Source organism: Zhenhengia sp., assembly GCF_046966505.1.
Classification (GTDB): Bacteria; Bacillota; Clostridia; order Lachnospirales; family Cellulosilyticaceae; genus Zhenhengia; species Zhenhengia yiwuensis.
In genome coordinates, this window is sequence record NZ_JBKVCH010000005.1 from 115343 (window position 1) to 173013 (window position 57671).

Here is a 57671-nt window from a genome sequence, read left to right on the forward strand (position 1 = left end):
CTAGCTTGTTTAGGCTTTGTAAATTCGTTTTTACCATATTCTCTAAGCCTATTATCTGCTTCTTTGTGTGTAAGTCCTTTCTCTTCCGATACTTTCAGCGACCTAAGTACACTTTCCTTTGGTTGCCTATAATACTTATTCTCCATAGTATCCTCCTCACTTTGACTTAAGTAATTTGTACTCTATTTATATGTACGCCTTGTCCATATTATTCCACTTAAACCTTAATCTAAAATACTTATCTTATTTGGGGCATTATAAAAAGGACTGCAAAGAGCAGTCCTTTAAAAAAGTTTCATAAAAGCTAGAATAATTAAGGTAATACCACTTAACCAGGAAATATTCCATTTAGTTGTTTGGGCAATATGTTCCCCTATACGAGCACCTAATAAAATAGAAAACAGCCCTATAAGGAGTGCTAAAATAAGTGTTTCTATATAATGAACTTCTACAAGACCACTTCCAAACCCTGCTGCAATACCATCCAAAGAGAGTACAATACCTAAAGAAAGTGCCTCTTTAATACTTAGTTCTTTAGAATGGTCCTGGTCAGCCCTTGTATTATCCATATAAATATCCAAGATAAAATGAAAATCCCAAAACTTAAATGTAATACCTTGTACATGGTTGGAATGCTTCTTTAGAAAATCTTTAATAAGTCCTTCACAAAATCTACTAATACCTAATAAAAATAAAAGTCCAAAACATAAAACGGTGGTCGCATAAGCTGGCAAGAGTGTACTAATAAGTGATCCCCCTGCCATAGAGATAAGTAAAATAAAAGCACTTACTATGCTTAAAGCCATAGCAGAACGTACAGGAATTTTAATACGATCTGCGCCATAGGCCAAACTTGCCACAAAAGCATCTATGGATAGAGCTATAACCAACAATAAAATTTCTATCATATTGATCACCTAATTTCTTTTCTCTATCTCTATTTATATGCTAGTTGGAAGAAAAAGGTTCTACACCCTCCTCATTGAAAGGTGGAATGAAACTTTCTTTATTCGTCTCTCCTTCCTGTATAAAGCCATTTTCAATGCCTATAGCTAAGGCATATTCCACCATATAATCATAATGCTTAGGACTTAAAGGACGATTCAGTTCTGGATACTTAGCTACATGCTTAAGAGGTGTATACTGATTCATTAAGCTAATGTAAACCTGATCCTTATAGGTGTTATACAGATACTCGACAATATGCTTAGAATCAAAAAGTAGTCCTGGCAACATAAGATGCCTTACAATAACCCCCTTTACCATCATCCCTGCCTCATTAAAACAAGCTGTTCCTACTTGTCTTACCATTTCCCCAATGGCTGCTTTGGCATAATCACCATAATGGGCAGCTCTTGAATACTTCTTACCATAGCTCGATTTAAAATACTTAAAATCCGGCAAATAAATATCTACGTACCCTTCAAGTCGTTTCAGTGTTTCTACTTTCTCATAACCACTTGTGTTATACACAATAGGCAGATGCAGTCCTTTTGTCCTAGCAAGTTTGATGGCTTCTATAATCTGAATGCTGTAGTGAGTGGGTGTAACAAAATTAATATTGTGTGCCCCCTTCGCCTGCAACTCCAAGCAAATATCTGCTAGTCGCTCTATAGATATAACTTTGCCTTTTCCCATTGTGCTAATCTCATAGTTTTGACAAAATACACACCCTAATGTGCAATGTGAAAAGAAAATAGTTCCTGAGCCTTTCTCTCCTGATAAGCAAGGCTCTTCCCAATGATGTAGGGCAGCCCTTGCAATCTCTACTTGTCCATCTGCCCTGCAAAAACCTAATTGTCCTTCTAAACGATTTACTCTGCATTCTCTTGGACATAATGTGCATTGTTTTAATAATGATTCATCCATCCCTTAGCTCTCCTTTTTTCAATCTCATCCGTTTCTCTTATTATATAAACATTTTCTTTCAGAGTAAAATAAAGTAAAACATAAAAAAGAGAGCCTAAGCCCTCTTTTAACGTAGGAAACCTTGTATCAATAAGCTTCCAATAAAGATTAAGTTAAATAGCCAATGTAAGTTGTTCGTATAAGGAATACCTAGTCCTTTAAAGCTTGCTACACATTTATAAGCTTTAAAAGCAAGTGGTAAAGTAAAGAATACTAATAAAGCAGGCAATGGGCAGATTCCTAATACAACATAAATAGCCGTTAAAACATATGCGCCAAACACAAGTGTTGCATAAAGTTTTTTACTCTTCTCACTCCCAATACGTACACTTAGTGTTCCAAGACTTAAGCCCTTATCACGTGTAAAATCACGCATTTCATTACTAATCATAAGTGCTGGAATGAAAAAACTTGGTGGCAATGCAATTAAAACAGGTGTCCATGAAAAGCCCATACCAAATGGGAAATACGCACCATATACCATTAAAGGTCCCATAAGCAAGAATGAAAGCGGAACACCTAATCCTCTACGTTTATAGACAAAAGGCTCCCCCGTATAAGCATACGAACCAATAATTCCTATAATCCCAATCCAAAACATCTGCATATTTGTTAGGAGAATGAGTAAGATTCCTATTACTGCAGCACCTGCAAAAGAGCCCATGCCACACATAAAGACAAGTATATCAAAATATGTACGTTCTACACCTAAAAACTTAATTTTTCTTCCTGAAGGCCTATGATATCTAAAAGAACCTTCAAAGTAATCATTGATAAAGTTCGCACCTAATTGAGCCAAAATCCCCGCCACTGTAATTAAAATAATTTTAAACCAATCAAGAGCAACTTGACTGTTAAATAAATAACCTTGATTGTAGGCTACAACAATTCCAAGTGTTGTAGAAGCTACTGCAAGGGTTAAAGAAAGCGGTCTTGACGCAATCCATACGTCCTTTATCAATACTTTAAAATAATTTAAATCTCTTTTCATCTTCTCACCTATATGTCCTTCTTTAAAGTCATTTTCTTATTATGACATAAATTTAAACATTGCACAACCTTATTTATGTATAGTACAATAAAGATTGTTTTTTATTTAACACTTTTTTAACATCGGAGGATATAACATGAAATGCAAGAAACTTGTTGCAACACTTACGCTCATCCCTACACTTATACTCGCTGGATGCAGTACTTCTTCTAACGCACCAGAAGAAACGCTCTCTCTTAAAATTGGTGTAATGCCTGCAGTAGATACTGCACCTATTTACCTTGCAGAAGAAAAAGGCTACTTTGATGAACTTGGTCTTGATCTTACTATCGAACTTTTTAACAATGCCGGTGATCGTCAGACAGCTCTTCAGACATATGCTATTGATGGCGCTATGACTGATCTTATTGCAGTTGCTACAAATATAAATGGTGGATTCGACCTTAAAGCTACAACACTTACAGATGGTGTATTCCCTGTACTTGTTCGAGCAGGTTATGAAGAAACTCCTGAAATTAAAGTAGCTATGATGGAAGTATCTGTTTCTAACTTCCTTATTGATGAATGGTTAGGTGATGACTATACCATTGAAAAAGTATTTATTAATGATATCCCAGCCCGTCTTGAAATGATTAAATCTGGTCAGGTAGATATGGGACTGTTCCCAGAACCAATGGCTTCTAACGGCGCAGCAAATGGGGCTCTTGAAAAAAGAATTTATACACCTGAAGATGGTATTTGTCCTAATGTTATGGCCTTTACAGACAAAGCTTTAACAGAAAAAGAAGAAGCTATTGCACGTTTCCATGAAGGCTATAATAAAGCTGCTCAGGACCTTATGGAAAATCCAGATGAAGCACGTACACTTCTTATCGAAAAACTTAACCTTAATCCAGCTATTCAAGATGATATCATCCTACCAACTTATAGCTTAGCACACTTACCAGAAGAAGCTTATATTCAAAAAATAATGGATTGGTCTAGTGAAACACTTAACCAAGAACTTAACCTCGTTCCAAGTAACCTTATTGAAGGAAAATTTGTAAATAATGATTAATATCTATAACCTCTCCTTCTCCTATGAAGGGGAGGTGGTTCTAAATCACCTTCATTTAACTATTCCTAAGCACTCTACTTGTGCTATTATTGGTCCTTCTGGATGTGGTAAAACAACGCTCCTTATGCTTTTAGCTGGTCTTTATAAACCCGAAGCAGGATCGCTTCTTATTAATCAAACACCATTAGCTGGTATTCGCCAAAGTACAGGCCTCATTTTGCAAGACTTAGGTCTTCTACCTTGGAAAACAGTGTATGATAACGTGGCTCTAGCACTTGTTCCCTTTAAACTTTCTCATGAGCAAAAACATAAAAAAATAATAGAAGTTCTTAATCAACTAGGACTTACAAAGTACCAAAATAAGTATCCTCATCAGCTTAGTGGTGGGCAAAAGCAACGCTGTAGTATTGCTCGAACACTTGTACGTGAACCTGATTTACTCTTATTAGATGAAGCAACTTCAGCTTTAGATGATCTTAATAAAGAACATCTGCAAGAACTTATTTTATCACTTTATCACCATAAGCCTACTACACTTGTACTCATTACTCATAATATTGAAGAAGCTGTTCTGCTTGGTAAACAAATTGTTATTATGGACAAAGGACAAATTAAAACAGTTCTAGAGAATCCATTCTTTGGCGATCTAAAAGCTAAAGAAACGCTTGCTTTTTATGAACAAGTGCTTCAAATTCGCAAGCTCCTTAAAGAGGAGGTCTCATCATGACTCGTTTTAAAAAACTGGTTACTCGTCCTACTTTATATGGTCTTTTAAGCATTCTATTTCTATGGCAAGTTTTAAGTTTATGTGTAAACTCTAATGTTATACCTGCACCGCTTGAAGCCATTACCAAATTTTTTGTACTCCTTCCAACTGAACTGTGGCGCCACCTCATTACAAGTTTATACCGAATGCTCCTTGCACTTGTGATTTCTCTCATGATTGCAGTACCTTTAGGGATTTTGTGTGGGCTTTATACGTTACCAGACCGGTTACTTTCTCCTATTACGTATATTTTGTATCCTCTTCCTAAGGTTGCTTTTCTACCTATTTTTATGATTTTCTTTGGTATAGGGGATGCCTCTAAAGTTATACTGATGGTCTCTATTATGATTTTTCAAGTATTTCTTGCTGTCCGTGATGGCGTAAAAGAAATTCCTTATACTTTATTTCAGTCTATGAAAAGTTTAGGGCTTAGTCCTTACGATCAGTTTAAACACCTTGTATTTCCAGCTATTCTCCCTAAACTTTTTTCAGCTTTAAGAGTCAGTCTAGGTGTTGCTATTGCAACTTTATTTTTTGCTGAAAATTATGCTACTACTTATGGTATTGGTTACCTCGTTATGAATGCCTGGTCTATGGTAGACTACCCTAAAATGTTTGCAGGTATTATTGCTCTTAGTCTTATGGGTTTTGTCCTCTTTAAACTCATTGATCTTATAGAATTAAAATGCTGTCCATGGACACAATAAAGGAGCTTGCTTAAAGAAGCTCCTTTATTTATGTTAAGACCTTGCAAATAGTCACTTTCTTAATACGTTTTTATCTACTTCTAAAATACTTAGCTCATAGCCTTCCTTAAGCGCTAGTTTAATTCTACTATCTTTTTAAGAAATCCTACCAATCTCTTTAATAATAAAACCCCCTATTGTCTCACAGTCTTCTCCCTTAAACAAATCAACATCTAATAGCCTCTCAACCTCTTCAATAGATACACTTTCATCGAGAATCTAAACATCTTCTGCAAGCTTTTCAATTTTAACAGCCTCTAGGTCCTATTTATCCTGGATATTCCCCTCAATCACTTCAAGTAAATCTACAAATTTTTCTGCTGCTATTGCTGAGGTAAGGAGACCTGATAAAGTTACACCTACTTGTATGGTAGCTAAAAAGTTAACAGTGCACTTATAATAGGAATAAGAAGCTGGGCCTCTTTACTACCTTTCTCAGCTTGTTTTTTTATATAAATAGATTTTTTATATTTATTGAAAAATAATATAAATTAAAGCTTATTTATAAAAGCTACACAAAAACTGCTTATTCAAGCCTAAAATGACTTAAAAAGCTATTTGTACTAAATTTTCATTCCTATTAAACTAGGTAACATGGAATCATTATAATCTATAGGGAGGATTTTTAATGAAAATCACAGATTTTATGTTACTACTTGGAGGACTTGGACTCTTTCTTTATGGCATGAAAATGATGAGCGAAGGACTAGAAACTGCTGCTGGAAATAAACTAAAAGGTATCTTAGAAAAACTAACCTCTAATCGGTTTCTAGGCGTTTTTGTAGGTATGGTTATTACAGCTCTTATTCAGAGTTCTTCTGCAACTACTGTTATGGTTGTAGGTTTTGTTAACTCTGGACTCATGACCTTAAATCAGGCTGTATGGGTTATTATGGGTGCTAATATTGGTACGACTATTACAGGGCAACTTATTGCACTAGATATTGGTGCATTAGCCCCGCTTATTGCCTTTATAGGTGTTATGATTATCTTATTTTTTAAATCTAAACGTACCAGATGCATTGGTGAAATCATTGCGGGCTTGGGGATTCTCTTTATTGGTATGGATTTTATGGGGAATGCCATGGTACCACTTCGTGACTCTACCTTCTTTATTAAAATGATGACCAGCTTCTCAAATCCTCTATTTGGTATAGCTGCTGGTGCACTCTTTACCGCGCTTATTCAAAGTTCCTCTGCTTCTATTGGTATTTTACAAACGCTTGCTTCAAGTGGGCTTATTGGTCTAAACAGCAGTATTTATATTTTATTTGGGCAAAATATCGGTACATGTATTACGGCTATCATTGCTTCTATCGGCACCAATCATAACGCTAAACGTACTACTATTATTCATTTGCTCTTTAATATTATTGGTACACTTCTTTTTGTGACTATTGCTTTAACTTTACCTTTTACAGATTGGGTAGCACACTTTACGCCAAATTCACCTGCTGCACAAATTGCCAATGTCCATACTCTCTTTAATATTACAACAACCCTACTCCTTTTACCTTTTGGTAATCTTCTTGCTGCTATTGCAAGGAAACTTCTTCCTGGAGAAGATTTAAGTGAGCCAGAAATGCAGCTTGAATTTGTTAAACCTTATCAAATTGGTTCAACTGCCATTGCTCTTTCTCAGCTTTGCAAAGAAGTTCATCGCATGTTCAAATTAGCTACGCAAAATGTTACTTTAGCTTTCGATGCAGTAGCTAAAAATAGCATAGACGAGCTCAATCTAGTCTATAAGAATGAACACTATCTAGATTATTTAAATATGGAAATCATTCGCTATATCAGCAAAATTTCCGCAACAGATATGCCTCTTGCAGATGCCAAGATGTTAAATGCTTTATTTAAAATTACAGGAGATATTGAACGTATTGGAGACCATGCCTTAAATATTGCCCAATACGAAGAGCGTATACATAATGAAAACCTTACCTTATCTGAACCTACACTTAAGGAACTTCAACAAATGCGTCTCCTCATTCTAGACACTTTCCATCAAATTGCCTCTAACCATCCTACTCATAGAGTCGAAACTCTAGATTATGTACTCTACTCCGAAGAGACCATTGATAAAATGAATCAAAGTTTTAGACAAAATCAAATTGAGCGTCTTCATCTAAGTTCCTGTTCCCCTGAAGCTTGTGTGCTTTATAGCGAAATGCTTATTGATATTGAACGTATTTCAGACCACTTACTTAACATTGCCCAGACCTGCTATCAAGCAGAGCTCTATCTTACAGATACTCTCTAACAGCTCTTAAATAAAGAAAAGCTGATGCACCTCCTTCTTTAAGGCTATGCATCAGCTTTTTAAGTTTATCTTAGTGCACCTTTACTACGTAAGTAAGCACCTAACTTTTGCTTTTTAACATTTACAAAAGCTTCATTATAATCATTTGTACTATAGTTAATAAGCCCACAACTTCTGGCACTTTTAAGAATTTCACGTACTTCTTCTCTAGGAAGGCGTACTTTTTTAGCAAGTTGCATCATATCTGGACATCCGAAATAAAATAATTTAAGAACATCTAGTGCTTTTTGATTCGTCATGATTTTACCTCTATCTTCTGTTAATCTTTTCTCATTTTAGCATATCTTAAGTAAATGTAAAGCCTATATACTCCTAATTTCCTTAAAGAGGCCTGCTTCTTCCATTATTTTGGCTTTATTGCCTATAACACATAAAGCCTGCTTTGCCATAACAGCCTCAAACATTTTACCTAGAGCACGAATATCCTCTAAAGTTGCCTCAAGTACTTGATCACGCTCTCTTTGTAACTTTTCATACTCGACTTGGCACAAGCTATAAATCAGTGCTCGTTCACTCTTTTGCTCCATAGTAAGTGGCATATCTAACCCACCTATCGTACCAATCTTATATTTTTCTAGTTCATCTTCTTCTAGGACTAAGGTTTCAAGATAATGCCCAATACCTTTAAAGATTTCTAATGTTTCACCAAGTCCTGGATCACAATAAGACGAAAGTACCATATTACCATCTCGGCTAAGCATCATACTCGCACCATAAGCACCTCCTTGAAGACGTACTTTATCCCAAAGATACGTACTGTCTAAAATATGACTTGCTATATGAAGTGCCCCATGGAAAGTGTACCCTAGCTGTTTAAAGTTAAATCCGCTCACAATAGCTTGCACACTACTTGAAGTTACATAGGCTTCATTTCGAATGGTTCTTTCAAAAGTATAAGTTGCTTTTTTAGACTCTATACTTGGCAGCGCTTTTACAAAATCTTCAAGTTTCCCTTTTAACATTTCATACTCATATTCTTCTGCTGTTACACTGATTTTAAGAGCTTTTCTTTGCATAATGCTATGATAAAGCTGTGTAAGCGTATCCATAAGCTTCTCACAACAGATATCAAAGTTTTCATACTGTTCTTTTAGGAATACATAGTATACCATACCTGATACATGATCTTCATAGAGTGCTGCATCTGAAAAATAAGTATAGAGTCTTCTAGTCGCTCTATACTCTGGTGAACTTGTAAAGCTTCTTTCAATCTCATACTTCATCATACCTATAATTTCTTTGATCTTATCCTTTTCACTAAAGATACTATTTAATGTAATCTCCTTCAGTAGATCAGGAAGTACAGGCAATTTCTCATTTAAAACTTTGCATGAAATCTTAAAGTATGGCTTATAAGAACAAGTGTCCTCATAATGCGCATAAGCATTAACAGAACAGTTCAGACCACCTGTTTGCTTGTTAATTTCATTTTCAAGGGCATTATACGTATAATGCTTTGTACTTACATAAGTAAGAAGATTAGCAAGCAAGCCTAAATAGGGTAGTTGCTCCTGCTTAACATGAGATGTATCGAAAAGAAAATGGAGATAACTAATAGGCCCTGTATATTCTGGATTAAAATAAAGTATAGCATCTTCTAACTGCACCTCTTTAATCACTACTTGAGATACTTTACGCTTTAAATCTCTCGCACTTAAATGAGGGAGTAGGGCTAAAGCTTCTTTAGTATTCGGTTCATCTTGTTCTGCATCTAATTTAGCATTCATTTCAATAAGTGCCTCTAGGTCTTCTTCTGATAAAGTTTCCCTATAAGCTTCAAGTTGTTTTGTAAGCCTTTCTTCTTCCTCTCCCTCAAGTGTATAACTTGGCTCTAATATGATAAAAGCATAATGAGGATTATCTAGAAAATACTGCTTAATTAAGCTTTCAAAATACCCCTTATCTTTTTGCTCTTGTATATGCTGGAGATGCTTTTTATAAGTTAAATGTCTAAAAGGATGTTGGTCATACAGCACACTCATTTGTACTTCTTCACTATAAATAACGCCTTTTGCCTCCCAAGGTGTGTCACCTTCTTGAAGACCAAAGCTGACAACCGATAGGGCTGCATCTATCAGGTCTTTTTCTATGCCTTCTGTTACAAGTCTATGCAGCACCTCAAATACAGTTTTTTTAAACATCTCTGCATGCTCACTCTTACTTCCATTTAATACAATAGAAAAAGTAGGTTGTCTCTTTCCTGTATCATAACCAGCCTCTTCAAGTGTTTGCCCTAAGCCTTTCTCACTGATGAGCTCCTTTGTTAAAGGAGAAGCTGAACTTTTTAGTAACATATGCTCAAGTATTTCAAAAGCAATACGTGTCTCCACATCTTCAATCTCTTTTGTCACAAAACTTAAACAGCATATGGTCTTATCTTCTATACACTCTTCTTCTGTAATAGGATAATAAGTATTTACCTTCTTAGGCTTTTTGAACGTTTCTTGAAGAGGAATTGACATAGAAACCTTGCTAGTTGAAAAATCCTTTAAACACTTTTCATCTAATAAGGCAAGCTGTTTCATTAAATCCCCATCCCCATATAAGAACAAAGTACAATTAGCCGGCTTATAATGCTGGTCATAAAAGGCTAAAAAAGCCTCTCTTGTTAAATGCGTAATAGCCTCTGGCTTCCCACCTGAATCATAACGGTAACATGTATCAGGAAAAAGTGCTTCATGAATAGCAGCTTCCAGTCTTGTAGAAGGCTCTGCATAATCCCCCTTCATTTCATTGTAGACAATACCATTATAGGTAATAGCCTCTGATACATCTTCTAAAACATAATGCCATCCTTCTTGTTTAAAAATAGATTCACGCTCTTTAATTAAAGGATGGAAAACTAAATCCATATAAACTTCCATAAGATTAAGTAGGTCTTTTTCATTTTGACTTGCACAGTAATACATGGTCATATCTTTATATGTACACGCATTTAAACTGGTGTTCAAAGACCCTTTATCCATCTCTATGAAGGTATCCTTAAGAGGATATTTTTGTGATGCACAACACACAGCATGCTCAATTATATGCGCAACCCCGCTATGATCTTTTGGTAAAGTCTTAAAAGACATGGTAAATACTTTATTCGTATCTGGCGTCTCAAGTTGAATCAGCCTTGCTCCACTTTGAAGATGCTCAAAAATACGCCCTTTACCTTCTATTTCTTCAATATTCTTTTCTTCTATTAATTTAAAACCATAATAAATTTGGTTACATTCTAAATTCATTCTTCTATCCTTTCTAGGTAATACCTCTATTTGTCTATTATAACGTACTCCTAAGCAGTTTAAAAGGTAAGTCTTATTACCAAAAACATCAGAAATCATTATAATATTCAACACACTGAAATAAAAGGGGATATATCTATGGCGATACTTGAAAACATCCAAAAATTTTTGCTCATTCTAAGAAACTCTCTAGCAGCAAAAAGATATGCGTATATAAAACGTTCATATGGCTCAAATGACTGTTACAGACTCTATTAAAGAGTTACCTATTATTTTTGCATAATAAAAAACGCCTTATTTATAAGGCGCTTTTTTTATTATGGATTATGTGTATGCTCGACTGCTGCAAATAAAATATCATTATATGCTGAATTGCTTTCATCTAAGTCGCTAAATAAGTTAGGAATATGAGCATCACTACATTCTCTTCCAAAAACCTCATTAAGTGCCAAAACAGCTTCTACTCTTGTAAGATATTTATCTTCATAAGGTGCTATCCTTTTAGCTGCTTTTCCTTGTATAGCTTCGACCTTTATAATCATTGAAGCAAATTCTGATCTTGTCACAGATTCATAGGGTCTAAATGTACCATCACTGTACCCTGATACAATACCTCGTTTTTCTAAGTAACCTATATATTTATTACTATAACGTGTTGGTGCAATATCTTCAAATGAAGCCTCTTCATCTGGCTCAGCTCCGTTTAAAAGAAGTCTTGCAATCATCGTTGCCATTTCTTCTCTTGTTAAAGGACGTTCGGCTCTAAATGTACCATCTTCATACCCTTTAATATAAGGTAAATGACTAACTGGCTTACTTGGTACCTCTGGCCCTTCTGGCATCTCTGGTTTATCTGGCACGTTTGGTTTGTTTGGAAAAATTGGGCAATTTGGTAATTCTGGCTTTTCTGGTTTGCTTGGCTTATTGGGAACATAAAGATTTTCGTCATCATCACATGATGTATTAAAAATAATCTTTTTATCTTGTCTCATAGTTGAATCCGTATAAGCATAAGTAGTCATACTTGCTAATAAGATTGTACTTATTAGGATTGTACCTAACATAGCTTTTAATTTTTTCGCTTTCATTGCATCCTCCCTGTCTTATGTCATAAACTATGTCAAATTATAATGTACCCTTTGACCTATTGTCTATATAAATAAAGACATTGCAATTTATTACTAATTTATAAGCGAGTTAAATATAAGCTAATTTTCCATCCTTAGCAATCTTTTAGTGCTTTTAAAGCTTCTTCATAATGCGGTTCATGACTGATTTCTTCACAGTATTCTGCATAAACTACATGATTGTCTTCATTAATGACAAAAATAGCTCGAGCAAGTAGTCCAATCTCACTTACATAAGTACCATAATTCTCTCCAAAGTTACGATCTTTATAATCAGAATATACTTCTACATTTTCTATGCCTGCAGCCCCACACCATCTCTTTTGGGCAAAAGGGAGGTCCATAGAAATCACATAGACTTTTACATCTTTGCATGCTGTAGCTTCTTCATTAAAGCGACGCACTTCCCTATCACATACTTCTGTATCAATAGAAGGTACACTTACATAAATACGTTTACCTCTAAAATTTTCTGCTGATATCGTTCTCAAATCATGATTTACAACTAAAAAATCTGGAGCCAAATCACCTACATTAATATGATGTCCTTCAAGTGTCACAGGATTACCTAAAAATTTAACATCCATCTCACTCATCTCCTTTCTCATTTAATTTACCCTATGTTCTCTATTTCTATTTACAGCCTATCTACTTTTTTGAAATTCATTTATACTTTTGTTTAATTAGAAGAGGAGGTTATAGGATGCAAACCAATCTAAAACATTATAGTGAAAGAGAACTTTTAGCTGATGCACTTGAAACTGAACAATCAACTACTATCCTTTATAACTTAGCTACAACCAATTCTCTTACTCCAGATTTACATGCACTACTTCTTGATCTACTTACTGACACGCATCAAAATGAATTTAACCTTTTAATAACGTTACACGATAGGGGTTATTATCCTGCCCCTCCAGCTGATAAGCATGCCTTAAAATAAACACGTAAAGCCTTTGCTCACTTTTAATAAAAATAAAAAGGAGAATGGCCTATTGCCACTCTCCTTTTTCATATGCCTTAATCAGTTCATAAATTGCCATTTTACAACGGCTTCCTTTACAGGCACCAGTTCCTGCGCCTGTCTTACTTGCTACTCCTTCTATAGTTCTAGCACCTGTTCGGATACTTTCTTTTACTATTTCTGTTTGAACAGCTTTACAAAGACAAATTTTTTCACTTACTGTGCTCATGTCATCACCTCTGCTACTTACTTTAGTTTAACTATATAGGATAAGGTCCTATATGTCTATTGGAAATCTCAAGCAGCTTACAGTAAATCGTAAATAATTTTACACATGAGAAGCCCCAAGGTTATAAAAAACATAGGTTTAATTATTTTCTTTCCACCTTTTAAAGCGAGTCCTGATCCAATCCAATTCCCTGCAATACCAAATACAGCTGCAGGTAAACCTATAGCCCATACAATTTTGCTCCCTAATGCAAAGGTGATAAAAGCAGCTATATTAGAAGCTAAATTCACTATCTTTGCATTACCTGAAGCTGTAACCAAATCAAATCCTATAAGCCCTGTATAAGCTAAAATAAGAAATGTACCTGTCCCTGGCCCAAAGAAACCATCATATGCTCCTATAAGTAAGCCTGATAGAATAGAAAGAATGGTTACTTTTACAGCACCGTGACTTACGATCTGCTCCTGGTCACCGAAATTTTTCTTAAAAATCAGAAAGAGTGCAATAATAGGTAAGGCTACAATGAGCATATACCTTAAATATTTTTCGTCTACAATCATATTAAGACGTGCACCCAAATAAGACCCTATAAGTGCTGTAACTGCTGAACTAACAGCTGAATAATAACAGATTTTTTTATTTTTCATAAATCTAAGCGTCGAAAATAAAGTACCAAAAGTAGAGGAACATTTATTGGTTCCTGTTGCAAGGTGAGGTGGTAAGCCTGCTATCATATAGGCTGGTAATGAAATAAGCCCTCCACCTCCAGCTACTGCATCAATAAGTCCTGCTAAAAAGACAAGTGGGCATATGATTATCAGCATTAAAAATGTTTCATTCATCCTCTTTCCCTCTTTTAAACTTTTTAAATGTATTATAGTACAAAAAAATAAAACCAGCTATTCTTTTTGCAGAATAACTGGTTTTATTTTAAACGCCTTTTACGCGTCCTAGTTTTGTATTATCACAAGTACGATCTTGAAGATCCTGTATTGGATGTGGCTCAACTTCAAAGCGATAGTCTTGTTTATGGCCATCTAGATATCTATGAATAACATGGTGACTCATAACGGACTCTACATTTTTATTAACACAATCTTGATATTTAAAGAATTCATAGTCATCTGGAAGATTATCAACTTCTGTATAATCTTCTTTTTGTGCAGTAAGTCTAACTGATTTAAGGACTTCTCTTACATATTCAATATTAGGACCTAGAGAGAGTAGTTTAGGGAAAGCACCATTAGGAATAACTTCCTGCCATTCTTTATGGTCGTACTTCTTAAGAAGTTCTGCTGCTTTATGAAGCTGTGCCACTTCTTGTATATAATGTTGCTCCCATATTTTCTTAATATGTGGATCTGTTTCATCTTCAAAGCAAGAATAATATAAATAGCACTCTGTATATTCATGCATAAGAAGATTTTCAAGCCAGCTGCAACGGGTATCAATAAGACTACCATATTGGCTAACATGTTGCTCTTCAATCATGGCAATTTCTTGATACAGTCTTCGTCCTAAATCCGTTGTATAAATAGGTGCGACATTCATATAGAAATTCATGGTTTGCTGTTCGGCTGCTGTAATAATATTCACATGCAGTTTTGTAAGTGGATCTGCAGTTTTAGCATCTATATAACGTCTAATATCGTCAAATGGGAATCGGTGCTCAGAAATAGTCGGTCTACCAGGCATAATTTCTGTGTATTTGCCTACTAACCGTTCTGCATGAATCCCATACTCCATATCTAATAAATCTGAATAACGATAGAGATGATCAAAGTCTTCAAGTAAGGCAAAATCTAGCGCTTTCTTTACATTATGATCTTTTTCATCTTGAGCAAGTCTAGCTGTTAAGTCAACAGCTAACTGCTCATAACCAATAGTTGTCTCTAACAAGCTTTCATCAGCAGGCTTAAGTACAGCTATTTTCTTTTGCTGTTGTTGTTCTACCCTTCTACTTAAAGCAATTTCACGTCTTAAATCATTATCGTCACAGTGACGTGAAAATTGATGTGAAAACCAATTGGCTTCAAATTCTGTACCATTCATTAAAATAATACGAGTTTTAGTGTATGGATCCACTTCATGCTTATTATAGGGTTTAGGATAAAGACTATCCCAATCCTGAAACGTAGACTCGACACTAACAGGCTTTTCCTCAAAAGGGTTCATACTCATAGGGATTCACTCCTTCACAATTTTCCTTTAGTATGTGTAAGTTCCCTATTTTATATACCTTTTAAGCCTGCACAGCTAAATGTGCCATAGCAAGTGCCCCCTCTTTTGTTTCATTTCCTGCAATAAAAAGATTTGGATGACAGAAAATACAACCTTCTACACCTGTTAAGGCTGAAAGCTCCTCACTTCTTAAAGAAGCCCAAGGCTTAGGAAGGTCTTTACGTGCATCAAAACTATTCTCTTCCTTTGGTACAGTCTGCACACGCCATGAACCCGTCAAATCTTCAAATACGACAAATAAAACATCTTCTTCCTTATCTAGTTCAAGCAATATATCTTTCCATTTTACAGCACCTTCAAGAATAAGAATATGGGTGTTCTTTACATCCTGGCTATTCAGTGCTTCTTTCATATAGCGTAAATTGTCATAGTATTCACCATATTGACGTACTACCCTTTGCAACAAACGCTTTGCAAAAGCTACTGCTTCAAAAAAGGCTCTATCTACATCTTTATTCTCACTTTGAAGCGGCATATAGCTACTAATAATTTGCGAAAGTGTGGTTACAGGTGACTCATAAGTATTTAAAGTGACGCCATTATCACTTGCATCAATTTGTGTAATAAAATCCATGCTTACTTTATAGGCTACCTCTTCGGATTCTACTTCATTTAAGGAAGGACATATGATCTTAGTAAACTGCTTGCCATAATCACGCCATAAAAGGCCAAAAGCGCAGTAAGGAATGCCATCTTCACGTAAGACTTTATCTGCTTGATGGTGGTCATATTTACCCCCTCCTACATCTGCTACAAGATCACACTCTGCTATAACCGCCTCATCCCTTGTTCTAATGACCTGAAGGTCTGGTTCTATGGTCTCCATAAGCGCTACGCCAAATACTTCATCTGCATGGAATACACCATTATGTACTGCCATTTTCATTGTTGTCTTCTCCTTCACTACGCATTTTTAATTGCTTCAATTTCATCTCTGTAACCCTTTAAAATAGGTGAGCGCATCATCATAATGTGTAGTTCATGAATATCTCTTACCCAATTATGAATAATGGCTTCTGTTTCTTTATAATGAAGCATTCTTTCTTCTAAACGACTTAAATAGCTCGTGCACTCCTCTCCCTCTACATGTGCCTCTACCTTTTCACGAATAAGCGCTTCTTGATTGTAAAGATTCTCGGATAGTTCCATATATTCTTCAAGACGTTCTTCTTCTTTTTTATGATTAATAGTGTAGGTATCACTCCAAACTTCAAGTTGCATGATAAGCTCTTCTAGTTTTCTGTAATCCCCTTCAATGTCTTCATAAAATGCTTCTAAATTTGTACTTTCGTTCATGTTGTTCTCCTTTTTATACATACTCTATCTTTTAGATTATACATGTTACACGCTACCTTACAAGGCTTTAGATGAAAATAATCTTAATTTATGCTTGACTTTTCAGTCTACGGAGATAATAATTACAGAGATTAGCAAAGCGAAGATAAGGATGGTTAAAATGTCAGAAGAAAACTTAAATTATACAGATCAAATTCAAAAAAGAAGAACTTTTGCGATTATCTCTCACCCTGATGCTGGTAAAACAACACTTACAGAAAAATTCTTACTTTACGGGGGAGCTATTCGCTCAGCTGGTTCTGTCAAATCAAGAAGAACGCAAAAACATGCTGTTTCTGACTGGATGGAAATCGAAAAACAAAGGGGGATTTCTGTTACATCAAGTGTGCTCCAATTTAATTATGATGGCTTCTGTATCAATATTCTAGATACACCTGGGCATCAAGACTTCAGTGAAGATACTTACCGTACACTTGTAGCCGCAGATAGCGCTGTAATGGTTATTGATTCTGCAAAAGGGGTCGAAGAACAAACTAAAAAACTTTTCAAAGTTTGTAAAATGCGTGGTATTCCTATTTTTACTTTTATTAATAAATTAGATGCTCAAGGTAAAGATCCACTTGAACTTATTGAAGATATTGAAAATGCTCTTGGTATTCGTGCATATCCTATGGACTGGCCTATTGGATGTGGTAAAGCCTTTAAAGGCGTATATAATCGCCGTAAAAACCATATTGAGCTTTTCGAAGATGGGGACCATGGCCAATCTATGGTAGGCACACTTGAATGTGATATCAACGATCCAAACTTAACTAATATTATTGGTTCTGACCTTCACGAGAAACTTCTTGAAGACATTGAACTTTTAGATATGGCTGGAGATGACTATAACTTAGAACAAATTTTAAAAGGTGAACTTACACCAGTCTTCTTTGGTAGTGCCATGACTAATTTTGGTGTAGAACCTTTCCTTCAAACATTCTTAGAAATTAGTACACCACCACAACCACGTATGAGTAATGAAGGGCCAATTGACCCAACAACGGAATACTTCTCTGGTTTTATTTTCAAAATTCAAGCAAATATGAATCCTGCACACCGTGATCGTATTGCATTCCTTCGTATCTGCTCTGGTAAATTTGAAAAAGGTATGATGACTACACTTGTTCAAAAAAATAAAAAAGTTAAACTGGCTCAGCCACAACAATTCTTAGCACAAGATCGTGCTATGGTTGAAGAAGCTTACCCTGGTGACATCATTGGGATTCATGACCCAGGTATTTTCAACATTGGAGATACTTTATGTAGCGCAGATCTTAAACTTAAATATGAAGGTATTCCACAATTTGCACCAGAACACTTTATGAAGATTTCTACAGTGAATGCCCTTAAGCGTAAACAATTCTTAAAAGGTGTATCACAGCTTGCAGAAGAAGGTTCTATCCAAGTGTTCAAACCTCACTTTACAGGTAGTGAAGAATTAATTGTAGGCGTTGTAGGGGTACTTCAATTTGAGGTTCTTGAATACCGTCTTAATAATGAATACGGTGTTGAAATCAAGAAACAACGCTTACCATACAACTACATTAGGTGGATTGAAATGGAAAACTACAGCCCTTCTAATTTCAAGCTTACTTCAGATGCTATCGTAGCTGAAACTGAAGATGGCGATCCAGTACTTCTTTGTCAATATGAATGGTCTATTAGACAAGTAAGTGAACGTAATGAAGGTGCTATCCTTAGAGAGACACATTTAAAAGAAGCTTAAAAACCTCTTTTTATAGATTAAAAGGCTACAGTCATCACTGTAGCCTTTTTTCATGTTTTAGCTCAAACTTAGTTTATGGAAGTATATTCCCTGCTGCTCTATAGATTTCATACCATTCTTGTCTTGAAAGCACAATATCACTAGCTTTACAGATTGCAGCAAGACGCTCTTTATTAGTTGTTCCTACAATAGTTTGGATTTTGGCTGGATGCCTTAAAATCCATGCTACCGCTAGCGCACTATTTGTTACCCCTTTCTCCTTAGCCATACGGTCAAGAACTTGATTAAGCTCTGGGAATTTTGGATTATCTAAAAAGACACCCTCAAAGAAACCATATTGGAAAGGTGACCACGCTTGAATGGTAATATCATGGAGTCTGCAATAGTCGAGTACACTACCATCACGATTCACAGCAGCTCCATTTTCCATATTCACATTAAGCCCTGCATCAATCATGGTTGTATTTGTAATACTTAGCTGAAGTTGATTAATCATAATCTTATGTTCTAAATATTTATTAAGGAGTGCCATTTGCATCGGATTTTGGTTACTTACACCAAAATACTTTACTTTACCTTGGTCATAAAGTGTATTAAAGGCCTCCGCAACTTCTTCTGGCTCCATCAGCGTGTCTGGTCGATGTAATAAAAGAACATCTACATAATCTGTCTCTAAACGCTTCAAGCTCCCTTCTACTGACTGAATAATATGCTCTTTCGAAAAGTCAAAAAAGCCTGGTCTAATCCCGCATTTTGTTTGCAGAATAAGCTTCTCTCTTTCAATCGGTAAAGTCTTTAAAGCTTTAGCAAAAACGCTTTCAGATTCTCCTTGTCCATAAATATCTGCATGATCATAAAAATCTATACCTAACTCATAAGCTCCCTCAATAAGCTGCGCCACTTCTTCTACTGTATGCCCTGCAAGACGCATACAACCTAATGAAATTTCTGAGCCTGTCAGTGCTCCCGTTCCTATTTTAAGTGTTTTCATTTCTTTCACTCCTTATATGTAAGATACTTTCATTATATAAAAGGTAAATTTAGGTAGCAAGTATGATTTTGTCCATTGATTATCCGTTTTATCCAATTTAACCTCTATAAGTTACTTAAAATAATGTTTTGAACTCGTATGAAACTACAAGAAAATAGTCTTGCAGTTTAAAATAAAAATGCCATTAGTCTCTTTTAATGGCATTTTTATTTTTATGACTCGCTCTTATCTAACCTTTTAAATAATAAGTCTACAGCACCTATTTTCCCTACAGGTACACTTAAAGGTTTCCAGCTTATTTCCTTTACGCCTACTATCTTCCTTAAACGTTCAGACGAAAATGGTAAAAATGGTTCTAATAAATTGCCTATATTAATGATGCTATATATACAATGATAAAGGGTTTCATAGCACTTATTCGAATCCTCTTTAATCATTACCCATGGTCTATTTTCATCAAAATATTTATTTGTCCACCTAATTAATTCAAAAATCTCTTTAAGTGCCTTTTTAAATTCTCCGTTTTCTATATATCCTCCTGTTTTCTCATATACACCTTGTATCTTCCTTTCTAGTGCTTCCTCTACTACACAAGATTGTAATTCCCCTTTATAACTCTTTACTAAAAAAGCTAATGTTCGATTTACAAGATTCCCATAAGCACCTACTAAATCTGCATTATTAAGTGTAATCAATTCCCTATAGGAAAAATCAGCATCTCGTTTTTCTGGTCCATTCGCAAGTAAACTATAACGAATAACATCTGGTTCATATTGCCCTATTAAATCCTTTGCCCATATTGCCCAATTATTACTTGTCGAAAGCTTCTTCCCTTCAATAGTCATATATTCACTTGAAATTATTCTTTTTGGCAATGCTTTAAAGCCTATTCCACTCAGCAATGCCGGCAAAATAATATTATGAAATGGAATATTATCTTTGCCATGTATATAGTAAGAAAGTGTACTTGCATTCCAAAAATCTCTGTAATCTTGTTCTTTCTCTTGTGCCCACTTTTTACTTGCTGTTAAATAACCTAATACAGCATCTACCCAAACGTAAATTTTTTTATCTTCATAGCCTGGAATAGGCACCTCTATCCCCCAAGGTAAATCTCTTGTAATGGCTCTATCTTGTAAGCCCTCATTAATATAACGATCGGCTACATGAACTGCATTCGTACGCCAGTTTTCCTTATGATGCTCTACATAAGTTCTTAGCTTCTCTTCAAATGTTGATAAGGCAAAGTACAGCTGCTTTGTCTCTCTAACTGTTGGTATGTGACCACATGTTTTACACCTTTTCTCCTGTAACTCTAAAGGATCTAATAAGCTTTGGCAATGATCACATTGGTCTCCTCTTGCCACTTTCCCGCATATTGGACAAATACCTTCTACAAATCGGTCTGGTAAAAATTGCTCACATCTTTCACAATAGACTTGTTCTATCTGTTTTTCATAAATATACCCTGCTTCATAAAGTTTTTTGATTATACCTTGAACCTCTTCTTTATGAAATTCCTCATCTGTTCTTGTATAAATATCATAAGAAAAACCTAACTTGTTAAAACATGTTTGAAATTCCTCATGATACTGATTTGTAATGACTGTAGGTTCTACTCCCTCTAGTCTTGCTCTTACTGAAATAGGTGTGCCATGACAATCACTCCCTGATACATACAGCACTTGTTCCCCTTTCTTACGGTAATATCTCGCAAGTACATCTCCTGGTAATAATGCAGCTAAATGTCCTATATGCAATGACCCATTTGCATATGGCCATGCGCCTCCAATTAAAATATTCATTTTTATTGCCTCCTTTAAATACGTAAACTAAAAAGACCTCGCTCTATAGCTTTTGCTATAGAGACGAGGCCTTAATTCCCGTGGTACCACTCTATTTCATCTATACTTCACAGTATAGAACTCTTCAAGTACGCCATTTATCTATGGTTATACTCTATCGCTATAACAGGCGAACCTGTTGCAATCTAAATTCAAGAAATGACTTCAATACTCGATTGCACTACTCCAAGGCCATTTTCTATTTAGTATTCTTTGCTTCTTTTCAGCTACTGAAGCTCTCTGTAAAAGACATTCTAAATATACTTTCCTTTTCAATGTATTTAGAGTTGATTTAATTAAATGAATCCTATCACATATCCTATTTCGAGTCAAGAGGTCATTTTATTTATCGTAATCATCTAAGAAGCTATATACCTTCTCTCCATCACGATAACCAATAATAGTCTGTAAGTTTACGTTATGAACGCTCTTGAAGATATTCATTTCAATATGTGGATTTGTTTGTCTAAACTTCTTAACAAGAACTTTCATTTCCTGACGTTTAGAACCCCCACCTGCATCACCTAATGAACAGTTTTCTGTTAAACGGCATGCACACTGGATGAATTGAAGATCATGGTAGTTTTTCCATGCAATAATATCCGCTTCTTTTACAAGGTAAAGTGGTCTAATAAGTTCCATACCTTCATGATTTGTACTATGAAGTTTTGGCATCATGGTTTTAATCTCTCCACCATAAAGCATGCTCATAAGAATGGTTTCAATCGCATCGTCAAAATGATGCCCAAGTGCAATCTTGTTGCAACCAATAGATTGAGCATATTTATAAAGGTAACCTCTTCTCATTCTTGCACAAAGATAGCATGGTGAGTCTGCTACACCTGCTACAGCATCAAAAATTTCTGTATCAAAAATTTCAATAGGAATATTTAAAAGCTCTGCATTATCAATAATAACTTGTCTGTTATAAGGATTATAACCTGGGTCCATTACAACAAACTTCAGTTCAAAGTTGCGCTTACCATGCTTATAAAGTTCTTGCATACATTTGGCAAGAAGCATAGAGTCTTTCCCACCTGATATACATACGGCAATACGATCGCCTTCTTTAATCAGTTCATATTCATTAATAGCCTTAACGAATTTAGTCCATATGGTTTTACGGTATTTTTTAATAATACTACGTTCTATTTCTTGATATTTTTCCATAAGTTCATCCTTATTTTACTAAATTTTTATAACTACGTTCAAAAACTTCTAAGAAGCTCTCAATTTCTTCTTCTGTTGTTAAATGACTTAAACTTATTCTAAGCGTAGAAAGTGCGAGTTTACGATCCTTAGTTAACGCATAGACTGGTCTCGAAGGTGTATTGACCACGCAACAAGCTGATTTAGTTGCTACATAAATTTCACATTCTTCTAAAGCCTGTTGGAAGGCAGCTGCATTAACGCCTTTTACACTAAAGTTTACGATAAATGGACTTGCATCTTTTGGACTGTTAATATGCACATTGGCATATTTCTCTAATCCTTTACGTAATTTTATATTAAGTCCTTCTACATAAGTATAACGCTCATCTATATGAGGAATTGCCAATTCCAGTGCTTTTGCTGCACTTTCAATCAGTGCAAGTGTTGGTGTACCACTTCTAAAAGCTGTTGTGCTAATACCTCCGTGAATAACTGGCTCAAGCATAATCCCTTCCTTTTTAATGAGAATACCTATACCATTTAAGCCATAAAACTTATGTGGTGCAAACGTTAATAAGTCAACATCTTTTAAATCTACCACTATTTTACCTATAGCTTGAGTAGCATCTACATGAAAAAAGCAATTTGGGTATCCTTCTAATAAATCATGAATGGCTTTAAGTGGCTGTTTAATGCCTACTTCACTATCCACATGACTAAGAGATACTAAAATCGTATCTGGCCTTAAAAGTTCCTTAAGATGTTCTAAATCAACTTGTCCATCCTTTAAAACATCTACAAAGTCTACTTCGTATCCTGCATTCTGAAGTGCTGTTACTGTACTGGTTACAGAAGAATGCTCAAGGTAAGTCGTAATAATATGTTTGCCTTTACGTCTGTACTGATGGGCAATACCTTTAAGCGCAAGGTTGTTGGATTCTGTTGCGCCCGATGTATAAATAATTTCACTTTTTTGAACGCCTAAAAGCTTTGCAATACGCTCAGTTGCTTCATCTAAAACAATTTTTGTTTCTTTACCTAATGCATGAGAGGCATTAGGATTAGCTATATATTGTGTAGAAAAGTCTACAAAAGACTTTAAAACTTCTTCATGAGCAGGTGTATTTGCAGCATAATCTAAATAAATCATGTTCTACCTCTCTTTATGTTGTTTAATCAGTTTCCATCATAAAATTTTCCCCTGTATTTGTCAATGTGTATATATTCTCTTAACAATTTTATCCTATAATAAATTTAATTGATACTCTATGATTTTGAAAGGAGCTCTTCTATGGAAAAGTTTATGGATAAACTCAAACACTTTATGATTGGTCGCTATGGCATTGACCAACTTTCTGTAGCTCTACTTATTTTTTCGCTTGTACTATCTCTTCTTAATGGCTTTATAGGCAGTACAATTTTAACCATTGTGGATTTAGGAGCAATCTTTTTATGCTATTTTAGAATTTTATCTAAAAACCTTTATGCAAGACAACAAGAAAACTTTAAGTTCCTTAGAATTTGGCATCCTGTCAAAAATGCTTCTTTGCGCAAGTGGAACCGCCTAAAAGGCATGAAAACGCATAAATACTTTAAATGTCCAGAATGTAAACAAACGCTTCGCGTTCCAAGAGGCAAGGGCAAAGTTTGTATTACTTGCCCCAAATGTAAACATGAACTGCATAAACGCACTTAAGGCACCTTATCCTAAGATAGGTGCCTTTCTTTTTTGTGTTCTTTTTTCATATTGATACCCTATACGAATTAGGATAGATTCTGTAAAGGCCTTACCTATTAATAATAAACTCATCGGCTCACCCTCTCTTTTCCAGCCAGCTGGCAGTGCAAGACTAGGATATCCTGATACAGGCGCAAGACTACTAATCGCCATGGTCATAAAGGCATCTAAATGATCTTTGGCAAAATGTCTATCCATTCCTATGGTCCTTACTTGCTGTAAGCTATTTTGTCTAAGCATCATATAATAAGGGTCACTAAGGTTACCCGTTGTCGCCTGTGCCTCATACAGAATGTCTTGTCCATACTTAAGACATGTATCTGGGTGCGTCTCATTAAAAGCTATAAGGTCTTGTAAGGTTTCTATCTTAGTGGCACCTTTGACACTTTTAAGATACCTATTAAACCCAGCTTTAAATTCATATAGATTAGGTTTAAAACCATAGTCCCCTATTTCTTCTAATAGTGTAGGTATAAGATGAGCTCCAGCTTTTTCTAAAATCTCCATAGCCTCTTGCATAACCCTTTTTTCTTCTGAGTCGAGTTCTTCAAAAGTCTTTGGATTATAACCAATTCGTTTCCCATTTATGTCTTTACCAAGTTCCTCTCTATAGCTCTTAGGTATACGTCCCATACTTCTATCCGTTAGCTCATCCTGCTCATCCCTACCTACTATTGCTTCTAACAAAATTGTAGCATCTGCTACATTCCTTGCCATAGGCCCTGGTGTATCCTGATAATAAGAAATAGGCATAATACCCTGTCTACTTACAAGCCCTACCGTTGGCTTAATGGTAACAAGTTGATTATATCTTGCTGGCATAGTAAGTGAACCATTCGTTTCTGTTCCTATTGCTGCCATAGCTAAATTGGCTGCTACAGCTACGGCAGAACCTGAACTAGAACCTGAAGGTGTAAGCCTTCTATTATAAGGATTGTTCACCTGCCCTCCCCTTGAACTATAGCCATCTGGCATCGTATAAGACATAAAGTTCATCAACTCTCCCATATTGGTTTTACCTAACAAAATAGCTCCACTTGCTCGAAGCTTTTTAATAATAAAAGCATCAAAGGGTACGTATAAGTCTGCTAAAGCTAAGCTTCCACCGCTTGTATGCATGTGATCTTTAGTACTTATATTATCTTTAATAAGGATGGGGATGCCATGTAGTATACTTCTAGATCCACACTGCTTTCTTTCCTCATCCAACTGGTCTGCCATCTGAAGTGCCTCTGGATTAAGCTCTAAAATAGCATTAAGACCTCTTTCTCCCTTATCATATTTTGCTATTCTTTCTAAATAGAACATTACTAAAGCCTTTGATGTGAGTTCCCCCCTATCTAATAAATCCCTCACCTGCTCTATAGTCATCTCTTCTACTTCTATCATATGTACTCCTTTATTTAAATTTCTTCATTTCTCAGTATAAAGAATGAGCGTAAAATAGGCAATGAAAAGGCTTATAAGAAGTGCTTCTCTTATAAGCCTTTTCACTAATTAAATTTAATGTCTAAATAAGCTTTAATGACTTCTACACATTTTTCATAGCCTAAATGACTGCTGTTAAGACACAGGTCATAGTTATCTGCATCCCGCCAGTTTCTTCCTGTAAAATAACGATAGTAGGCTCCACGACGTTTATCTGTCATAAGAATATAATCTTTAGGATTTCTAACAGGTGCAATTTTATCTACTGCTTGAATACAGTCTTCTAGTGGTGCATGAATGTAAATACGTAGTATATGGTCATAATCTTTTAAGATGTAGTCTGCGCATCTCCCCATAATGACACAAGACCCTTCACGAGCCAGTTCTTTAATAATTTTAGCTTGATAATTAAAGAGGTTTTCATTAGAAATAAAATCATCACGATCAGGTGGAATAAGTTCTCCTTTATAAACTTTTTTAGCTACCTTATATAATAAAGTATTTTTCACTTTTTCATCTGCATCTACAAAAAGTTGTTCATTAATGCCACTGTCATCTGACGCGAGTCTTAATAAATTTCTATCATAGAAAGGAATGCCTAACTCCTTCGCTAACAACTTCCCAATAACACGTCCTCCACTGCCATATCCTCTCGCAATCGTTATGGTATACTTATCCATAAAACCCCTCCAATATATTGCTTTTACTGTATTCTTACCCATTTTATATTATGTTTTAAAAACAAAAATATGCCCTAATGGCAAAGCACAATAAGCTGAGCTTTGAAGTACCTCGTAAATATACAATTGGGGTTAGCTTAGCATAGTCCTGTTTGTGTCCCCCTTAATATAAGTTGATTATACAGAGCTAAAAAACTGTTCACTTAATGTAAACATGAAAAGGTTTAACTCTTACATTACTTTTACACGAAATAAGGCATCCAATAGGATGCCTTATTTTAAACTATCCTTTACAATATTTAATACATCACGCCATTCCAACTCATGTTCCTGCATTACACCTTTTAGGTCCATTTCACATTGGAACTCTTCTAGTACTCTCCTATATTCAGCTTCTAACTCAGGATCTTCTTTTTTACGTCTAAAGAACATATTCTCTACTTCCTTTTCTAATCCAAATAGGGTAAATCCTCTCATTCTTCTCTTGAGAAATGCATACAGATAGGCTACCCCTATAGCTAACATTTTCGGCAACATACCGAACAATAATGCCATTACCAGCATAAAAGGCATACTGTGTGTTGCCCCCTATCCTCGTGCCGCATAGCCGTAACATGTTCTGCCATATGTCTATTTCCCTCTATTTTTTGTAATATCATTCCCTAATCCTTCTATTTTTATACTCATTTTACACATAAAAAAGACACCCTAATAAGTCGTTAGAGTGCCTTTGTATTTTATTTTTACACTTTTAAAACTTTAATAATTTTTACCTTATTTATTTCTGCTTGAACCTTATAAATAAGGACTATAATTTCTCCACCATACAAGCTTAAATACATATGTTCTAAAGATTGCCCATCGGGTTCAATCTCAAATAGCTCATATTCTTTTCGTTCTATCTCACCCCAGCTTAAAGCTTTTTTATCTTGTACAGTATGCAACTCTAATAAAGCACGCTCAATATCTAAAAGCTCATAAGGCGCAAAATCCTGTATACTCTTTAAACATTCTTCATCAAATATAAAGTCTTTATAGGCTAGTTGCCACTTTTCCACTAAATCTTTTTGCCTTTTTTCTTCTTCTTCTTCAAGTTGCTTAGATGTAATCGCTCTCCTATCAGCAACCTTTTTAAGTAAAGGTGCAATACACTCTTCTTTATTCATATTAATAAGCTCTATAGACCTTGTAGCACCTTCCACCTCCTCTGCACTGATTGCCAACATACTTTCATAAGTATTCATCTGCTTTTCTTTCATTTTGACTTCTTTGGTTAACCGCTGCATTTCTATTTGTTCCAGCTCATTGGCTTCTTCCTTATTAGCTCTATGTGATAAATCTTGTCTTGTAGCTTCTATCCTCTCATTTAAAGCCTTTCTCTCTTCTATGAGTTTCTCAATATGTGCTTGAATCTCTAACTGTTTTTTCTCTTCATGATCAATTACTTTATTTTTCATACTAAGATTTTGATCCGCTTCTAAAAGACTATGTAGAACCTTCTCGTATTCTGCCTCATTGCGCTGATGTTGTCTGAGTAACTCCTGATAATCATGTTCACGCTGTATTCTTTCTCTAGGTGGCTGAAAACTTGGTAGGGCTTCTTCTTTTACTGTCATTTGCCCACCGCATACCTGTACACATAGTGTAATCCATCTTGCAAATAATGCTCTAATTAGTTTATTTCTTCCTAATCCTAACTGCATGAGACACTTAATTTCTGATATTTCCTCTTCCCCTTGTTGTTCTTCTTTTGCTTCTTCTTGTGCCTCCTCATTTGGATTGGTATCTTCTTTATCTTTTTCTTTATCCTCTTTATCTTCTGATCTCTGCTTTTCTAATTCTTTTCTTATTTCCTTGATTTCTCTTTGATAGAACTTCGCAATAAAATCTGCTTTTTGTGAAGGTAATAATTCTTCTTTTAGGTCATAACGCTCTCCGGCCTCCTCAAGAATTAAAATAGAAAAAGCTTCTTCAGAAAGCGCCTCTTCTACACGACTTAAATCCAGTTTACTACATCTTACTTTTAAAAGCTCTTTAAGGCTTCTTTCAGCTTCTTCCCTTGCATAAGCTTGCCACTTCTGTTTATTTTGCTCTAATCGCTCTTCTATAGTTAAAACTTCTGGAGTCTGAAAAGGTTCTTTTTTCATAAGTCCCGCAAATAGATTAGTAGCCTTAACTAATTTATGTGCTACTTTTTGACTTGTTTGTTTAGATAAATTAGTCATTGTTAAAGTTTCTAAAAGTGCCCCTTGTTCTTTTAGCTCTTCCTCTGAAAGTTTCTTCATTACGTCAAATAAATTTATCAAAATTGAACTCTCCCTTAAAATCATTTTATAGTATATCTATTATACTATAAACTTCTGGCATAAGCATTTAAAATATAAAATAAAAAACTCTGACATAAACCCTATTATTCTATTAAAAAATACGATGAGCATCTATCCCTTTACCAAAAATATAGCAACCATATATTTTATCATAAGGATAAAAGCATCAAATCCTATTTCAGAAAAGGTCTTAGCAACTAAACAAAATATACCTGCTGGTGCTACTTTCATAACTATCATAGTCATATCGATCATAATATTATTAAACTGACTAAAGAAATTAGCTACTGTATCTGTACGGTCTCCTTAATAGAACGAATTTTATATATTCTTTAATAATACAAAAATTGAATTTCAATATTATTTTTATGCAAAAAAGTTGACCTATAAGTAATTTACTTATAGGTCAACTTTTACATAAGTGGCGCAAATACACGTAATATTGAACGCCCTAATTTTCTATACCAAGATACTTCTTGACATTCCTGCAGGCTAATAGCTTTACATATTTCAAGAGTACTTAAGAAATCTTCTTTTACAGATTGTACACTCTCATTTTTATACAGCCATACACCACATTCAAAGTGTAAATATAAACTTCTATAGTCTAAGTTAATGGTTCCTACTACACTATAAAGATCATCTACTACGAAAGTCTTAGCATGAATAAACCCTGGTATGTATTCATAAATCTTCACGCCACTTTCTAAAAGGGCTTCATAATAAGCACGTGTTACAGCATGTACATACCATTTATCTGCAATATGAGGTGTCACAATACGTACATCTACACCAGATTTAGCAGCATTACAAAGGGCTGTCACCATTTCATTATCAATAATTAAATAGGGTGTATTAATATACACATATTTTTTAGCTTTGTTAATCAGATTTAGATAAACTGTTTCCCCTACAGCCTCTCCATCTAGTGGACTATCGGTAAAAGGTTGTACATATCCCTGTCCTTGATGCCGTTCCTTTTGGTGCACATGAGGCTTATATCTACTATAATCCTCATCTGTATTGGTATTATAAGACCATAATGTAAGGAACATGACCGTTAAACTCCATACAGCATCTCCTTTAAGCATAATAGCTGTATCTTTCCAGTGCCCATGCTTTTCATAAGCATTAATATACTCATCTGCTAAGTTAATGCCTCCCGTAAAACCTGTATGTCCATCAATAACTAAAATTTTACGGTGGTCACGGTTATTAAGTCTAGAAGATAAAATAGGAATAAAAGGATTAAATACACAACACTTAATCCCCATAGACTCTAACTTTTTATTATATTTATAAGGAAGTGTCATGATACAGCCTACATCATCATAAATAACACGTACATCTACCCCTTGCGCAGCTTTTTCTTGAAGAATTTCTAAAATACTATTCCACATAATCCCTTCTTCAATAATAAAATACTCTAAAAAAATATAATGCTCGGCTTTTCTTAATTCTTCCTTTAAACGTGCAAAGGCTATTTCCCCTAGTGGCAGATATTCCGTTGCTGTATTGGTATAAGGAGGGCAATAAGCATAATGACTAATATAGCGTGACTGATTAGCTGCTGTCTCACTTTCCTCTTGAATACTTTCTAAAATTGGCTCCTCTTGATTAAGAGCTTGCACCATTTTTTCACCAATAATAGCCATTTTTTTCTTTTCACGCTTGCTTAATTGATTGACACCAAACATTATGTAAAAAAGTCCGCCAAAAATAGGGAATAAAAGAATAGGAATAATCCATGCAATCTTATAACCTGGATTGCTTTTATTACTAATAATAGAAAGTACCGCTATAGCACTTAATAAAATAGAAATTCCATAAAAATAAACAAAATAATTATTAAACTTCAAAATCATGCTCACTAGTATAGCAACTTGTATAGCTAAAAATGCTCCTACTATGACTACACGCTGAAAAATAAGCTTTAGTATTTTCCGCATCTCATTTCTCCCTTCCTCATTTCACTTGTCTCCATTGTATCATAATCCCCTATTTTACGCCATAAAAGTGTACTATACCCTAAAAAGAATATAGTACACTTTTTCTCTAAGCCTGACCTGCCCAGTCTGCAGGATAAGTTACATATATAAATCTTGCATAATTGGGTACTGAAAATTTAATACTTGATCCTTTAGGGATAAGGATTAATTCTCCAGGGCCTGCTGTTACTGTAGCTCCATTAATAACAATGCTTAATGAACCTTCAATTACATAATCAATTTCATCATAATTAAGATGCCAATCAAACGTTGTTTTAGTCATTTCCATAACACCACAACCCAATCTTGGACTTTCTTCTAAAGTAAATAAATCTTTTGTGTAGACAATATCTGAAGGTGTTCCTGTATCCATGCGATTACTTTCATCTACTTTAACTGTAGGTACTTTCACTGCAATAACACCACCAGGTGCTACTTCTCTTACATAATCACATTGATTATGAGATACACCTGAAAGCTTTTCCATTAGAACTTGTCTAACTAAGGACTCTATTGTTGATTTATCCATATCCATCTAAGCATTTTCCTTTCCTAAAGTTTTATTCGCAATAAACATAGCTACAAAAATAGCTGAAATACCACCTACTAATTTACCAATAATCATAGGGAAAATCATCTCTGCATTAAAACCAGCTGTAAAACCTAAGTGGTCTCCGAATACAAACGCTGCTGATACAGCAAAAGCTACGTTTAAGATTTTACCTCTATTGTCCATATCTTTCATCATGCCAAACATCGGAATACTATTGGCTAAACTTGCCACAAGACCTGCAGCTGCTACATCATTCATACCCATAACTTTACCAAGTTTCATAAGAGGAGTTTTAAATACTTTTGTAATGACATAAACAAGAGGAAATGCACCTGCAAGTACGATAGCGATATCTGCTACAATTTCAAAGCCTTCTGAAATAGGATTCATACCTGGGATAAGCACGATACCTGTAAGCTTTTCAATAATCCCTACAGCTAATCCTAAAGTAATAACAGCTACTACAAATTTACCAAAATAAGTAAATCCTTTAACCATAGCATCTTCAAATTTCCAAAGTCCTATTGCAATTAAAGCTGCGAAAATAATAATTGGAATAAGGTTACGAATAACCATCATAAATGGAAAACCAGCTACAAGTCCACCTACAAAAGCACCAAGAGGAATAGTAATAACACCAGCAAGTACACCTGTTGCAAGATATTTTCTATCTTGTTCTTCGATAATACCAAGCGCTACCGGAATAGTAAATACAATTGTTGGTCCAAGCATAGCTCCTACAATAAGCCCACCGAAAAGTCCTGCTGCTGGATCAATAGCAAGTGCTTGTGCAAGAGGTGCACCACCCATATCATTTGCCAAAATAGAACCTGCAAACATAGCAGGGTCAGCCCCTAAAATACCAAATAAAGGTACGATAACGGGTTTTAAAATATTAGCAATAACAGGTGAAAGTGCAATAATCCCAACCATGGAAATAGCAAGGGCACCAATTGCCATAATACCTTCTTCAAATTTTTCACCGAGTCCAAATTTGTCGCCAATAATACGGTCAAGTGCGCCAAGTGCTGCAAACAATACCATAATATAGATGATAATTTCATTAATACTCATAAAGCTTTCACTCCATTTTTATTAAATTTTATCGTTAAGTACATTAGAGGTATTTGGTCATTTCAGGACTTGGAGATGGAATAATAGAAATGTTGGCTGCTTCTGTTTTAGACAATTGTGCTTTGCCTTGTGCTAGACCATACTCTATACTACTTAATGTTCCTGTGACTATATATACCAGCTTGCCACCAATCCCAAAAGCAAGATGCATTTTAATAAGCTTTATATCACTTGATTTGAGGGCAGCATCTAACGCCTTAATACCTGCGCACACCTTGGTTGTTTCCATAATGCCTACAGCATCTGCAATCTCTTTGGAATCATACTTATTCTTAAAAGCTGCTATAATAGGTGTGCTCACTGCATGTACTTTGAAACTATCTACTAAAGTGTTTTCTGCAATCATAACGCCATAGTCTATTGCTTCATTCACTTCTCCTTCATCCCCTGTTACAATAACTAAAAACTTACCAGGACAAATCGTTTTAAAATAGATAATTTCTACATTAGCTTTTTTCACAATTTCATTAGATACTTCTATTCCTTTACTAATACTTCTAAATTCTAGAGCACCTATACTTTTATTCATCTTCAAACACCTCTATTGAATCTACAATACCTATAACTGCTGCATCAATAGGGGCATCTATATTGCCAACAGCTCGTCTTGCGCTACCACCTTTACTGATCAGTACTAAATCTCCAACACCTGCTCCTACTATATCCGATGCTACAATAAGACCTTCCTTTTCTCTTTCCTTATCTACAAGTACCTTAAGCACTAATAATTTAAGACCATTAAGCTTTTGGTCTTTTTTAGTGGCCCATACATTCCCGATTACTCTTGCAATTTCCAATTTCTCGCCTCCACTACACTCTTTTTATCTTTAGCTTATGAGACCTTATATAATCTTCTGCTAGAGGCGTTACAATACATTTCTTACTTATCTCAATGACTGTAAAGGTTTCTAGATGTGTATGCATAAGGTCTGTTTCAAGTAAAAGTTTTTTGTGCTTTAAGTCTACCTCTTTTGAGTGTGTTAAGATAGGCTCTTCTTTTTGACTCGTAAAAAGTTCACCTATATGACTAATTATACGTATACCATATTGTATAAGCTTACTTTCATAGTCTTGGTAAAGTGTATAAAGAGGTTTATGAGCTGTTTTTTTATACTTTCTATAAGTTATGCCACTTTCAAGAAGATATACAGTCCTACCTTCTAATAAAGCTTTTAAAATACATCTTTCTTCATCCGTATAGCTACATCCTAATGCAAGATGTGCAAGCTGTTCTTCAGAAAGTTCACTTATTAAAATGGTAGTATGATCTAGATTTTCTAAAGTGTTGCGTGTAAGTTGATAACTTCCTTTTAGCATTTTCTCATCTTCTACGCCTATTGCACCTATAAGTAAGAGATACGATGCATGGTCACATTGTTTAAGACGGTTATAAATTTCATTTACAATAGCATCAATTACTTGTTGCTCCATCATTTAACAATAATACCCCAGCTATCTTTATTATATCCGCAAGCATTGGCTTCATCATAGTCAATATGCATATACGTTCTAAAATCTTTACTTACCCTTACAACCGTATCTTCAAATATGACAGGGCGTGACCCAGAAACTTTAACTTTAACAATCTCACCATCTTTGACATTAAATTTCTGTGCATCTTCAGGGGTCATATGAATATGACGTTTAGCAACAATAATACCTTCTGCAAGGGTTACACTACGACTGCCATTGGTAACTGTTATACCTGGACTCCCTTTAGTATCACCACTTTGTCTTACAGGTGCTTTAATCCCTAATGCAAGTGCATCTGTTAGTGAAACTTCCATTTGACTTTGTTTACGTTCTGGACCTAAAACAATAACATTGTGAATAGAGCCTTTAGGACCTGTTACAGTTACACGTTCTTTACAGGCATACTGTCCTGGTTGAGAGAGGTCTTTTACTTTGGTAAACTGATAGCCTTCTCCAAATAAACTATCTGCATCAGCTCGGCTTAAATGAATATGCCTTCCAGATGCTTCTACAGGGATAAAGAGCTTTTCTTTAAGCTCATTTACAATTTCATTTGCAATACGTTGTATAATCTGTGTCATATGCTCTCCTTTCTCCCATCTATTCCTTATATTGATCTGTCAAATATTTAAACATCATAATCCAGAAGAGGGAAGATAGACGATTAAGTGCTCTTATTAGGTCTTCTCTAGTCGCTTGGCCATATTCATCTTTAAAAGCTCTGTAAGCTACAAGTTCGGACTCTCTTGTTAAAGTACGCAGCTTATTAAGATTTGCTACCATTTCACCATGTCTATAAGTTGGTAAGAAATGATGCATACCATAATATTGACTTGGGTGATGTGAATGTGCACGAAGTGCTGGTGCATCTAAACCCTGTAAGTTAAATTCATTAAGGGGTTCACCACTTACTTCACATCTTACAAGATTACGTACAAATCTTATAATTTCTTCTAAGTCTTTAACCAGTTTTTTAAGTCCCTGCTTTTCGGCAAGCACTTGTACCATAATGATTTCTGCTTCTAAGGAATCCATAGCCCCTCTAAAAGCAATACGTGGATGATCTTTAAATACAAGAAGATTTCCTCTTAAGTGAGTCATATGTTCTGGCTTTTCAGTAAGCTTTGCACCAAATAAAGTATCAAATAAAACTTCTTCTTTAAGGTCCATAGGCTCTGCCTCACTTTCTAAATCCTCTTTGTTCTTAATGGTAATATTCTTTTCTGCCAAATAAGCTCTGGCTGAAGGAGTGATGATTTGTTTCGGGGTTAAATAGAAATCACCCTTTTCATGTAACTCATCATGCGCAATCATTCTTCTTACATCATCTTCTGTTAAAACCGACATTTTTTCACCACCACACCTGATGTTAATTTTTATAAAGTGCATCTTTAAAGATGCACTTTATAAAGCTACCTTGATTTAAGCTTGTGCGCCATGAGGTAAAATAACATCTACTTCAGTATGTGGTCTTGGAATAACATGTACAGAAATAAGTTCTCCTACTCTTTCAGCAGCAGCAGCACCTGCATCTGTAGCAGCTTTAACAGCACCTACGTCTCCTCTTACCATAACAGTAACAAGACCGCCTCCAACTTGTTCTTTACCTACAAGTGTTACGTTAGCTGCTTTGACCATAGCATCAGCAGCTTCAATTGCACCTACTAATCCTTTTGTTTCAATCATTCCTAATGCATTTGTATTTGCCATTTTGTTTTCCTCCTTAAATAAAGAAAATAGTAATACCTAGTTAGTATTCTACTTTTAAACCTTTTATATTAATTCTTTCATAATTTTTTTAACAATTTCATCAATCATATAGCTAGAAGGTTCACAACAATTACCCTCTTGACCTGGCACACCTACTCTAAGTTCCTCAAGTTCTTTTGTTCCATAAGCTACACGTTTAATATTAATAAGATCCATAGGACCGATATTGTTTGAAGTTGAACTTCCACCTACAGCACCACATCCAAGTGTTAGAGCTGGGAAAAGACCTGTTGTTGCACCTACACCGCCAAGGGCTCCAGGTGTATTAATAAGAATACGAGAAGCTGGTATTCTTAGACCAAAACGTTTAACAAGTTCTGTGTCATTTGCATGCATACTAAATGTATGTCCCATACCTTCAAATTTAAGAATTTCTATACTTTTTTCTAAAACTGCATCTATATTTTCTTCTACAAAAAGAGCAAGAATTGGTGCAAGTTTTTCTCTTGAATAAGGTGCATCATGACCTACTTTGCTTTCTTTTGCAATGAGAACACGTGCATCAGATGGTACACGAATACCTGCAAGTTTTGCAATATGCTCAACACTCTTACCAACAATAGCAGGGTTCATACTACCATTTGCTCTTAAAATGAATTTAGCAAGTTTATCACTTTGATCTTGATCAAGTAAATAACCACCTTGTGCTTTAAGCTCTGCAACGACTTTTTCTTCCATACATTTTTCAACGATAATAGATTGTTCAGATGCACAAATTGTACCATTATCAAATGTTTTAGAATCAAAAATACGTTTAACAGCCATTTTCACATCTGCACTCTTATCAATAAAAGCTGGTCCATTACCTGCACCTACACCAATAGCAGGGTTACCTGATGAGTAAGCAGATTTAACCATGGCAGGTCCACCTGTTGCTAGAATAATTGAAGTATAGTTGCTCTTCATGAGTTCTTGAGTTGCCTGCATTGTAGGTACAGTAATAACACCAATAGCACCTTTAGGACATCCTGCCGCTTCTGCTGCCTCTGTAATAATACGTGCTGTCTCTACAATAGCATTTTTAGCTCCTGGATGAGGTGAAATCACAATACTGTTACCAGCTTTAAGAGAAATCATAGCTTTATAAATAACAGTTGAAGTAGGGTTAGTTGAAGGAATAACTGCTGCGACAACCCCCATTGGTACTGCTATATCCATCGTTTTATGAGCTGAGTCTTCAGAAATAATACCTATTGTTTTTTCATCTTTAATCGCTTCATAAACAACCTTAGATCCAAAAACATTTTTAATAACTTTGTCTTGCCAAATACCAAACCCTGTTTCTTCATTAGCCATTTTCGCTAATTTTACAGCATTGGCATAACCTGCATCTGCAATGGCTTTTACAATGCGGTCAATTTGTTCTTGGCTGAAGGTTGCAAGAATTTTTTGAGCCTCATAGGCCTTTTTTAAGAGTCCTCTAACCTCTTGAATAGAGACTAAATCTTTATCAAGTAATTCCATTAAGCTTCTCCTCTCTTACTCCTTATAAAAATCTTTTACTATTCCTATAAGGTCCTCTTTCTTCGCTGATTTTAATTTTTTCTCTGCCACTTTAATGCCAAGTGAAGTAATAAGCTCTCTAAGTTCCTTATTACTCATATTTTGCCACTCTTTTTCCGTAGCTTTTGCACCATCTACAGGTGGTATAAGGGTAGTCGTATCATCCTTAGGATTAATCCATTCATCTTCTACTGCTTCTACAGGAGCAGTCCCTTCTAAACCCTGTAATTCATCTATACCTTCTACTTCTTCCTCAGCCACAGGTCTATCAAGGTTTGTTTCTTCCTTGATAGGCACTGGTATGCTAGTAGAAGCTGGCTTTGGCACCTTTTCCTCCGTACCCTTGCCTCTTAGTTTAATGACTGTACCAAACAGTGATTCATCCACTCGAGGAATCACATGAGTTGCTCTTACTGTTCCGACTTTAGATGCTGCCATACCACCAGCCTCTACTGCTGCTTTTACAGCGCCTACATCACCTAAAATTTGTGCAGTCATAATGCCGCCATCAACTTTTACAATGCCACCTAACTGTACATTGGCTGCCTTAAGCGCTGCATCTGCGGCTTCTATAACGGTAGGATACCCGATTACTTCAATAAGCCCTAATGCATTTATCATCATAAGCTATTAGTATTCCTGTGGGTTATCTGCAACAGCTTTTACAGCTTCGGCAAAGGCAGAACATGCGGCATTACATGCAGATTGTGAACCTGTTAAAAGACCGCCACCAAAGTTCGTTTCAGAAGGAGGTCCAAAGAATTCTACAAGTGTAACATCAGCAGCTTTAAGTGCAGCGTCTAAGGCATACATCGCTTCAAGAGGTGGTGCAATAAGATAAGCCAGTGGTCTTCCTTCTTCTATTCCTGCTGTCTTAGAAAGATAAGAGCCTGTACGAGATACAGTATGTGCATAGTAGACAATAGAGTCATCTTCATTTGCACTTACAAAGTGTGCACCACTTTCCATAAAAGTAAGAGCTGCTTTAAGGCCACTTCTTACTTCTGCTGGACTTGGACCACCAATAATCCCAATAACTTCACCTGCAAGCTTTGTAGATGCATTAGCAGCACCTGCATACATAGATCTTGCATACACAACATCTACATCTGCATCTTTTGTTGCTTCATCAAGTGCAGTATAGGTCACATCATCCATATCTGCAGTAATAATACCTAAACTTTTATGGCGAGGTCCTAACTCTAATTTTTTTGCAAGATCAGGGCTTACATTAGAAATAACACGTACACCAAGAACATTGGGACGAAGTTTATCATTTTTCACGTCCTTTGCCTCCTTTTATTTTAGATCAATACCTGATGCTTTCTTATCGAGCATTTTTTTAATAAGTTCTGCAGTATGAGCACCTGCTTCTACAGGTGTTGTCCCACCTTTATGAATATTAGAAATAACAGTACGTTTTGCTTCTTCAAGACCATGTTTTGGTTTATAAGCAATATAAGCTGACATAGACTCAGCAGTTACAAGACCTGGTCTTTCACCAACGAGCATACAGATTACATCTGCATCTGTTACTTCACCTACTGCATCCATTGCACCAACACGTGCATATTTAATGAAAAGAATTGGTGGTACTGTAATGCCATAAGCACTTAAACCTTGTTTAATAGCTGGAATCATATCTTCTACGTTTGCTTCAATAGCAGATGAAGAAAGACCATCTCCTACAATAATGAGCACTTTTGGATTATGACCACATGTTTTTTTGATAATTTCAAGTTCAGGTTGTGCAAATCTTCTACCTAAGTCTGGTCTTGTTAAATATTCATCTTTATCCTTACAAAGTGTTTTGACAAATACAAAATCATTTTTCTTAACAAATTCCTCTGATACATCAGAGAAAACAGCATCTTGTGCTGCAGCATGGTCGGCTCTTACACGAAGCATAGTAATCGTACGATATCTTGCACCTGCTTTACCAATACCAAGTCTTGCTGGCGTTTTGCTCTTCATATCTAGATAAGCTTCTTTATCTTTAGCATTTTTAACAAGGAATTGTTTTTTAAGGTCAATAGCTGTAATATCTTCAATACATCCATTACGGTCTATATCACTACCGCCTGCTGTTGTATTAGGTTTTATGGTAATCGTTTCAGTAATGGTTGCACCATTTCCTTCTTTTCCTACCATTTGTTCTACAAGTTGCTCTACCATTTTTCTTAAATCTTGTTCGTTCACTTTGACTGCCTCCTTATCCTAGAATAATATTGATGCATCACCAGCACGTGCTGTAAGATGTCCTTTTTCATCTACAAAGCCCATTTTTACAAGCCATTCATGGAAAGGTTTGATAGCAGTTAAGCCAAACATCTCTCTAAGAGCTGCTGTTTCATGGAACCCTGTTGTTTGATAGTTAAGCATAACGTCGTCACCATGAGGAATACCCATAAAGTAGTTACAGCCTGCGGTTGTTAAAAGAACAGATAAGTCTTCAATACTATTTTGGTCTGCTTTCATATGGTTGGTATAACATGCGTCACATCCCATTGAAACACCTGTAAGTTTACCCATGAAGTGATCTTCAAGCCCAGCACGACTTACTTGTCTACCATCATAAAGATATTCAGGCCCAATGAAACCAACTACTGTATTAACAATGAATGGGTCAAAGTGTTTTGCAAAACCATAACATCTTGCTTCCATTGTCACTTGGTCAGTATCAAAATGTGCTTCTGAGGAAAGCTCTGATCCTTGTCCTGTTTCAAAGTACATAACGTTTGGCCCTTCCGCTGTACCTTCTTTAAGCGCAAGATCTCTTGCTTCTTGAATCGTTGCTGCATTAAAACCAAAAGCTGTATTTCCTTTTTCTGAACCTGCAATAGATTGGAATATAAGGTCTGCTGGTGCCCCATGACGAATAGCATCCATTTGAGTCGTAACGTGAGCTAATACACAAGTCTGAGTTGGAATTTGAAATTTTTGTTTAATTTCTTCAAAACGTTTAAGAACACGTACAACACTTTCTGTAGAGTCATCTACTGGGTTAAGTCCAAGTAGTGCATCCCCTGCACCAAAAGTTAAACCTTCAAGTAAAGATGCCATAATACCATCTGGATCATCTGTTGGATGGTTAGGTTGAAGTCTTGAAGAAAGTGTGCCACGTTCTCCAATTGTTGTATTACAGTGTTTAGTAATACGAATTTTTTGCGCCCCATAAATGAGGTCCATATTTGACATCAGCTTTGCAACAGCAGCAACCATCTCAGATGTAAGTCCTCTAGAAATACGTGTAATATCTGCACCTGTTGTGCCTTCATCTAAAATCCATTCTCTGAATTCTCCAACTGTCCAGTTTTTGATTTCATCATAGATTTTTTCATTGACATCATCTTGGATAATACGTGTTACTTCATCCATTTCATAAGGTACTGCTGGATTGTTACGTAAATCTGAAAGTAAAACATTAGAAAGTACAACTTTTGCTGCAACTCTTTCTTCTGCTGACTCTGGTGCAAGCCCTGCTAATCTGTCTCCTGATTTTTCTTCGTTGGCTTTTGCCATAACTTCTTTAAGTGATTTGAACTCATAAGTATGTCCAAATAATTTTGTTTTTAAGATCATTTGAATCCTCCTTAACAAAATACTAATGTTTTTACTACTACTGGTAATACAGTTCCTTCTGCAATAGGGCTTCCAATATCGATATAATCTCCATTATCTAGCTTGACACTATCTAAACAAATAATATCTTTCTTGTACCCTAATAGATGATACATACTCTGTCCTAATGCCTTAGCCATATCTTTCTCCACAATGACAATAAGAGGAAGCTCTCTTTCAATAAGTTCTTCCATGCCTTCTACTAATCCTTTAGCATATTCTTGGATTTCCTTGAAGCTAGGATTATCCTTACCTTCCATAGCAATGGCTACTCTTTGTAAATCGCCTTCTAGCTTAAACCACTGAAGTTTCTTTTTAATAGCCTGTGTTAAAGCCTGGGCATCTTCGCTCTCCTCATCTTTTGCAAGTTTTAAGATAGGCAAATTCTTAATAGGAAAAGCATCTTTGGTATACGTAATGGTACTGCCACTAATTTCTGTTGTATGAGTGCCCGCACCTACTACTGTGGCGCGAATGGTTTCTTGGCTTCTTACAACTTTTAGTTTCTTACATAAATCAGATTCCTTAATAGCTTGTCCCAAAAGAATACCAATATCCCCAAATTTGAAATAATCGTCTATTTCTCCCTCATAATAAACATAATCTGCCACACCACCAGAGAAGGATATACATTCTATAGGCACATTAAGCTCAATATTTTTATTTGTAATAATGAGCTTTAATAGATCATCCTGTTTTTTTATACCTACGCTTTGCTCTAATGCCTGTACCATTTTGTCAATAATAGGTTTTAAATTTTCTCTAGTAGCTTTAGTGCCTATGGCAAGTCCCATATTGTTTTCACGAATAAGGGTCTCAAGTTTAGGAGCAATATAGGTAATCTGATGCGTTGTACTGTCTACCTTAATGAGACGCCCACCTACATCTAGACACCCTGTTTCCCTTACTTCCCCCCTTAAAAAGACAGCTAAATTACTTGTACCACCTCCAATATCCATATTCACAACACTTGTGTTATGATCTTTAGAATAAGTATGGGCACCTGCACCCTTACCAGATATAATACTTTCAAGATCTGGTCCTGCTGTCGCTACAACAAAGTCACCAGCAAGTCCACTTAAAGTAGTTAATACTTCTTCTGCATTTTCTTTTCTTGCTGTTTCACCTGTGATAATGACGGCACCTGTATCAATTTTAGAAGGGTCAATACCAGCCTTTTTATATTCCTTCTGGATAATATCCCTAACTTTTAGCCCATCAATTTCTCTTAGAGAAATAAGAGGTGTAAAATAAATCTCACTTCTGTAAATAATCTCTTTATCTACAATGACAATGCGTGGAACAGAATAGCTAGAAGCCATATTTTCTACAATAATCTTAGAAAAAATAAGTTGCGTGGTACTTGTCCCAATATCTATTCCTACACTTAAAAGTTCTTCCCTCATTATCCTCCACCTTTCTTATATTTTCTTTACCTATCTTTATTTAGAAAGCTATCGAGATACTCAAAAAGCTCTTTGATACCCACATCATCTACTGTATCGACTTTAAAAATTCTTGTAACACCTGCCTCTTTAAGACGTTCTTCCACCTTATCAATATCTGCTGATTCTTGAACCAAATTGATTTTAGTAATGATACCAATAACCTCTTTTGCAAAGCTTCCTGCAAAAGCCGGTGGAATAAAGCTTTCATAAGCAGTAGGATCCGCTACAAGTGCTATAATTTCTGCATCTACAGCTGTCATAATCAGTGCACTGTAATAATGCCTATTTTCTAAATATTCACCAGGTGTATCAATAGCATTATCATAAAGCTCTACTGCCTGTGTCTTTTTATACTTAATTTCTAGTTCATTGAGTTTTTGACATAAGGTTGTCTTGCCACATCCTGTCTTACCTATAAAAATAACTCTGCTCATTCTATTAAGTCCTTGTAATGGTTGTTGGTGTAAATTTTAGATTATGCTCAAGTACATCTAAAATATCGCGTACGGCTGCTTCTACAGAGCTGACATCTCCTGTAATAACGAGCGCCCCACTAAAACGATCAATAAATCCTAATGTAACATCTGATGCTTTAGTGGCTACATCTGCTGCTATAATAGCTCCTTCACTTGGTGTAATAGTTAAAATACCAATAGCATTAATATTCTCTACTACTAGCCCTAGCTTCTTATAAATGTCTTCTGTAGGATTGGCAATGACATGAGCAAGTGTAACTTGTTTACCTGGTACAAACTCTTGTATAATACGCTGTTTATCTTCAATCTCCATTTTTTAGGCCCTCCTTAGTCAATCTTATGGAGTATTTCCAAAATGTCACCATGTGTTGCTTTTCTAGGATTTGTTATAAGACAAGCATCTTCTAGGGCCCCTTTAATAATGTCTTCTCTTGACTTATTTAAAGCCTCTGCTGAGATTTTACATTCACGCAGTGTGGTTGGCATTTTCATTTCTTTCTGTAGCTTTATAATTTCATTAATGAGATTACGTACGGATGAACGGGTATTAGCCCCTTCAAGTCCAATGAGTTTTGCTAAATAAGCATATTTTTTTGCTGCTTTTGTATAATGAGATGGGGTATACCCCTCTATATCTGCATTAAATTCAATAACATAAGGTAGAAGCAAGGCATTGGTTCTTCCATGTGGTACATGTAATTTCCCACCAATATTATGTGCAATGGCATGGTTAATTCCTAAGGAAGCTAGATTAAAAGCAAGGCCTGCTAGGCAAGAGGCGTTATGCATTTTTTCTTTGGCTTCTATATCATCAGCACTTTCATAAGAACGTTTAAGGTATTCAAATACAAGTTCTACGGACTTTTCAGCCAGTGCATCAGAAAAATCTGTAGCTTTTGTTGACACATAAGCTTCTAAGGCATGAGTAAGTACGTCCATTCCTGTATCTGCTACAATACTACTCGGTACACTTTTAACGAGTTCAGGCTCTAGAATGGCTACATCAGGCAATAAACTATTGGAAACAAGAGGGTATTTAATACCTTTTTCTTTATCTGTAATAACAGCAAAAGAAGTTACCTCTGACCCTGTACCACTTGTAGTTGGGATAGCAATAAACTTCATAGCCTCTAAACGACCAATTTTTCTTGAGAAATCCATAATGGCCTTAGCTGCATCGATGGCAGAACCTCCACCTAGAGCAATCATACAGTTAGGTTTAAATTCTGTAACAGCTTCAACACCTTTTACAACCAATTCCATAGGAGGGTCTGGTACAATATCACTGAAGATCTCATATTGATTAGACCCGAGATAGGCTGTGATTTTGTTAATCATCCCTGATTTCACCATAAAAGGGTCTGTTACAATAAATACTTTTTCGTCTTGGAAATTCTTAATATAATCTAAAGCATCTTGACCAAATACAACTTTGGTCGTTATTTCGAAAGTATCCACTTGCATCATCCTATCCGTGAAATTTAAATATCTACTGCATTATGCTACGAAATTATTAGTATTTTTATACATGACATATAGAATTCTAAATTTTTAGTCATACTTATGCAAAAAAAATAGACTTAGCTTCACTTCGGCTAAATCTATTTTTTAATTTGACTTAATATAAATCTTCCTCATCTATCTCATCTGTATAAAGATCATTTAAAGTAACGCCTAAATCTTTACACATCTCTAGATGATTATTATATTTTGTATTTGCTAATTCTTCATAGTAACGGTGCATTTTTGCCATAACTCTCACCTCCTAGGGTTAGTATGGCATTTTTTATGAAAATATACCCTTTTATTAGATTATTTTTTAAAGTCCTTGTGGAAAGTGTAGTCTATTTTCTGGATCATATTGTGCTTTAATATTTTCAAGAGGTTCTTTATAGTCACCATAATAAGCCTTTTTGTAATCTGTAAGTTCTGCTAATGGAAAATTAATAAATGAACCTTCTGTTAGGGCCTCAATAATAGGAAAATGTTCAAGGAGCCATGTGCAGTTCTCAGCTTTAGCTCGGTCATCCTCCCATACAGACTGAAAACCTAATATAAACCTAGCATCTCTATAGAATACAGCTGATTTTCTTTTAGATGTAGCCTGTATCTGCCCACCTAACCCATAGAAGGTGATAGCTGTATAATCAGATGCTTCTGGCTTACTATCTACAATTTCTAAGAGAGATTGAATCTGCTCTTCATTATAAGTCTTATAAACAAATCTTCCTGTAGACTTGTATTTCTCATAATCAGGGTGACTATCCTGAATGATACGATTGATTTCTAAAACCGAGCATTCATTAAGTTTTAATAGCATTTCTTTTGCAGGCATAATAAGAGGCTTAATGGTTTCAAAAGCTTCCTGCTGGCTTCCATAGCATACACCTGTTATGGCAATCCCTATCCCTTTTTCCTTAGAGTTGTAAAGAGCCATTTTCATATTCGTATGATGTGGTAAAGTTTCAAATAAAGTCTGCCATGCCTTAACAAGCTCTAGACGTGCCTCAGTATTCATATGCTTATATTCTAACTGAATAAGTGTAGCTGTAGGATTCTTCTTAGGTAATTTAAAAGTCATGCTAACGACTATACCAAAGTTACCGCCACCAGCACCTTTTAAAGCCCAGAACAGTTCTGGATGAGTCATAGCATTAGCTTTAATACAATTTCCATCTACATCAATCATTTCTACTTCAATTAAACTGTCACAACTTAATCCAAGCATTCTAGCTGAATAACCCCAGCCCCCACCAAGAACAAGTCCTGCTACGCCTACAGTAGGACAACCTCCACCAGGAAAAGGATACCCTAACTGACATACTGCCTCATAGAGGGCTCTATTGCGTACACCACCTTCAACGGTTACCAGTTCATTCTCTTCATCTACCTGTATACCATTCATTTGGCTTACATCAATAACAACTACATCGTTGCCAGTAGAATATCCTTCATAATGATGTCTACCTGAGCGAATGCGAATAGGATAACCGTGTTCTTTAGCCCATAGGAGTGCTCTACTTACTTCTTCTTTATTTTTGCAGTATATAATTTGTAAGGGATACATCTGAATAGCTCTATTCCATGCTCTCCTGCTCTCTTCATAGAGATGATCTTCTTTGGTAACAATCATCTTCTTCACTTCCTTTCTCCTTCATTTAGTCTTTTCATTAAGAAAAGAGCTCCTTTAAAGGAGCCCTTTTTGCATCATTCTTGTCTCACAATTACTTTTCTCCAGCATCTTGTCACACATAAGCCACACTTAATGCAACGCTCTTGCTGAATCACATAGGGCTTCCCACGACTAATACAATGTTTAGGGCAAACCACTTTACATGCTCCGCATCCATTGCATTTCTCAGAAATAATGTAGCTCTTTTTATTCTGCATCAAAATCTACATGAATGATGCCATCTGGTGTATTAATATTCACATAAGACAAGTTAAATTCCTCATCCATTACGTCAATTTTGTATTCAAAGAATACGTTATCTTCTTTTTTAGACATGAAAATGTAGCTCCCATTTTCTTTACCATCAATTTCATCACAGATTTCATCGTAAACTTCCATACCGTTTACAGCACCTAAATAACCTGCACTTCTAATTTTATCTTCAATTAAGTTATATAATTCTTCCATTATTTCTCCTCTTTCGCTATACATCTTCTAAGACGAGCATACTATAAGCCACTTTTTAGACGCCATTTTTCTCGTCTAAATCTTATTATAAAACATGTCAGCCTAAAAATCCAATCCATAATCATAGCAATCCATACGCCTATAGCACCAAGTCCCATTCCTTTTCCTAAAATGACACTAAATAAAATTCTAAAGGTCCACATAGAGAAAATGGAAACCACCATCGTAAACTTCACATCATTGGCTGCACGTAGTGCATTAGGAAGTGTAAAGGCTGCTGGCCACATCAACATAGCACACCCATCATGAATGAGTACTAAAATAGTTGCAAGCTTTAGTGTTTCTGGAGAAAGCTTATAAATAGATAATATAAACGGTAAGCCTATTAAGATGCTGGCATTGACTAGAATAGTAAACACATACGTCATCTTAAGGAGTTTTTTTGTATAATACTTAACAGCTTTATAGTCTCCAGCCCCCACGCACTGTCCTACAACCGTAATCATAGCAAGGCTCATAGCCTGCCCTGGTATACATCCTAATGCATCGAGGTTATTCGCTACAGCATTGGCTGCAATCTGTACTGTACCAAATCCTGAAATAATACTTACTACAAGCACACGCCCTAACTGGAACATACTATTTTCTAGAGCATTGGGTATACCAATACCCAAAATCCTTTTTAGTCTCCAACCTTCAGGTCGTATTTTCCATAAGGATTCTATGTACAGAAGTTCATTTGGTTTATTAAGGAGTATAAGCATCATACATGCGGCAAGCATACGTGAAAATAAAGAAGATAAAGCAACACCTGCTACACCCATGTTAAAACCAAAGACAAATATAGCGTTACCTATAATATTCAATACGTTCATTAAAATAGATATTTTCATAGATATTTTTGAATTTCCTATCGCTCTGAACAGGGCTGCCGCTCCGTTATAGAGGGCTAAAAAGGGGTAAGACAAAGCAGAAATGATTATATAGGTTAAAGCATTTTTCATCACCTCTGCTTCAATCTTGCCAAACACCAGTTGTAATAAAGGCTCTTTAAATATTAAAACAAAAAGAGCAATTGTTATGGAGATCGTACTAACAATAAAAAGTAACTGTTTAGCATACTCACCCGCTTCCTTTTTTTGTTTACGCCCAATACACTGGGCACATACGACTGCCCCTCCTGTCGCAAGTGCTGCAAAAATATTAATAATAAGTACATTGATCATATCTACAAGTGATACGCCTGAAACAGCTGCTTCCCCTGCTGTTGCAACCATCATCACATCTGCCATACCAACTGTAACAGCTAAAAGCTGCTCAATAATAAGTGGAATAATGAGTTTGTATAAATCCCTATTTGTAAACATTCTATTTTCTCTCTTTCAATTTGTGTTTAAATAATTAAACTCACCCCAGATATCAGTAGAAGTACATAGGAAAGCCTCATAAAAGTCTGTTGACTCATCTTCTTTGCCATTTGCCCTCCTATAATGACCCCAATCATTAATGCAGGTATACCTATTAAAACTAAGTTTACCATAGGTACTGTAATAATTCCCAAAAAGAGTTGCTTTATTAAAATATATATATTGAGTACAATCCATACAGGTGATAAAGTTGCTCTAAAGCTTTCCTTATCCTTGATTTTTTTCACTGCATAAATAATGAGAAGTGGCCCACCTGAAATAAACATGCCATGAATAATCCCCGCTGATAGAATAATGCCGATTAAAATCCCTTCGTTCAAATCAAATTCTTTCTTAACAAATAGACCTTTAAGTGCAATAAAGATGATAAAGATGGCATAAAGAGTAAGTAAAATATCTACTGGAAATAAGGTATATACATACTCTCCAATAAAGACACCGACAAACATAATCCCTGTCATCTTAAAAAATTCTTTCCATACAATATGCTTATAGGATCTTACAACAATAAGAGTACAAGCAATAATGGTTAAAATGTTTAATACAGGTTTAGCAATGCCTATACCTAAAAGCAATATACAAAAAGGCATGGCAAGTACTGTACCTGCAAATCCAGTAATACCCTGAATCATATTGGTTAAAAGTATAATAATAAAATATAAAATAATTGTCATGTATAAATCATCCTTTAGAAGCATTTTTTCTTAGTATGCCCTTAGGAAGACTTTTTATAGAAAAAACTTTTTTATATCTCCTTTACTCTTGTGCTAAGCATTCCCCCTCTAGTGTGTAAACACTTAGCTTTCCCTCATTATAAAGAGCATAAGTAGCTGGTCTATTTTCTTTTGGAAGACTAATAGAGCCTGGATTGCAAATACGAATTCCTTCCTTTTCACTTAGCTCCCAAAGGTGCGTATGCCCATAAAGAAATACATCCCCTGCTTTAAGCATAGGAAGCTTCTCTGGGCTATAGTGATGCCCATGCGTAGCAAAAAGTGTTCTCTCTCCCTCTATAATACGTGTATAAGTCTCCATACATGCAAACTCTAGAACCATCTGGTCTACCTCTGCTTCACAGTTTCCTCTTACGCAAATAATACGGTCTTTATAGTGATTTAGCAGCGTTACCACCTCTTTAGGTCCATGTCCCTCTGGCAAATCATTGCGTGGGCCATGATAAAGCACATCTCCTAAAATAATCATTTTATCGCATTGTTCTTTTTCGAAAATCTCTAAAACTTTTTTTGTACGACTTGCTGAGCCATGTATATCAGAAAAAATAATGTATTTCATTGTTCTTCTCCTTTTCTTTTATATGAGTTTATCTTTTTCTATTAAAACACAAAAACCGGTAGAAGACTATCCTTTCATAAAGGATTCTTTACCGGTTTTTAATCTTTTATTTCTTAGAATTCTACTTTATTTCCATAATAAGTACATGTTAAAAGTCTCTCCATCTCACTCGGTGTAATGGATCTAGGATTAGAACCTGTGCAAGCATCTCCTACAGCTAATTTAGCAATTTCACTGACTTTAGCCTTAAATTCCTCTTCATTAATCCCAAACTCTTTTAATGTTTTTGGAATACCTAATTTCACATTATAGTCATCGATTTTCTCACAAAGTTTTTGCACAAGTTCTTTATCACTTTCTCCCTCAAGACCAACAAATCTTGCAATATCAGCATAGCGTTTCTCAGCACATTGAGCATTAAACTGAATAACATAAGGTAAATAAATAGCATTAGCACAGCCATGTGGAATATGTCCTGTTGAGAAGGCTGCTCCTGTTTTATGTGCCATAGAATGGACAATACCTAAAAGAGCATTTGAAAAAGCCATACCTGCAAGACATTGTCCATAATGCATCTGCTCTCTTGCTTCCTTATCTCCTTCATAAGAAGCTGGTAAATAGTCAAATACCATATGAATAGCCTTTAAAGCAAGTGGATCTGTAAAAGGTGAGTTTAAAGTAGAAACATAAGCTTCTATAGCATGGGTTAAAGCATCCATTCCTGTATGTGCTGTAAGTTTTGGTGGCATCGTTTCTGCAAGAAGAGGATCTACTACTGCGATATCTGGTGTAATATTAAAATCTGCTAATGGATACTTAATACCTTTTGCATAGTCTGTAATAACAGAGAAAGCTGTAACTTCCGTTGCTGTACCTGATGTAGAAGGGATAGCCAAAAATCTAGCTTTTGTTCTAAGCTCTGGGAAATTAAAAGGCGTGATCAGGTCTTCAAAAGTTGTATCTGGATATTCATAAAAGGCCCACATAGCCTTAGCGGCATCAATAGGTGAACCGCCTCCCATAGCAATAATCCAGTCTGGCTCAAATTCTCTCATAAACTGAGCACCTGCCATAACTGTTTCCACAGATGGGTCTGGTTCTACATTTTCAAAAAGCTGGACTTCTATATGTGCCTCTTTTAAATAACGAACAACTTGGTCTACAAAACCAAAACGTTTCATAGAACCTCCACCTAAAACGAGTACAGCACGTTTGCCTTTAAGTGTTTTAAGCGTCTCTAAACAACCTTTTCCATAATAAATATCTCTTGGTAATGTAAATCGTGACATATGACTTGCCCCCCCCTATGCTATTTGCAATTCAAATTTATCTTCTATGTTATAATTTTAACACCGTTTTATATTTTATAGGTAATATAAAAAAAAGCATACCTATATATACTTATAGATATGCTTCATTTCTTGCTGCACTTTTATCAACTCTTTTATAAATCTTTCTTCTATTGTTGTAAGACGATGATGCTTAGAATAAATGAGTACATCTTTATTTTTTTGAACCAAATCTTCACATCGACGTTGGACAAGTTGATAATGTTCTAACAAGTTTTCTGGTACAGGGGAGACATGCATATAAGTTGTAGGCACCTGTCTTAATAGGTCAAACTGGCTCCCTCTTTCATATACTAGAATATGTTTTTTAACAAAGTCTTTTTCTTTTTTTTTCTTCAGTTCTTCCGATACATTAGGCACCATAAGATCTCCATGTATCAGTTCGATGTAAGGTATAAGGTCTTCTCGCACAATAGACTCTTTCCTTGCTAAAGGATGTTCTTTAGACATAAGCAGTACATCCTCAAACTCCCATATTTTCTGCATTTCAAATGCCTTATCCTCAATAAGGTGCATAAAATACTTCTCATACTCTAAAGGGTATCTCATAATGCCAAGCTGGTAATGACATTCTAAGATATTACGTACTGCTTCTATAGAATTTGTCTCTTTAAAGTTAATTTCTAATCCTTCACCCTCTTCTAGACTATTAACAAAACGTGTAAAAGCATAGGTAATATAACTTGCTCTTGGTACAGAAATATTAAAATATAATTTAGGTTTTGTAACAGGTCTATACTGCGCTTCCATCCGGTCTATCTGCTCTATAATATGGTGGGCCTGACTAAGAAATGTCTTACCTTCCTGGGTAACAAGAACTCCCTTAGAAGTCCTCTCAAAAAGTGTAATACCTATACTTTCCTCTAATTCTTTAATGGCTTTACTTAGATTAGGCTGCCCCATAAAAAGATGCTGGGCAGCCTTGGTAATAGAACCTGTTTTTTCTACTTCTAATGCATATTTTAAATAAGTGAGATTCAATGAATCACCCTCTTCTTATTCAAGACTTAAACACTTACCACCATTTATTCTAGATTCTTCAGCTAACAGTGCGACAACATGGCTTTCAATAGAACGCTCAATGGTTGTACCCATACTTGTATTAGCTTCTGGATTTTGCATTAATTCTATAAATCGGTCCATCATGCGGTAATCTCCACCACCATGTCCTGCTAAGCTTTCACCTTGTTTTGTAATATCAATTTCTACTTTTTCACCACCAAATGGTTCATATACCACTAAGTTTTTATCCATATGTCCCTCGATACAACCCTGTGTACCCATGATTTTAAGATAACGGTAGCATCTACCTGTAAAAGCACTCATAGTAAAGTTAATGGTTACACCCTCTTCAAGTTCTAAGTTAACAACCTGATGGTCTACCACATCATTATCACAATGGTAAACACATCTACCATATGGACCTTCTTTTAATGCCTCTGTTACCTTTTCAAGGGTTGGGTCAAGGGCTACAATATTAACTGGCCATCCTGTATTGCCATGTTTAATACCCATTTTAGGATCATCTATGTAACATTTCACTGCATCATATGGACACTCATCTTGGCATTTGCAGCCATCCATACATCTCATAGCTGCTCCTTCGGGTGCTTTTTCTGCCTTAAATAAGTAAGTACTACCAAATGAACTTACCTTTTTACAGCGTTTGTCTGCAAGCCATAATAGAATATCCATGTCATGGCAACATTTTGCAAGAATCATAGGGCTTGTCTCATCACTTCTTCTCCAATTACCTCTTACAAAACTGTGTGCCTGATGCCAATATGCCACATTCTCAATAGCTTGAATACTTACAACTTCCCCAATTTTACCTTCTGTAATCATAGCTTTAATGGTTTCATAGAAAGGTGTGTAACGTAAAACATGGCATACAATAACATGTTTATTATATTTTTTAGCTGCTGCCAGTAACTGTTTACATTCTTCAAGTTCTGGTGAGATTGGCTTTTCAAGAAGTAAATGGTAGCCTCTTTCAAGGGCTACAAGTGCTTCCTCTACATGATCTCTATCTTGTGTACAAATAAGCGCTGTATCAGCTAGCTTTTCTTCTTTAAGTAAATCATCTGCACTCTCAAAACACATTTCTCTTGGAATATTAAAAGCTTTAGATACTTTATCTACTTTCTCTGGTTCAATATCTGCAATGGCTACTATTTTCATTTTATCTGGATTTTGTCTAATATACTCTGCATAGGTATCTTTACCACGTCCCCCAAGTCCAATAATAACCGTTGTAATTTGTTTACTCATCTTTTGTTCACCTCATATAATTTATATTTTTATTTGGATGTACGTAATATATGGCATACATACATAACCACTTCTCTTACCTTAGCCAATTCACTTTCTTTATTTTGCATACGCCATACATTTTGGAACTCATAGATCCATTCCTCAAAGGCTTCTGCTAATTTCCAAGGCGTATAACCTTCCTCAGCTCCTTCCAGCATTTCTTCACCTTTTATTAAATAGAGATAGAATAAGTCAATAAGCTGGATTCCTTTTGCAGCTACTATAAATCCTTTCATATCTATAGGGTATCGTTTAAGTTCCCCACTTAAATCGACTAATGCCTCACCTACTTGGGTAGCTACTTGATACCCCCTTAAAATCTTATCTATATCTAGCCAGTCCGGATGTTCCCCCTTTTCTTTCCAGCGTACGAGCTCACACCAACCTACATTTTGACTTGCTGATAATTTATGAAGTAAGCCTACTACCTGCTTACTATGGTCTCCAAATTCAAGAAGTGAAATCGCCTCATACATCGTTTCAAAATCTTTTTCCCCATTAGGATTCCAAGATAAACCGGCTCCATAAGCCATACCTGGTATAGAGTTCCCTAGGAAATTTACATGTCCAAAGTCACCCCAATCTGTATTAAGTACACCAATAGCACCATTTTCTACACCATAAGCTACCATTCTTCTTATATTCTCAAATGCATTACCTACCAGGTTCATCATCATACTCCATCCTCCTACTCCAGGACATACATACTGACTTCTCCCCGCCTTTGCTATGGTTCTAATGCCTTCTCCATCCGCACTGCTTAAATAATCCCATGTTAACCCTATAACATCTTCTGGTATTTCATTAAGGAGTTCTGGATGATGTAAAATAACATCACTCCAAAACATAACTTTTTTACCATGCCCTTTTACAAATTCTACAATTTGGTTTAAAAACTGTGTATAAAGCTTCCCTACACCTACTTTATCTGCATAGGCTTTACTCTTCCCTTTACCTAGTTCAAAGGTTTCATCACAGCAAATATTAAAAATATCTGAGCTAAATAGTGGTATATACTGCTCTAACATATTTTTAACAAGCTCTATACTTCTTACATCTGTTGCATTTAGGGTATGATTACGCCCTGTAAAAAGATAAGGTTCTTCTCTTACGTGTTCAAGCTCACATAACTCGGTAAACGAATGGGTACGTAGTACTTCATATAAATGGCCAAAAGTAGATAAAGAAGGGATAAGCTCTATATGTCTCTCCTTGCAATAAACATCTAATATAAGAATTTCTTCTGCAGTTAGTGGGTCTTTATCTACCCATACTTCACTCATGCCTTTAAAAGCAAAAGTATGCTCTATATAAAGCTGAAACTGATTGATTTTATAGTAAGCTAAACGGTCTACTAATAACTTAAGTGTCTCTAAAGTGGGTACCTTACCTCTAGTTACATCGTGATAAAAACCTCTATGCTTGAAATAAGGCTTATCTTCAATCATCATATAATTTAAAGATGTTCTTTGCTGTCTTATAATTTGTCTTAAGGTTTGTAGCCCATAAAAAAGCCCTGTTGAACTTCCACCTATAATCTGTACACCTTTTTCATTAATAGAAAGCTTATAGGCTTCTTTTTCTCCTTCTACCTTGCTTAGCCTAATAGCTGATAACTTTTCAAAAGGCTTAAACCCTTTGTTAATTTTTAAGTCAAGTCCTAACTCTATAAGTATTTCTTCTTTTAAAAGTTGTACTGCCTTTAAATCTTCTGCATTACAAGATACTTCTAATAAAAGTAAAGTATCTGGACGCAACTTAAAAATCCCTTCTTGCAAGATGACTTTATAAGGTGTCGGTATAATATACATAATCTTCTCCTTTTTAATACGAGATAATATATTTTATAATATTTTATAATGTATTTAGATTTTTTTCAAACCTTAGTTATACACATCCTTTCTATTTCTATCAACCTTTCTCCTAAAATGCTGGATAAAATAAGCTGAAGTATATGGCTGCATATAAAGTGGTAAGCTCATATGCTTGTAAAGTAATTCAAGACGTCTACGCCAAATTTCCTTTGTCTGATAGATATAAGACCTGTAATGCAAACAGTTCATTAATGTTTTATGATTTACTTGGCCTATAAGATTTGCACTCTAAAAACACAAAAACTTAGATAATGCTTTAGGCATCATCTAAGTTTTTCAATAATTTCTTTCATTGTTTCTTTTGTTAACATACCGCTTGCATAACCTTCTACTGTCCCATCTTTATTAATTAAAAAAGTTGTAGGAAAGGCATTAATATAATATTTATAGGCAAGCTCCATGCTTTCATCAAATAAAGTTGGGAAAGTATATCCTTCTTCTTCAATAAACTCTATAATCTCTTCTTTAGACTTTTCTCTATCCATATTCGGGAAGGTCATACCTAAAATCACTACATCATCTTTATTCATACCATACTCTCTATAAATTTCTTCTATATCGGGTAGTTCTGCTTTACATGGTGGACACCAAGTAGCCCAGAAATTGATAAAGACTACTTTCCCTTTATAATCACTTAAAGTATGCTCTTGTCCATATTGGTCTACCAGTGTAAAGTCTGGTGCCATAGGTATCTGCTGACTCTTTTCACTTCCTTGCTGCTCATTAGAAGGCTGAACATACTCCGGCATTGTAATACCTTTTGTAAACATTAAAAGCCCCATGACAATTAGAATAAAGCCACCTATTTTTTGAATCTTTCCCATATGCTTTTTAAGCTTATCTAAAAGATTAATCATCTTCTCAGAAAATAAGGCAATCAATAGGAATGGCACTGTAAAACCTGCTGTATATAATAAAAGCAGGATATTACCTTCTACTGCATGTCTAGTAGAGGCTAGTACAAGTACAGAAGCTAACATAGGTCCTATACAAGGTGTCCATCCAAAACTAAAAGTAAATCCTAATAAATACGCTGTCCAAGGTCTCATCTCCTTCATTTGATAATGAAACCTTCTTTCCCTTTGTAAAAAAGGTATGTTCAAATCTCCTATAGAAAATAGCCCCAGACCTACAATCATGAGACCGCCTACTATTAAAATCCACTTCATATACGTATTTAAAAAGACTCTAAAGACACTTATGCCTGTCCCTAATATAAAAAAGGCAGTGGAAATACCTAATATAAATAAGAGGGTATTCCTAATAAGTACAGAACGTTTACGCATTGTATCCTCATTAACACTTTTTGATAAAACAGCTAAATAAACCGGCAGAATGGGCAAAACACAAGGTGATAAAAATGAAAATATTCCTTCTAGAAAAACAACAATATAATTAATCTGCTCCATACTCTACTCCTTTCTTAGTTTACAGTGTATAATAATATTTATGATAATATTTATCATAACATAAAATAACTTATTTTTTAAATAAGCTTTTCTAAAAACTACGCCTATTTATACCCCTCATAGCATAGGGATATACTAAAAGGCTATTTTCAAAGGAGGAATCTTATGGCACTTACTCTTCTAGTGACTTCTGTGGTTATCATCTCGTGTATTGCTTTCAACAAACTTTCAAGTAGATGGGGCATCCCTACACTTCTTATTTTTATCTTGCTAGGCATGTTCTTTGGTTCCGATGGTTTTGTTAAAATTCCATTTGAAAATTATTCTTTTGCAGAGCAGATCTGCTCTGTATCTCTTATATTTATTATGTTTTATGGTGGCTTTGGAACAAGGTTAAAAGATGCTATTTGCATTGCACCACAATCCATTTTACTCTCCACTTTAGGCGTTTTACTAACTGCCCTTTTAACAGGACTTTTCTGTCATGTCGTTTTAGCCATGCCTGTATTAGAAAGTTTCCTTATAGGCGCAGTTATTAGTTCTACCGATGCAGCCTCTGTCTTTTCCATATTGCGTTCTAAAAGGCTTAATCTTAAATTACATACAGCTTCTATGCTAGAAGTAGAGAGCGGTAGTAACGACCCCTTCTCTTATATGCTGACACTTATTGCTTTATCTCTTATGCTAGAACCTATACATACAGGTTCCATCTTGTATATGCTGTTTGCTCAAGTTGTATATGGCATACTTATAGGTATTTTGGTTGCTTGTATTGCTTTATGGATTTTAAATCATTTTCAATTTGTAACAGCAGGTTTTGATGCAGCCTTTGTCTTAGCAACTGCACTTTTAGCTTATGCACTTCCTTCCTTAGTAGGCGGAAATGGCTATCTTAGTGTTTATTTAGTAGGTCTTATTTTAGGGAATCGTCCACTTCCTAACAAACGTGCTTTAGTCCATTTCTTCGATGGGATAACAGGGCTTATGCAAATGCTTATTTTCTTCCTGTTAGGACTTCTTGCTTTTCCTTCATTACTGCCTTCTGTGCTACTTCCTGCTCTTGCTATTGCGCTCTTTTTAACGTTTATTGCAAGACCACTCGCGGTAGGACTTATTCTAACACCTTTTAAAGCTCCTCTTATGCAACAACTTTTGGTATCCTGGTCAGGTCTTAGGGGGGCATCTTCTATTGTATTTGCTATTTTAGCAACAATTAGTCCTGCTTATACACAGTATGATCTTTTCCATATTGTCTTTTGTATTGTACTGCTTTCTATTACTTTTCAAGGCACACTACTCCCTTTCGTTGCCAAAAAGCTTCATATGATTGACCCTCATGCGGATGTCCTTAAAACCTTTACAGATTATACAGAAGAAGTGCAAGTACAGTTTATTGAACTTATTCTAACAGCTGACCACCCTTGGGCTAACCAGTCTATTCATCAACTTATACTGCCACCTCATACCCTTCTCGTTATGCTTATGCGTCAAGGTCAAACCATTATTCCTAATGGAAACACCGTCCTTTTACCGGACGATATCGTAATTTTGAGTGCACCGCCTTTTGAAAGCAGTGTTTCTCTAGAACTTACAG

General features: G+C 35.5%; 60 protein-coding genes, 1 pseudogene and 1 other annotated feature (2 of these 62 running past the window's edge). Of the genes and pseudogenes, 8 read left to right on the top strand and 53 right to left on the bottom strand.

The annotated features are described in order from the left end of the window. The 4 genes from ACLTBU_RS07675 to ACLTBU_RS07690 all read right to left on the bottom strand — a co-directional run. Positions 1-146 carry the 5' end (the start) of a calcium-translocating P-type ATPase, PMCA-type gene (locus tag ACLTBU_RS07675; RefSeq protein WP_249332469.1) on the bottom strand. It extends 2593 nt beyond the left edge of the window, so the window shows 146 of its 2739 coding nt (coding positions 1-146); its start codon is at positions 144-146; its stop codon lies beyond the left edge, outside the window. A 138-nt stretch (positions 147-284) separates the two neighbouring features. Next, positions 285-908 (bottom strand): sporulation membrane protein YtaF, encoded by a 624-nt coding sequence (ytaF, locus tag ACLTBU_RS07680; RefSeq protein WP_177672234.1) that lies wholly within the window; start codon positions 906-908, stop codon positions 285-287. A gap of 40 nt (positions 909-948) precedes the next feature. Further along, positions 949-1869: a radical SAM protein gene (locus ACLTBU_RS07685; protein WP_249332468.1), complete on the bottom strand. Its 921-nt coding sequence runs from the start codon at positions 1867-1869 to the stop codon at positions 949-951. A 106-nt stretch (positions 1870-1975) separates the two neighbouring features. Further along, positions 1976-2899, bottom strand: coding sequence for a prenyltransferase (locus ACLTBU_RS07690; RefSeq protein WP_249332467.1), 924 nt, complete (start codon positions 2897-2899; stop codon positions 1976-1978). Positions 2900-3035: 136 nt separating this feature from the next. On the opposite strand from ACLTBU_RS07690, the gene ACLTBU_RS07695 reads away from it, so the two are divergent. From ACLTBU_RS07695 to ACLTBU_RS07705, 3 genes are read left to right on the top strand one after another with little or no spacing between them, the layout of a single operon-like run. Further along, a complete protein-coding gene (locus ACLTBU_RS07695) occupies positions 3036-3956 on the top strand; it encodes an ABC transporter substrate-binding protein (RefSeq protein ID WP_249332466.1) in 921 nt (306 codons plus the stop codon). A 34-nt stretch (positions 3957-3990) separates the two neighbouring features. Further along, on the top strand, positions 3991-4683 hold the full coding sequence (locus ACLTBU_RS07700; protein WP_412218442.1) for an ABC transporter ATP-binding protein: 693 nt from the start codon (positions 3991-3993) through the stop codon (positions 4681-4683). Next, the gene (locus tag ACLTBU_RS07705) at positions 4680-5429 is read left to right on the top strand and encodes an ABC transporter permease (RefSeq protein ID WP_249332464.1); all 750 of its coding nucleotides are present in this window, start codon (positions 4680-4682) and stop codon (positions 5427-5429) included. The genes ACLTBU_RS07700 and ACLTBU_RS07705 overlap by 4 nt, the downstream gene beginning before the upstream one ends. Before the next feature lie 135 nt (positions 5430-5564). On the opposite strand, the gene ACLTBU_RS07710 is transcribed toward ACLTBU_RS07705, so the two are convergent. Beyond that, on the bottom strand, positions 5565-5687 hold the full coding sequence (locus ACLTBU_RS07710; RefSeq protein ID WP_412218516.1) for a transporter associated domain-containing protein: 123 nt from the start codon (positions 5685-5687) through the stop codon (positions 5565-5567). A 409-nt stretch (positions 5688-6096) separates the two neighbouring features. Here ACLTBU_RS07710 and ACLTBU_RS07715 point away from each other — a divergent pair, with 409 nt between their 5' ends. Next, the gene (locus ACLTBU_RS07715; protein ID WP_249332463.1) at positions 6097-7731 is read left to right on the top strand and encodes a Na/Pi cotransporter family protein; all 1635 of its coding nucleotides are present in this window, start codon (positions 6097-6099) and stop codon (positions 7729-7731) included. A gap of 65 nt (positions 7732-7796) precedes the next feature. On the opposite strand, the gene ACLTBU_RS07720 is transcribed toward ACLTBU_RS07715, so the two are convergent. The 4 genes from ACLTBU_RS07720 to tpx all read right to left on the bottom strand — a co-directional run bounded on the left by ACLTBU_RS07720 (position 7797) and on the right by tpx (position 12735). Continuing rightward, on the bottom strand, positions 7797-8030 hold the full coding sequence (locus ACLTBU_RS07720) for a hypothetical protein (protein ID WP_177672241.1): 234 nt from the start codon (positions 8028-8030) through the stop codon (positions 7797-7799). A gap of 63 nt (positions 8031-8093) precedes the next feature. After that, positions 8094-11021: an insulinase family protein gene (locus ACLTBU_RS07725; protein ID WP_412218445.1), complete on the bottom strand. Its 2928-nt coding sequence runs from the start codon at positions 11019-11021 to the stop codon at positions 8094-8096. A 317-nt stretch (positions 11022-11338) separates the two neighbouring features. Next, positions 11339-12109 carry an S-layer homology domain-containing protein gene (locus tag ACLTBU_RS07730; protein WP_320650384.1) on the bottom strand — a complete coding sequence of 257 codons (771 nt, stop codon included), beginning with the start codon at positions 12107-12109 and terminating at the stop codon, positions 11339-11341. Positions 12110-12243: 134 nt separating this feature from the next. Continuing rightward, the gene (gene tpx / locus ACLTBU_RS07735) at positions 12244-12735 is read right to left on the bottom strand and encodes a thiol peroxidase (protein ID WP_412218447.1); all 492 of its coding nucleotides are present in this window, start codon (positions 12733-12735) and stop codon (positions 12244-12246) included. 116 nt (positions 12736-12851) lie between these two features. Between tpx and ACLTBU_RS07740 the strand changes: the two genes are divergently transcribed. Further along, positions 12852-13091: a spore coat protein gene (locus ACLTBU_RS07740; RefSeq protein WP_177672245.1), complete on the top strand. Its 240-nt coding sequence runs from the start codon at positions 12852-12854 to the stop codon at positions 13089-13091. Between the two features lie 49 nt (positions 13092-13140). Here the strand turns inward: ACLTBU_RS07740 and ACLTBU_RS07745 are convergent, their stop codons facing one another. The 5 genes from ACLTBU_RS07745 to ACLTBU_RS07765 all read right to left on the bottom strand — a co-directional run bounded on the left by ACLTBU_RS07745 (position 13141) and on the right by ACLTBU_RS07765 (position 16878). Continuing rightward, positions 13141-13341: a (2Fe-2S)-binding protein gene (locus ACLTBU_RS07745; RefSeq protein ID WP_177672246.1), complete on the bottom strand. Its 201-nt coding sequence runs from the start codon at positions 13339-13341 to the stop codon at positions 13141-13143. 77 nt (positions 13342-13418) lie between these two features. Then, positions 13419-14183, bottom strand: a complete 765-nt coding sequence (locus ACLTBU_RS07750) for a TSUP family transporter (protein ID WP_320650386.1) — start codon at positions 14181-14183, stop codon at positions 13419-13421. 88 nt (positions 14184-14271) lie between these two features. Next, positions 14272-15522: a hypothetical protein gene (locus ACLTBU_RS07755; RefSeq protein ID WP_331678842.1), complete on the bottom strand. Its 1251-nt coding sequence runs from the start codon at positions 15520-15522 to the stop codon at positions 14272-14274. A gap of 61 nt (positions 15523-15583) precedes the next feature. Then, positions 15584-16468, bottom strand: coding sequence for an MYG1 family protein (locus ACLTBU_RS07760; protein WP_337529256.1), 885 nt, complete (start codon positions 16466-16468; stop codon positions 15584-15586). A gap of 17 nt (positions 16469-16485) precedes the next feature. After that, positions 16486-16878 carry a hypothetical protein gene (locus ACLTBU_RS07765; RefSeq protein ID WP_320650388.1) on the bottom strand — a complete coding sequence of 131 codons (393 nt, stop codon included), beginning with the start codon at positions 16876-16878 and terminating at the stop codon, positions 16486-16488. Between the two features lie 160 nt (positions 16879-17038). Between ACLTBU_RS07765 and ACLTBU_RS07770 the strand changes: the two genes are divergently transcribed. Beyond that, on the top strand, positions 17039-18646 hold the full coding sequence (locus ACLTBU_RS07770) for a peptide chain release factor 3 (RefSeq protein ID WP_177672250.1): 1608 nt from the start codon (positions 17039-17041) through the stop codon (positions 18644-18646). Positions 18647-18719: 73 nt separating this feature from the next. Here the strand turns inward: ACLTBU_RS07770 and ACLTBU_RS07775 are convergent, their stop codons facing one another. From ACLTBU_RS07775 to ACLTBU_RS07790, 4 genes are all read right to left on the bottom strand, one after another. Continuing rightward, complete coding sequence (locus ACLTBU_RS07775; protein WP_177672251.1) at positions 18720-19637, bottom strand: aldo/keto reductase; 918 nt, start codon at positions 19635-19637, stop codon at positions 18720-18722. Between the two features lie 212 nt (positions 19638-19849). After that, on the bottom strand, positions 19850-21442 hold the full coding sequence (metG, locus tag ACLTBU_RS07780; protein WP_412218452.1) for a methionine--tRNA ligase: 1593 nt from the start codon (positions 21440-21442) through the stop codon (positions 19850-19852). Positions 21443-21498: 56 nt separating this feature from the next. Beyond that, positions 21499-21766: a binding site (T-box leader), on the bottom strand. A gap of 57 nt (positions 21767-21823) precedes the next feature. Next, positions 21824-22651: a tRNA 2-thiocytidine biosynthesis TtcA family protein gene (locus ACLTBU_RS07785; RefSeq protein WP_177672253.1), complete on the bottom strand. Its 828-nt coding sequence runs from the start codon at positions 22649-22651 to the stop codon at positions 21824-21826. Positions 22652-22661: 10 nt separating this feature from the next. Continuing rightward, the gene (locus ACLTBU_RS07790) at positions 22662-23783 is read right to left on the bottom strand and encodes a cysteine desulfurase family protein (RefSeq protein ID WP_412218456.1); all 1122 of its coding nucleotides are present in this window, start codon (positions 23781-23783) and stop codon (positions 22662-22664) included. Positions 23784-23924: 141 nt separating this feature from the next. Between ACLTBU_RS07790 and ACLTBU_RS07795 the strand changes: the two genes are divergently transcribed. Then, entirely contained in the window at positions 23925-24329 is a 405-nt protein-coding gene (locus tag ACLTBU_RS07795) for a hypothetical protein (RefSeq protein WP_249332729.1), read from the top strand. Between the two features lie 6 nt (positions 24330-24335). Here the strand turns inward: ACLTBU_RS07795 and ACLTBU_RS07800 are convergent, their stop codons facing one another. The 35 genes and pseudogenes from ACLTBU_RS07800 to ACLTBU_RS07970 all read right to left on the bottom strand — a co-directional run bounded on the left by ACLTBU_RS07800 (position 24336) and on the right by ACLTBU_RS07970 (position 56077). Next, a complete protein-coding gene (locus tag ACLTBU_RS07800) occupies positions 24336-25760 on the bottom strand; it encodes an amidase family protein (protein ID WP_412218458.1) in 1425 nt (474 codons plus the stop codon). Positions 25761-25864: 104 nt separating this feature from the next. Next, positions 25865-26479, bottom strand: a complete 615-nt coding sequence (locus ACLTBU_RS07805; RefSeq protein ID WP_249332727.1) for an AAA family ATPase — start codon at positions 26477-26479, stop codon at positions 25865-25867. Between the two features lie 273 nt (positions 26480-26752). Then, complete coding sequence (locus tag ACLTBU_RS07810) at positions 26753-27052, bottom strand: hypothetical protein (RefSeq protein WP_249332726.1); 300 nt, start codon at positions 27050-27052, stop codon at positions 26753-26755. A 170-nt stretch (positions 27053-27222) separates the two neighbouring features. Continuing rightward, complete coding sequence (locus ACLTBU_RS07815; RefSeq protein WP_412218462.1) at positions 27223-28785, bottom strand: hypothetical protein; 1563 nt, start codon at positions 28783-28785, stop codon at positions 27223-27225. A 132-nt stretch (positions 28786-28917) separates the two neighbouring features. Further along, positions 28918-29097: pseudogene (locus ACLTBU_RS07820) on the bottom strand (cation:dicarboxylate symporter family transporter); the annotation flags it as partial. Between the two features lie 122 nt (positions 29098-29219). After that, complete coding sequence (gene cls / locus ACLTBU_RS07825) at positions 29220-30755, bottom strand: cardiolipin synthase (RefSeq protein ID WP_412218465.1); 1536 nt, start codon at positions 30753-30755, stop codon at positions 29220-29222. 106 nt (positions 30756-30861) lie between these two features. Continuing rightward, a complete protein-coding gene (locus tag ACLTBU_RS07830; protein WP_177672261.1) occupies positions 30862-31329 on the bottom strand; it encodes a cupin domain-containing protein in 468 nt (155 codons plus the stop codon). Beyond that, the gene (gene eutH / locus ACLTBU_RS07835) at positions 31330-32421 is read right to left on the bottom strand and encodes an ethanolamine utilization protein EutH (RefSeq protein WP_412218467.1); all 1092 of its coding nucleotides are present in this window, start codon (positions 32419-32421) and stop codon (positions 31330-31332) included. A 43-nt stretch (positions 32422-32464) separates the two neighbouring features. Next, the gene (locus ACLTBU_RS07840; RefSeq protein WP_177672263.1) at positions 32465-33010 is read right to left on the bottom strand and encodes a BMC domain-containing protein; all 546 of its coding nucleotides are present in this window, start codon (positions 33008-33010) and stop codon (positions 32465-32467) included. Then, positions 33003-33278 carry a EutN/CcmL family microcompartment protein gene (locus ACLTBU_RS07845; RefSeq protein WP_177672264.1) on the bottom strand — a complete coding sequence of 92 codons (276 nt, stop codon included), beginning with the start codon at positions 33276-33278 and terminating at the stop codon, positions 33003-33005. The genes ACLTBU_RS07840 and ACLTBU_RS07845 overlap by 8 nt, the downstream gene beginning before the upstream one ends. Positions 33279-33291: 13 nt before the next feature. After that, positions 33292-33915 carry a hypothetical protein gene (locus ACLTBU_RS07850; protein WP_249332722.1) on the bottom strand — a complete coding sequence of 208 codons (624 nt, stop codon included), beginning with the start codon at positions 33913-33915 and terminating at the stop codon, positions 33292-33294. Then, complete coding sequence (gene eutD, locus ACLTBU_RS07855; RefSeq protein WP_249332721.1) at positions 33912-34535, bottom strand: ethanolamine utilization phosphate acetyltransferase EutD; 624 nt, start codon at positions 34533-34535, stop codon at positions 33912-33914. Before eutD ends, ACLTBU_RS07850 begins: the two co-directional genes overlap by 4 nt. A gap of 19 nt (positions 34536-34554) precedes the next feature. Continuing rightward, entirely contained in the window at positions 34555-35301 is a 747-nt protein-coding gene (locus ACLTBU_RS07860; RefSeq protein WP_177672267.1) for a cobalamin adenosyltransferase, read from the bottom strand. A gap of 75 nt (positions 35302-35376) precedes the next feature. Next, a complete protein-coding gene (gene eutM / locus ACLTBU_RS07865; protein WP_177672268.1) occupies positions 35377-35664 on the bottom strand; it encodes an ethanolamine utilization microcompartment protein EutM in 288 nt (95 codons plus the stop codon). A 63-nt stretch (positions 35665-35727) separates the two neighbouring features. Next, on the bottom strand, positions 35728-37188 hold the full coding sequence (locus ACLTBU_RS07870; protein ID WP_249332720.1) for an acetaldehyde dehydrogenase (acetylating): 1461 nt from the start codon (positions 37186-37188) through the stop codon (positions 35728-35730). Positions 37189-37203: 15 nt separating this feature from the next. Beyond that, the gene (locus ACLTBU_RS07875) at positions 37204-37851 is read right to left on the bottom strand and encodes a BMC domain-containing protein (protein WP_283246191.1); all 648 of its coding nucleotides are present in this window, start codon (positions 37849-37851) and stop codon (positions 37204-37206) included. 6 nt (positions 37852-37857) lie between these two features. Next, positions 37858-38511: an ethanolamine utilization microcompartment protein EutL gene (gene eutL, locus ACLTBU_RS07880; RefSeq protein ID WP_177672270.1), complete on the bottom strand. Its 654-nt coding sequence runs from the start codon at positions 38509-38511 to the stop codon at positions 37858-37860. Between the two features lie 15 nt (positions 38512-38526). Further along, on the bottom strand, positions 38527-39426 hold the full coding sequence (eutC, locus tag ACLTBU_RS07885) for an ethanolamine ammonia-lyase subunit EutC (RefSeq protein WP_177672271.1): 900 nt from the start codon (positions 39424-39426) through the stop codon (positions 38527-38529). An 18-nt stretch (positions 39427-39444) separates the two neighbouring features. Further along, positions 39445-40809 (bottom strand): ethanolamine ammonia-lyase subunit EutB, encoded by a 1365-nt coding sequence (locus ACLTBU_RS07890; RefSeq protein WP_177672272.1) that lies wholly within the window; start codon positions 40807-40809, stop codon positions 39445-39447. Positions 40810-40820: 11 nt separating this feature from the next. Continuing rightward, the gene (gene eutA, locus ACLTBU_RS07895) at positions 40821-42254 is read right to left on the bottom strand and encodes an ethanolamine ammonia-lyase reactivating factor EutA (protein WP_249332718.1); all 1434 of its coding nucleotides are present in this window, start codon (positions 42252-42254) and stop codon (positions 40821-40823) included. Between the two features lie 26 nt (positions 42255-42280). After that, positions 42281-42730, bottom strand: coding sequence for a EutP/PduV family microcompartment system protein (locus ACLTBU_RS07900; RefSeq protein WP_177672274.1), 450 nt, complete (start codon positions 42728-42730; stop codon positions 42281-42283). Positions 42731-42734: 4 nt separating this feature from the next. Continuing rightward, positions 42735-43085 (bottom strand): ethanolamine utilization microcompartment protein EutS, encoded by a 351-nt coding sequence (eutS, locus tag ACLTBU_RS07905; RefSeq protein ID WP_177672275.1) that lies wholly within the window; start codon positions 43083-43085, stop codon positions 42735-42737. A gap of 14 nt (positions 43086-43099) precedes the next feature. Then, the gene (locus ACLTBU_RS07910) at positions 43100-44230 is read right to left on the bottom strand and encodes a 1-propanol dehydrogenase PduQ (protein ID WP_412218471.1); all 1131 of its coding nucleotides are present in this window, start codon (positions 44228-44230) and stop codon (positions 43100-43102) included. Between the two features lie 160 nt (positions 44231-44390). Continuing rightward, entirely contained in the window at positions 44391-44525 is a 135-nt protein-coding gene (locus ACLTBU_RS07915) for a hypothetical protein (RefSeq protein ID WP_283246190.1), read from the bottom strand. A 66-nt stretch (positions 44526-44591) separates the two neighbouring features. After that, the gene (locus tag ACLTBU_RS07920) at positions 44592-45905 is read right to left on the bottom strand and encodes an FAD-dependent oxidoreductase (RefSeq protein ID WP_177672316.1); all 1314 of its coding nucleotides are present in this window, start codon (positions 45903-45905) and stop codon (positions 44592-44594) included. Positions 45906-45979: 74 nt separating this feature from the next. Next, complete coding sequence (locus ACLTBU_RS07925) at positions 45980-46162, bottom strand: 4Fe-4S binding protein (protein WP_177672277.1); 183 nt, start codon at positions 46160-46162, stop codon at positions 45980-45982. Further along, on the bottom strand, positions 46152-46412 hold the full coding sequence (locus tag ACLTBU_RS07930) for a hypothetical protein (RefSeq protein WP_177672278.1): 261 nt from the start codon (positions 46410-46412) through the stop codon (positions 46152-46154). Before ACLTBU_RS07930 ends, ACLTBU_RS07925 begins: the two co-directional genes overlap by 11 nt. A gap of 41 nt (positions 46413-46453) precedes the next feature. After that, complete coding sequence (locus ACLTBU_RS07935) at positions 46454-47779, bottom strand: MATE family efflux transporter (protein ID WP_177672279.1); 1326 nt, start codon at positions 47777-47779, stop codon at positions 46454-46456. 26 nt (positions 47780-47805) lie between these two features. Further along, positions 47806-48513 carry a sulfite exporter TauE/SafE family protein gene (locus ACLTBU_RS07940; RefSeq protein ID WP_177672280.1) on the bottom strand — a complete coding sequence of 236 codons (708 nt, stop codon included), beginning with the start codon at positions 48511-48513 and terminating at the stop codon, positions 47806-47808. An 82-nt stretch (positions 48514-48595) separates the two neighbouring features. Further along, on the bottom strand, positions 48596-49132 hold the full coding sequence (gene yfcE / locus ACLTBU_RS07945) for a phosphodiesterase (protein ID WP_177672281.1): 537 nt from the start codon (positions 49130-49132) through the stop codon (positions 48596-48598). Positions 49133-49245: 113 nt separating this feature from the next. After that, entirely contained in the window at positions 49246-50421 is a 1176-nt protein-coding gene (locus ACLTBU_RS07950) for an iron-containing alcohol dehydrogenase (RefSeq protein WP_320649799.1), read from the bottom strand. A gap of 102 nt (positions 50422-50523) precedes the next feature. Continuing rightward, on the bottom strand, positions 50524-51462 hold the full coding sequence (locus tag ACLTBU_RS07955; RefSeq protein ID WP_249332715.1) for a LysR family transcriptional regulator: 939 nt from the start codon (positions 51460-51462) through the stop codon (positions 50524-50526). 15 nt (positions 51463-51477) lie between these two features. Beyond that, positions 51478-52752, bottom strand: coding sequence for a Gfo/Idh/MocA family protein (locus ACLTBU_RS07960; RefSeq protein ID WP_412183233.1), 1275 nt, complete (start codon positions 52750-52752; stop codon positions 51478-51480). Between the two features lie 29 nt (positions 52753-52781). Continuing rightward, positions 52782-54605, bottom strand: coding sequence for a glycoside hydrolase family 20 zincin-like fold domain-containing protein (locus ACLTBU_RS07965; RefSeq protein WP_412218475.1), 1824 nt, complete (start codon positions 54603-54605; stop codon positions 52782-52784). Between the two features lie 326 nt (positions 54606-54931). After that, on the bottom strand, positions 54932-56077 hold the full coding sequence (locus ACLTBU_RS07970) for a cytochrome c biogenesis protein/redoxin (RefSeq protein ID WP_177672286.1): 1146 nt from the start codon (positions 56075-56077) through the stop codon (positions 54932-54934). Positions 56078-56242: 165 nt separating this feature from the next. Between ACLTBU_RS07970 and ACLTBU_RS07975 the strand changes: the two genes are divergently transcribed. Then, on the top strand, positions 56243-57671 hold the 5' portion of the coding sequence (locus ACLTBU_RS07975) for a potassium/proton antiporter (protein WP_412218477.1). 218 nt of this gene lie beyond the right edge of the window; the window shows 1429 of its 1647 coding nt (coding positions 1-1429); its start codon is at positions 56243-56245; its stop codon lies beyond the right edge, outside the window.

Excerpts from the sequence above, each read along its gene's own strand:
- ACLTBU_RS07875 (WP_283246191.1), bottom strand. The coding sequence starts at position 37,851 with ATGATGATAAATGCATTAGGGCTTATTGAAGTAATCGGGTATCCTACC.
- ACLTBU_RS07795 (WP_249332729.1), top strand. The coding sequence starts at position 23,925 with ATGGAAAAGTTTATGGATAAACTCAAACACTTTATGATTGGTCGCTAT.
- eutH (WP_412218467.1), bottom strand. The coding sequence starts at position 32,421 with ATGAGTATTAATGAAATTATCATCTATATTATGGTATTGTTTGCAGCA.
- ACLTBU_RS07760 (WP_337529256.1), bottom strand. The coding sequence starts at position 16,468 with ATGAAAATGGCAGTACATAATGGTGTATTCCATGCAGATGAAGTATTT.
- ytaF (WP_177672234.1), bottom strand. The coding sequence starts at position 908 with ATGATAGAAATTTTATTGTTGGTTATAGCTCTATCCATAGATGCTTTT.
- ACLTBU_RS07850 (WP_249332722.1), bottom strand. The coding sequence starts at position 33,915 with ATGATGGAGCAACAAGTAATTGATGCTATTGTAAATGAAATTTATAAC.
- ACLTBU_RS07840 (WP_177672263.1), bottom strand. The coding sequence starts at position 33,010 with ATGAATAAAAGTATAGGTGCTCTAGAATTTAGAAGTATTAGTAAAGGA.
- ACLTBU_RS07750 (WP_320650386.1), bottom strand. The coding sequence starts at position 14,183 with ATGAATGAAACATTTTTAATGCTGATAATCATATGCCCACTTGTCTTT.
- ACLTBU_RS07935 (WP_177672279.1), bottom strand. The coding sequence starts at position 47,779 with ATGTTTACAAATAGGGATTTATACAAACTCATTATTCCACTTATTATT.
- ACLTBU_RS07720 (WP_177672241.1), bottom strand. The coding sequence starts at position 8,030 with ATGACGAATCAAAAAGCACTAGATGTTCTTAAATTATTTTATTTCGGA.
- ACLTBU_RS07925 (WP_177672277.1), bottom strand. The coding sequence starts at position 46,162 with ATGCAGAATAAAAAGAGCTACATTATTTCTGAGAAATGCAATGGATGC.
- ACLTBU_RS07810 (WP_249332726.1), bottom strand. The coding sequence starts at position 27,052 with ATGCCTTTTATGCTGGTAATGGCATTATTGTTCGGTATGTTGCCGAAA.
- ACLTBU_RS07740 (WP_177672245.1), top strand. The coding sequence starts at position 12,852 with ATGCAAACCAATCTAAAACATTATAGTGAAAGAGAACTTTTAGCTGAT.
- ACLTBU_RS07755 (WP_331678842.1), bottom strand. The coding sequence starts at position 15,522 with ATGAGTATGAACCCTTTTGAGGAAAAGCCTGTTAGTGTCGAGTCTACG.
- ACLTBU_RS07860 (WP_177672267.1), bottom strand. The coding sequence starts at position 35,301 with ATGTCGGTTTTAACAGAAGATGATGTAAGAAGAATGATTGCGCATGAT.
- ACLTBU_RS07915 (WP_283246190.1), bottom strand. The coding sequence starts at position 44,525 with ATGGCAAAAATGCACCGTTACTATGAAGAATTAGCAAATACAAAATAT.
- eutA (WP_249332718.1), bottom strand. The coding sequence starts at position 42,254 with ATGAGGGAAGAACTTTTAAGTGTAGGAATAGATATTGGGACAAGTACC.
- ACLTBU_RS07730 (WP_320650384.1), bottom strand. The coding sequence starts at position 12,109 with ATGAAAGCGAAAAAATTAAAAGCTATGTTAGGTACAATCCTAATAAGT.
- ACLTBU_RS07785 (WP_177672253.1), bottom strand. The coding sequence starts at position 22,651 with ATGGAAAAATATCAAGAAATAGAACGTAGTATTATTAAAAAATACCGT.
- ACLTBU_RS07725 (WP_412218445.1), bottom strand. The coding sequence starts at position 11,021 with ATGAATTTAGAATGTAACCAAATTTATTATGGTTTTAAATTAATAGAA.
- eutD (WP_249332721.1), bottom strand. The coding sequence starts at position 34,535 with ATGACACAGATTATACAACGTATTGCAAATGAAATTGTAAATGAGCTT.
- ACLTBU_RS07830 (WP_177672261.1), bottom strand. The coding sequence starts at position 31,329 with ATGGATATGGATAAATCAACAATAGAGTCCTTAGTTAGACAAGTTCTA.
- cls (WP_412218465.1), bottom strand. The coding sequence starts at position 30,755 with ATGCGGAAAATACTAAAGCTTATTTTTCAGCGTGTAGTCATAGTAGGA.
- eutM (WP_177672268.1), bottom strand. The coding sequence starts at position 35,664 with ATGGCAAATACAAATGCATTAGGAATGATTGAAACAAAAGGATTAGTA.
- ACLTBU_RS07970 (WP_177672286.1), bottom strand. The coding sequence starts at position 56,077 with ATGGAGCAGATTAATTATATTGTTGTTTTTCTAGAAGGAATATTTTCA.
- ACLTBU_RS07715 (WP_249332463.1), top strand. The coding sequence starts at position 6,097 with ATGAAAATCACAGATTTTATGTTACTACTTGGAGGACTTGGACTCTTT.
- ACLTBU_RS07965 (WP_412218475.1), bottom strand. The coding sequence starts at position 54,605 with ATGTATATTATACCGACACCTTATAAAGTCATCTTGCAAGAAGGGATT.
- ACLTBU_RS07705 (WP_249332464.1), top strand. The coding sequence starts at position 4,680 with ATGACTCGTTTTAAAAAACTGGTTACTCGTCCTACTTTATATGGTCTT.
- ACLTBU_RS07790 (WP_412218456.1), bottom strand. The coding sequence starts at position 23,783 with ATGATTTATTTAGATTATGCTGCAAATACACCTGCTCATGAAGAAGTT.
- ACLTBU_RS07870 (WP_249332720.1), bottom strand. The coding sequence starts at position 37,188 with ATGGAATTACTTGATAAAGATTTAGTCTCTATTCAAGAGGTTAGAGGA.
- ACLTBU_RS07920 (WP_177672316.1), bottom strand. The coding sequence starts at position 45,905 with ATGATTGTTACCAAAGAAGATCATCTCTATGAAGAGAGCAGGAGAGCA.
- ACLTBU_RS07890 (WP_177672272.1), bottom strand. The coding sequence starts at position 40,809 with ATGATCTTAAAAACAAAATTATTTGGACATACTTATGAGTTCAAATCA.
- ACLTBU_RS07770 (WP_177672250.1), top strand. The coding sequence starts at position 17,039 with ATGTCAGAAGAAAACTTAAATTATACAGATCAAATTCAAAAAAGAAGA.
- ACLTBU_RS07950 (WP_320649799.1), bottom strand. The coding sequence starts at position 50,421 with ATGTCACGATTTACATTACCAAGAGATATTTATTATGGAAAAGGTTGT.
- yfcE (WP_177672281.1), bottom strand. The coding sequence starts at position 49,132 with ATGAAATACATTATTTTTTCTGATATACATGGCTCAGCAAGTCGTACA.
- ACLTBU_RS07805 (WP_249332727.1), bottom strand. The coding sequence starts at position 26,479 with ATGGATAAGTATACCATAACGATTGCGAGAGGATATGGCAGTGGAGGA.
- ACLTBU_RS07940 (WP_177672280.1), bottom strand. The coding sequence starts at position 48,513 with ATGACAATTATTTTATATTTTATTATTATACTTTTAACCAATATGATT.
- ACLTBU_RS07960 (WP_412183233.1), bottom strand. The coding sequence starts at position 52,752 with ATGAGTAAACAAATTACAACGGTTATTATTGGACTTGGGGGACGTGGT.
- ACLTBU_RS07800 (WP_412218458.1), bottom strand. The coding sequence starts at position 25,760 with ATGATAGAAGTAGAAGAGATGACTATAGAGCAGGTGAGGGATTTATTA.
- eutS (WP_177672275.1), bottom strand. The coding sequence starts at position 43,085 with ATGGAGATTGAAGATAAACAGCGTATTATACAAGAGTTTGTACCAGGT.
- ACLTBU_RS07695 (WP_249332466.1), top strand. The coding sequence starts at position 3,036 with ATGAAATGCAAGAAACTTGTTGCAACACTTACGCTCATCCCTACACTT.
- ACLTBU_RS07745 (WP_177672246.1), bottom strand. The coding sequence starts at position 13,341 with ATGAGCACAGTAAGTGAAAAAATTTGTCTTTGTAAAGCTGTTCAAACA.
- ACLTBU_RS07900 (WP_177672274.1), bottom strand. The coding sequence starts at position 42,730 with ATGAGCAGAGTTATTTTTATAGGTAAGACAGGATGTGGCAAGACAACC.
- ACLTBU_RS07775 (WP_177672251.1), bottom strand. The coding sequence starts at position 19,637 with ATGAAAACACTTAAAATAGGAACGGGAGCACTGACAGGCTCAGAAATT.
- tpx (WP_412218447.1), bottom strand. The coding sequence starts at position 12,735 with ATGGATGTTAAATTTTTAGGTAATCCTGTGACACTTGAAGGACATCAT.
- metG (WP_412218452.1), bottom strand. The coding sequence starts at position 21,442 with ATGAATATTTTAATTGGAGGCGCATGGCCATATGCAAATGGGTCATTG.
- ACLTBU_RS07765 (WP_320650388.1), bottom strand. The coding sequence starts at position 16,878 with ATGAACGAAAGTACAAATTTAGAAGCATTTTATGAAGACATTGAAGGG.
- ACLTBU_RS07685 (WP_249332468.1), bottom strand. The coding sequence starts at position 1,869 with ATGGATGAATCATTATTAAAACAATGCACATTATGTCCAAGAGAATGC.
- ACLTBU_RS07930 (WP_177672278.1), bottom strand. The coding sequence starts at position 46,412 with ATGGAAGAATTATATAACTTAATTGAAGATAAAATTAGAAGTGCAGGT.
- ACLTBU_RS07690 (WP_249332467.1), bottom strand. The coding sequence starts at position 2,899 with ATGAAAAGAGATTTAAATTATTTTAAAGTATTGATAAAGGACGTATGG.